This window comes from Bacillus sp. RAR_M1_44 (assembly GCF_020165935.1).
GTDB lineage: Bacteria > Bacillota > Bacilli > Bacillales > Bacillaceae > Bacillus > Bacillus altitudinis.
In genome coordinates this window covers 1-56780 of the sequence record NZ_JAIUKX010000005.1, presented here as the reverse complement: position 1 = coordinate 56780, position 56780 = coordinate 1, and the positions used below count along the sequence as shown (strand labels likewise).

The following is a 56780-nucleotide window of genomic DNA, read 5'->3' as shown; positions in this document are numbered from 1 at the left end:
TCTTGCACCGACTTCCATGATTTTAGATGCAGGTTAGCAGCGTGTATTGGGATGAATTTAGATAATATGCAAGGATTTGGCGGAGACATACCATTTGAAGATTATTCAGATGACATCATCCCGTTGTTAGATAAACCATATTTTGACAGTTACTTAATGCCAGAGGTTTGTCAGACCGTTGCAGTAAGATTGCGTCAACTGATCCGCAATTGGCCAGATGATGATATGGATAAATGAACGCTCTCCATCTAGCAGACTAGCAAAGGGAATGGAACTAGCACATCAACAAAATGAGCCTTTGGGATTTATATAAAGTAAAGAGAATCTTTACGGATCAATTGATTCTTTCCCTCAATAAAATAGAGGTCAAGGATAAAGTTTTTCATTTGTGTTCATGACGTAAAGCCATGTCTTAAGTGACATGGCTTTTTGCTTGCAATAAAGTACGAAAGCGATATTAGAACATATTCAAACAGCTCGACATTACACAATAACCAAAGCATAAGCAGAAAATTGGTTTGTAAAAAAAATGTTGGTACTGGTACTTACCCCCCTAATGACTCATGATAGCATCATAAATCTAACAGCATGCTGGCACAAAAATGATAGCTATTATGATCCAAAAATAGAATTTCCTTAAGGTGAAATGAAAGGTGAGCATAACTAAGAATAAATTTTTGTTTGAATTCATATAATCAATTGATTATATAAGTTTTCAGTTATATACTATTGAAGGAGTTGAAAAGAGGGGGAATCATTGTGACTACAGATGTTTCAATTGGTGTGACATATATGTCGAATTGTTTAAAAACACTCAGTGATCAAACAAGACTGATCATGATGAAATTGTTTTTGGAGAAAGAATATTGTGTTTGTGAACTGGTAGATATGTTCGAAATGAGTCAACCAGCGATTAGTCAGCATCTACGAAAATTAAAAAAAGCTGGATTTGTTCATGAGAACAGAAAAGGGCAGTGGCGTTATTATTCAATCAATACACTGTCTCCAGAATTTGAGACGATTCGGATCATCTTAAATCAAATTGATAAAGAAGATGACCTTTTAAAAAGTATACAACATAAAGCAACAAACATTTCTTGTTCGTAAGGAGGGATGGGTTTGAGTTTTGCCGTTTTATCATTAATCATATTTTTGTTCACTTTGGTACTGGTTATTTGGCAGCCAAAAAATTTATCCATAGGGTGGTCCGCTTGTGGAGGAGCTATTTTAGCATTAATCGTAGGTGTTGTGAATGTAGACGATGTGATCACCGTGACAGGCATTGTTTGGAATGCGACTTTAGCTTTTGTCGCCATTATCGTCATTTCACTCATCCTTGATCGAATCGGCTTTTTTGAATGGGCAGCATTGCATATGGCAAAGGCTGCAAAAGGCAGTGGGCTACGTATGTTTGTGTATGTGACCATCCTTGGTGCAATCGTCGCTGCTCTATTTGCAAACGATGGTGCAGCACTTATTTTGACACCCATTGTTTTAGCCATGGTCAGAGCATTACACTTCAATGAAAAAATAGTATTCCCTTTTATTATCGCGAGTGGGTTTATTGCAGATACAACGTCGCTTCCACTTGTCGTAAGTAATTTGGTGAATATTGTAACAGCCGACTATTTCAACATTACATTTATTGAATATGCATCCAGAATGGTTGTTCCAAACCTTTTTTCATTGCTAGCGAGTATCACTGTGCTGTACCTTTTCTTTAGAAAGAGTATACCAAAACGCTATGATATGACTGAGTTAAAGCAACCTAGGGAAGCAATAAAAGATCCAAAGATGTTTAGATTATCTTGGTATATATTAGCTTTTTTGTTGATTGGTTATTTTGCAAGCGAATTTTTATCTATACCTGTATCGGTCATAGCTGGAGTGATTGCCATTTTATTCTTGGTCATTGCACAAAAAAGCCCTGCTGTTCAAACAAAAAGCGTTCTAAAAGAAGCTCCCTGGGCGATCGTTTTCTTTTCCATAGGTATGTACGTTGTTGTCTATGGCATGCGAAATGCAGGGCTTACTGATGCTCTTTCAAGCGTGATTCAAGCTGTAGCAGATCAAGGTTTATTAGCAGGGACTCTTGGTATGGGATTTATAGCAGCGATTCTTTCATCTGTCATGAATAATATGCCAACGGTCATGATCGATGCATTGGCCATATCCGGCACCGATACACAAGGAATGATGAGAGAAGCGTTAATATACGCAAATGTCATTGGTTCTGATTTAGGACCAAAAATTACGCCCATTGGCTCCTTAGCAACACTACTATGGCTCCACGTCCTTTCTCAAAAAGGTGTGAAGATTTCCTGGGGGACATATTTCAAAATAGGGGTCATTTTAACTGTACCAACACTATTCATCACACTTTTAGCGTTGTATTTCTGGCTAATGATTATACATTAAAGGAGACGATCAACATGTCAAAGAAAACAATATACTTTTTATGTACCGGTAATTCTTGCCGCAGTCAAATGGCTGAAGGTTGGGCTAAAAAATATCTTGGAGATGAGTGGAAGATCTATAGTGCTGGTATCGAAGCTCATGGATTAAATCCGAATGCTGTAAAAGCAATGAAAGAAATAGGGATTGATATTTCTCATCAAACGTCTGACCTGATTGATCAGAAAATATTGCATCACGCTGACTTAGTCGTAACACTATGCGGTGACGCAGCTGATAAATGCCCGATGACTCCTCCTCATGTCGAACGTGTCCATTGGGGCTTTGATGATCCAGCAAAAGCAGAAGGAACAGAAGAAGAGAAGTGGTCATTTTTCCAAAGGGTAAGAGATGAAATTGGAGATCGATTGAAACAGTTTGCTGAGACTGGAAAATAGTGCTGCGTTTGAGTCAATTGAATATAAAATCTAATAATAAAGAGGATCAAGTCAAAGGTTCTCTTTTTGCATTAATTAATATCTAGTTTACATAATATATATTCTAGGAAGTTAAAGAACAATTAAAATTTTCTCGTCTCATTATTAAGTATACTTATCTTATTGAGATAAAACGAAAAATGAAAATCCAACGGTTGATTTGTTAGATTTTCATTCCTCTAAATGTTTTAAGATTTTTGCAGGATTCCCGCCAACAATCACATTTGCCGGAACATCTTTTGTCACAACGGATCCTGATGCAATGACAGCATGATCTCCGATTGTCACACCTGGATTAATAATGGCACCGCCGCCAATCCATACATGATGTCCAATTGTGACTGGTTTGCCGAATTCAATACCTGTTTGACGTTCTTCTGGATTTAACGGATGTCCAGCTGTATATATATGTACATTCGGACCTAACAAACAATGATCTCCAATTGTAATCTTGCAAACATCTAATAACACAGCATCAAAATTTGCAAAAAAATGCTCGCCAACCTCGATATTGTATCCATAATCACATTGTATTCTGCCTTCAAATACCACATCATCTCCGCAAGCGCCTAAAAGCTCCTTTAAAATGGCCATTCTCTGTGATGGCTCATTTGTTTGCTGATAGGCAAATGTCAATTGTCGCGCTTTTGCTCGATCTTTCATCAATGTGTGGTCATTTGGGTGATAGTATTCTCCTTTGATCATCTTTTCTTTTTCGGTTTTCATGTTCATCTCCCTTTTATTGAAACTTCATTCATCGTTTGAATGAATGCCTCGGTGAATTGTGTTGTCGTCTCATTTCCTCCTAAATCCTTCGTTTTCAAGTTCTTTTTTAAGGCCTCACCAAGAGTATGTTCGATCAGACTCGCTGTCTGTTTTAATCTTTCATCTTGATATTTCACATGTAGCCAGTTACAAAGCATCACTGTAGAAAGAATCATGCCCATTGGATTGGCGATATTTTGACCAGCTATATCAGGTGCTGAACCATGTGCCGCCTGTGCCATCGCTTGATTTTCGTTGCAATTTAATGAAGGTGCCATTCCTAAACTGCCGACTAGTTCTCCTGCAAGATCAGATAAAATGTCGCCAAACATATTTTCTGTCACAATCACATCAAAATCACCTGCACGTCTCACTAAATGAGCAGCCATCGCATCAATATGAATATCCTCAACCTCCACTTGTGGATATGCTTTGGCTACCTCTTGACATGTTCGTAAAAACAAGCCAGATCCTAATTTGATCACGTTCGCTTTATGAACAATGGTGACTTTCCCCCTCCTCTCCACTGCACGTTGAAAGGCTGCGTGGGCAATACGGGTAATTGCTTTTTTTGTAAACACACCTGTAGATATGGCGACATCTGGTGTAATCATCCACTCTCCTGTCCCCTGATACATATTCCGGTCTGGATAAAAGCCTTCTGTATTTTCTCGAAAAATGACAAGGTCGACACCACTGGCAACGCTTTTCACACCTGGAAGCGATTGCGATGGACGAATATTTGCAAATAAATCAAATGTATGACGCAGTTCTCCACTTGGATTTCTTCTTTCTTTCAATTGATCAGGATATGAAGCTGAATCATGAGGTCCTAATATCCAGCCATGGCATTTTTTCAAGGCGGCTATAGTAGAAGCTGGCACTGGATCTTGATGAGAATGAATGGCTTCAGCACCGATAGGACACTCTACAAATTCCACAAATGGTTCTTTGAACTGTGACAGCGCTGTCTTTAAAATACGCATACTAGAATTAACAATTTCCGGTCCAATCCCGTCTCCCTTTAAAACACCTATTCGATATGACATATGTATCGCCCCTTTTGTCTTTATTCTATCAAAGAATGATGAAGTTGGAATATTTTCTTCATGATGATCCTCCCTCATGTTATTTACGAATCAAGAAGTCTCCTTTATAATCGAGTAGATTTGTTCTGTATGACTACATAGATATGAGGGATTAGATGAAATTAAAGTGGTATAAAGCGATTATTGTTATTTTTACGATGTCTGGAATTTCCATCTCCACTTGGTTTTCAAGAACACCAGAAGTGAGAGATTTATTGCAAGCAGATACAGGCACAATGGGACTCATTTTACTCGGCCTATCTGTAGGTTCCATCGTCGGGCTGATTCTGTCCAATGTATTCGTTCGCAAAAAAGGCGGCCGAGTGGCGATTGTGGTCAGCGCTTTTTTGATGTTTATTGGATTCTCAACCCTTGCAATCGGCGCCGCCCTCTCTTCTACGCTAATTGTCACTGCTGGCCTTTTTCTTTTTGGTTCAGGCTCAGGCATGTGCAATGTAGCCATGAACTTAGAAGGAACGGAGATTGAGTATCAGATCAAGAGAACGATCCTGCCGATTTTGCATGCTTCTTTCAGTATTGGAACGTTAATTGGTGCAGGTGCCGGAATTCTCTTTATTTATTTAGGTGTGTCTGTCCTCATTCACCTTCACACCATTGCACTCCTTTTCTTTCTCAGTATCCTGATTTGTACACGGTTTATTCCGCACGGGACAGGAAAAGATCAGGATGAGACGCAGACAGAATCAGTTGAGGCTTCTCAAACATCATGGCTGAACAAACGAACGATCTCATTAGCGATGATTGCCTTATGTCTCGCATTTGTAGAAGGTTCTGCAAATGATTGGATTCCACTAGCAATGGTTGATGGCTATCAGGTTTCTCATTCAATGAGTACGGTCATCTATGCATTATTTTTGTGCGGGATGATTAGTGGCAGACTACTGAGCGGACGTTTCATTGATCGCTTTGGCAGGGTGCTATTGCTAAGAATCGCGATTTTATCTGCTGCCGCCGGACTATTCTTGGTGATTTTAAAGATTTCACTCGTCGTGTGTATGATATCTATCTTTTTATGGGGACTTGGCGCGTCCTTAGGCTTCCCGCTGACCATTTCAGCAGCTGGTGATGATAGCCGCTATGCTGTCAAGCGTGTCAGTATCGTCACTTTATCTGGGTATACAGCCTCTCTATCAGGGCCCCCTGTTTTAGGACTGCTCGCCAATCAAGTCGGACTGCTTCATGCGTTTATTTTTGTTCTGTTTGCCACTTGTATTGCGGGAATCTTCACAAAAGCTGTTGCAAAACCGACATCAATACATTCTTTTTGACAAGTGCCAGATCTTTGATCTCGGTACTTTTTTTAAATTTAAAAAATAAAATTGAAACCTTTCATGAAGTGAAACAGTCCTATAGATGTCTTGATGTTTAGCGCTTTTTTAAAGAGGGAAAGTAAAAAAATAAGACTTTTCAAATAACTGAAAACGTGGTAAGATCATGAAAATAAACAGGAAGGGGTGAGAAAAATGAAAAAAAATATGCTGTTAAAATTAGCAGTCTTATTCATAGCACTTGCAAGTTTTCATTTGTTCTCAATGCCTCATTCCGTTCAGGTATACCATCATGCAAAGGTGGTTGCTGATCAAGAATCACATGAAATGAAAATCGTTCAGACAGCAGGCGATGAAAAGAAACAAAAACATGTGAACGCAGTATTTGCGGCATTTACAGCACTGCTAGTCATTGGCAGTATGGCAGCTGGATTTGCACGCATCACTTATACTGATCGATTTGACCGGAAAAAGAAGCATTTACTTGCAGTGTTCTACCAGTCTTCGAATTTCCGAGTAGCTCGTGTTAACCCAACCATTTAAATCAAACAAAAATTGGGAGGTTTTACACGATGTTATTTTTCTTAAGAGTATTCATTCTAGGTCTGTTCTCTGTCACTTCACTTTCTCTTTTCGTTTACCAAGGAATTGAAGTAGTGCATGCCATCACAAGCATGTTTGGCAATCACGAGAGTTAAATTGACCTCATCATAAAAAACCCCCTGCCTTACGCAGGGGGTTTTCATTTTGCTTATTTATTGTCATCTTGGTCAGATGCAGCAGGTGATAAAAGAACTTGAGTTACTTCTCCCTGCTCTTCCTCATCTAAAATAAACGATCCATTGCTATAACGATCATTTGCCCTTAGTGTGGAAATATCGAGCGGGATCGTGGCACCCTTTTCCGTATCAATCTCAAGTGTATCGTGTAGTGAAGCAGCAATCACAGCAACAATTCTGTGAGGGTTTTTCTTTAATTCTCTTAGCATGATCACTCCACGTTTTGCCCTTGATGTCTTATCAAATTCAGAGAGGTTCATCCGCTTCACAGCACCTCTTTGTGTCGTGAGAACAAGCACATTGTTCTTCGGATCAATCATTTGTCCAGAGACCACCTCGTCTCCGTCCTTCAAATTGATGCCTTTCACACCAGCCGCTCTCGGACCGACCACACTCACTTCTTCTTCATCAAACCATAATCCATAGCCATTTTTCGTTGCAATAAACAATTCTTGCTGACCTGTTGTGACATGAACATCTACAAGTTCATCATCACCTTTTAAATTCAAGGCGACAAGCGGTTTTGAATAACGCTGCGCTTTATATTGGAGAAGCTCTGTTTTCTTCACCATACCGCCTTTTGTGAAGAACAGGAGATACGATGATTCATCGAATTCTTTAATTGGGATCGCTTTTTGAATGGATTCATCGCGATCAATCGAAATAATATTCGTAATATGCTGCCCCATGTCTTTCCAGCGTATATCTGGCAGCTGATGAACTGGACAGTAAATATAGCTCCCTTTATTCGTAAAGAGCAGAAGAACATCTGTTGTATTCATTTCAAACTGGTGAATCAGTCGGTCTGTATCCTTCATACCGAAGTCCTTACCGTTTGATGCAGCATAGGAACGCTGGCTTGTCCGTTTGATGTATCCATCCTTTGTGACTGTGACGTACACGTCCTCTGATGCGATCATCACTTCAAGGTTAATCTTAATTTCTTCAATTTTTTCCTCTATGACAGATCGTCTTTCATCAGAATACGTCTTTTTCAACTTCTTCAAGTTGTTCGTAATGACTTTAAACAGCTTCTTCTCATTCGCTAAAATGTCTTCCAGCTCTGCAATTCGCACGTCAAGCTCTCTTGCTTCGTCTCTTAGTTGAGTGATATCTGTATTTGTTAAACGATATAACTGGAGAGAAACAATCGCTTCTGATTGAGCTTCTGTAAAATCATATTTCTCCATCAAATTGTTTTTCGCATCACGCTTATCATTAGACGAACGAATCGTCGCAATGACTTCATCTAAAATGGAAAGAGCTTTAATTAATCCATCTACAATATGATGACGTTCTTTTGCTTTTCGAAGCTCGTATGCTGAGCGGTTCGTCACCACTTCTTTTTGATGAGCAATGTAAGCGTCTAGTACAGTTGTAAGCGTCATTAAAGTCGGTCTTCTGTTATGTATCGCGACCATATTAAAGTTATATGGGATTTGCAGATCAGAATTTTTATATAAGAAATTCAAGACACCATTCGCATCCGCTTCTTTTTTCAGCTCTACAACAATCCGAAGGCCGGTACGATCCGTCTCATCCCGAACCTCAGAAATTCCTTCTACTTTTCTTTCAATGCGGAACTCGTCCATCTTTTTGACAAGATTGGCTTTATTCACTTCATAAGGAATTTCTGTGATCACGATTTGCTGGCGTCCACCGCGGATGGTTTCAATCTCCGCTTTTCCGCGAATCATAATCTTTCCTTTTCCTGTTTCATATGCCTTCTTAATACCATCCACACCTTGAATGATCCCGCCTGTTGGGAAATCAGGCCCTTTGATGACTGTCATTAAATCCTCAACCGTACAATGCGGCTGTTCGATTCGCTTAATCACGCCATCAATCACTTCTCCTAGATGGTGCGGCGGAATATCAGTCGCATAACCGGCTGAAATCCCTGTTGACCCGTTCACAAGAAGGTTGGGAAACATCGCTGGCAAGACAACAGGCTCTTTGCTTGTATCATCAAAGTTCGCGACAAATTCGACTGTCTCCTTGTCGAGGTCCTTTAAAAGCTCTGATGCAATGGCAGAAAGCCTTGCTTCCGTATAACGCATTGCAGCAGGAGGATCTCCGTCGATACTCCCGTTATTTCCATGCATCTCAATCAGCACGTTTCGCACTTTCCAATCCTGGCTCATTCTCACCATTGCTTCATAAACAGATGAATCACCATGCGGATGATAGTTACCAATGACGTTACCGACTGTTTTGGCAGCTTTACGGAAGTTTTTATCTTGTGTATTTCCTTCTGCATACATTGCATATAAAATTCTTCGTTGTACAGGCTTTAATCCATCACGTGCATCTGGAAGTGCACGATCTTGGATAATATATTTACTATAGCGACCAAAACGGTCCCCAATCACTTCTTCTAACGGTAAATCATGAAATCGTTCTTGTTGTGCCATGTTTAAACCTCCTCAGCTAGCGACAAGTTTTCATTTTCAAGAATGTTGCTTTCCTCATCAAGTCCAAAGGCGACATTCTTTTCAATCCATTTACGGCGTGGTTCTACTTTGTCACCCATCAGTGTCGTGACGCGGCGTTCCACCCGTGCAGCATCATCGATCTTCACCCTGACAAGCGTTCTCGACTCTGGATTCATTGTCGTTTCCCATAGCTGGTCGGCATTCATTTCACCTAAACCTTTATAGCGCTGAATCGTATATCCTTTTCCAACTTTCTTTAGTACGTCATCCATTTCTTCATCAGACCAAGCATATTCAATGACTTCTTTCTTCCCTGAGCCTTTGCTAACTTTATATAAAGGCGGAAGGGCAATGAATACTTTGCCATGCTCAATCAGCGGCTTCATATAGCGGTAGAAGAATGTAAGCAATAGAACCTGAATATGCGCGCCATCTGTATCAGCATCTGTCATGATGACAATTTTGTCATAATTGATGTCTTCTACATTAAAATCGACACCAACCCCGCCGCCAATAGCATGGATAATGGTGTTGATTTCTTCGTTTTTGAAAATGTCCGCAAGCTTTGCTTTCTCTGTATTAATGACCTTCCCTCGAAGCGGCAGCACCGCTTGGAATTTCCGATCACGTCCTTGCTTAGCTGATCCACCTGCTGAGTCACCCTCTACTAGATACAGTTCGTTTCTTGCCGGGTTTCTAGATTGAGCAGGTGTTAATTTTCCGCTGAGTGTTGCTTCAGATTTTTTCCGTTTCTTGCCGCTCCTTGCTTCTTCTCTTGCTTTTCTAGCCGCTTCTCTTGCCTGCTGCGCTTTAATCGCTTTTTTCACAAGCAGTGTCGCCGTTTCGCGATTTTCTTCAAGGAAATAAGCCAATTTTTCAGAAATCACGGCATCAACAGCTGACCTTGCCTCACTCGTTCCAAGCTTTCCTTTTGTTTGTCCTTCAAATTGAAGAAGTTCTTCAGGAATTCTCACAGAAATAACAGCTGACAGGCCTTCACGAATATCCGTACCTTCTAAATTTTTATCTTTTTCTTTTAAAAGGGTCACTTTGCGTGCATATTCATTAAAGGCTCTCGTCATGGCCGTTTTTGCACCAGACTCATGCGTACCGCCATCTTTGGTTCTTACGTTATTGACGAACGACAAAATATTTTCTGAATAGCCGTCGTTAAATTGAAAGGCAAAATCGACTTCAATGGACTGATGTTCGCCTTCAAACGAAACGACTTCACTAAGTACATCCTTTTCCTCGTTTAAATAAGCAACGAACGCTTCAATACCTGTCTCATAATAAAAGGTCTCCTGCACATCATGGCGCTCATCAATCAGCTCTATTTTTAGCCCTTTTAATAAAAAGGCTGATTCTCTTAACCGCTCTGATAATGTATCAAAATTATAGGTGGTGACACTGAACATCGTTGGATCTGGCTTAAAATGAATCAGTGTACCGGTCTTTTTCGTTTTCCCGATTTTTTCAAGTGATGTGACTGGTTTTCCGCCATGTTCAAAGCGCTGGTGATAAATAAATCCATCGCGTTCTATCGTCACGGTGAGCCACTCTGAAAGTGCGTTCACAACGGACGCCCCAACCCCGTGAAGTCCACCACTTGTTTTATAACCGCCTTGACCAAATTTTCCGCCTGCGTGCAGGACCGTTAAAATGATCTCTGGTGTCGGTTTTCCAAGCTTATGCATACCAGTAGGCATTCCGCGCCCTTTATCTTGGACGGAAATGCTATTATCTTTATGTATTTTGACAATGATATGATCTCCATGGCCAGCGAGCACTTCATCGACAGAGTTGTCTACAATCTCATAGACAAGGTGATGAAGACCGCGTGAATCCGTCGATCCAATATACATCCCTGGACGTTTACGGACCGCTTCAAGCCCCTCTAGCACCTGAATAGAATCATCGTTATAATCTACTTGCTGCTTTTTAACCAAATGCTTAATCCCCTTTCACTAACAAACATAACCGGCTAATCATCAATGATCTCTCTAGATTTTAATGATGATCATGCTGCTCATTACTGTCCACTTTAATAAGCTGCATCATCACCATGCATGTGTGATTCAGCGATACATGCTCTTTTGCACGGTTATGAATCATGTTCTACATTCTGCAATCAGAACTAGAAGTCCATTATAAACAAGACTGTTTCATAAGCCAAATGCAATCATATGATGGTTTTAGCAAAACAGAACAAATGTTCTATATTTATCTTATCGCTCTTTTTCTCGATATGCAAGGTCACCGATATGCCCCTGTCGCCTTATTTTATCGCTTTCTTCTAGAATCGCAAATATATTTCTGCAACAAAAAAGCAAAAATCCTTGAAAAACCAAGGATTTTTGACGATTTAATGAGTTTTTGTCATCGCATGAGCCACTTTGATACATAAATCCATGATAGCGACCTTGCCATTTTCCTCAATCAGCCTTTTCGCCTCTTCATGATATACACCTTGCTGCGCCCAAAAAACAGGTGCGTCTATTTCAAGAAATTCTTTCGCCACCTCAGGCAAAAACTCAGAACGTCTAAAGACATTGACGATATCAACAGGCCCTTCTATGTCTTTTAAAGAGGCGACCGCTTTTACCCCAAGTGCTTCATCAATCGTTGGATTGACAGGAATGATGTCATAACCGGCATCCTGCATGGCTTTTGAAACCATATAGGACGTTCGGTGCGGCTGATCTGACAAACCTACAACTGCAATTCGCTTACTGCTTTTTAATATACGCCCAATTTCTTGTTTTGAAGGATGATTCATCCAGACACTCCTTTTCTTCTATTTTAGCGAATTTCTTGTTAAAAACAAAGCTGAATTCATCGGCCATCGTTTTTTTCAAAAAAAGATCGCCATGTTTTTCATAAGATCATGTTAAAATGTAAGACAAGAGGGAGAATATAAAGGAGTTATGCAGATGTTAATTGCTTTGATGTTTATTTTGGCTTATCTTCTCGGCAGTATTCCATCAGGTCTCATTGTCGGGAAAGCTGCAAAGGGAATCGATATCCGTGAACATGGCAGCGGGAACCTAGGTGCGACGAATGCATTCCGTACGCTAGGTGTGAAAGCAGGGTCCATCGTTATCACTGCTGATATTTTAAAAGGGACTCTTGCTTCGGCTTTACCGTTTTTCATGCAACTGGACATTCATCCCTTATTAGCAGGAGTTGCTGCTGTTATCGGTCACAGCTTTCCTGTCTTTGCAAAATTTAAAGGGGGAAAAGCGGTCGCTACATCAGGCGGCGTGCTGTTATTTTATGCCCCGTTCTTATTTATCACGATGATCGCTGCTTTTTTCTTATTTTTATACATTAGTAAATATGTTTCATTATCATCTATGCTGACTGGGATCTACACATTCATTTACAGCATATTCACCCAAGACGTATTTTTAATTATTGTTGTTGCTGTTCTTGCTGGCTTTGTGATCTTCAGACACATCGCCAACCTCAAACGAATTCTCAACAAAACTGAACCGAAAATCAAATGGCTTTAGCCGTTTCATCAATTTAAATATGTGGTAAAAGTAAAGAAAAGCTGTTTTTGCATCCTGCATTTAAAAACAGCATGACTTCAAAAAGGGGCGATCACATTGAAATTAACGATAAAAGATGATGCACTCAATTGGTACAAGAATGAACTGGATTTAGAAAAAGGTGATCATGTTCGCTTTTTTGTCAGATATGGCGGGTGCAGTAATGTACAAAAAGGCTTTTCTCTCGGCGTCGCAAAAGATGAACCTCAAAATGCCGGCGCAACCGCTGAAGTAGAAGGCATTACTTTCTTCGTGGAAGAAAGTGATATTTGGTATTTTGACAACCATGATCTGCATATTGATTATAACGAGTCCGTGAAAGAACCAGAATTTCATTATGAATAAACAAAAAAGATACCTCATCCCTCGGGTATCTTTTTTGTTTATCACTCAATATAAAGTCCATACTCCTGAATGTTTCCTAACGACCGCTCTTTTTGTAAAATCCGTTTTTGCGAATCACCGATGAGATCAAAATGAGGAAAACCTTCGCGAACATGGATCCATTCTTTCTTTAATCCATGCTTTTGTCCCCAAGCGATTAATTGCTCCATATCCTGACAGGCTGCCTTTGTGACTGTATTCGCATGCGGAAAACGGTCATCAAGCCAATAGTGTGTCAAAAAAGCCACATTCCCTTGCCGAACAGCTGATTTCCAAGCATGTAGATCCTTTCTTTTAATTCCAAATGCCATGGATCAAACCTGCTTCTTGGACTGTTCGTAAACGCTGTGCCATGCAGGGAAAGCTTTTCTAAATTGAATCGGTCTAAAGGTTTCTTTGTCCACACAAATATGTGAGGTGGTCCCTGTAATAGCCGTTTGTCCATCAGGTTTTTGTATTTCATAGCCATACACTGTTTTCACGCCGTTATATTCTTCTATCCATGTGTGAACTGTAGCCGTTTCACCGTACAGTAGTGGTTTCTTATATTGAACCTGAAGATCGACAACAGGTGCAAGGACACCGTCTGCCTCTAACTGGGCATAGGAAAAGCCTAATTCTTTAATTAACGCTGTTCTGCCGACTTCCATCCAAATTAAATAGTTGGCATGATACACAATGCCCATTTGATCTGTTTCTGCATAACGGACTTCTATTTCTTTTTTAGATACATACACGTTTTCATCGCTCTCCTATCAAAACCTAACGTCTCTGACATTTTACCACATTCCAATTGGTTCTTCTAAAAAGAGGCAATAAAATAAACCAGGAATCCCTGGTTTATTCAGTGTAACCGCTCTTTCTTGCTGCTTCCTCGTCCTTTATTTCAGAACGCATTGCGTCAATACTTGTTCTACGGTTTTCATTTTTTTGCTTGATCATCTGCTTTTCTTCCTCTGTTGAAAGACCCATTGCTGCTTCAGATTCATCAATATTTTCAAGTGTGTTTTCGATCATATCCTGCAGCTTCTCAACATTATCAGAACGATCATCTGGATTGGATTGATATGACTTGTCATTCATCATGCTTCCCTCCTATTATTCGCCCTTCGTCTGTATCACATCAGGCTGTTCATTCGATTTATTATGCATCTTTTTGCCTTTATTTCGTTTGTATGCTACAGGTTTTGTCCCTAAATGGTCTGGTGTAAACTGCGCTTGTTTATCATGCTCTCTACCCATCATTCATCCCTCCCTCTTCTTTAGGATGAACGAAAAAGGTCAAATCATAACTTATTTCTGTCTAAATCGCTCTTCCAACTTTTCTTCAAGCTGGTTTAAAAATTCCTCATTGCTTAATAATTCTTTTTTATTTTCAAGCACAAGTTCTTCAAAAGTACGGCGCTTTCTTCTTCTCATGTCTATCACCACCTCCACTCTGTTCATACCATTTTCGCCAAAACATTTAGAAAATAAGCAAAAAAGAGCTGAATCATTATAGATCCAGCTCTTTTTCAATTTCTTTTTTTGTGAGCATTTGATGCTTTACAGACAGGATACGCCCTTTTTCATCTAGTATGTATGTCGTCGGATATGAAAGTACCTGATATCTCGCTTGAATACCTTTTTGATCTAATAAAACAGGAAAACTGACCTTAAGTTCATCAATAAAAGATGCGACGTGATCCACACTCTTTTCAGTGTTCGTCAAATTCACCGCTAGTACCTCAACTTGGTCATTTTCACTTCTAATTGCATCTAGATCTGGCATTTCTGTTCGGCAAGGCTTACACCATGTCGCCCAAAAATTGAGAAGTACTTTTTTCCCTCGATAATCAGATAAAGATGCCGTTTTGCCATCAAGGGTTTTGAGCTCAAAATCAGGGGCTTTGTCCCCTGTTTCAAGACCGATGGCGGGTTCTTTTGGTCCGAATACATTCCATGCAAGTAAACCAATCAACACAAGTAAAACAGCGCTTGCCATTCCTTTTTTCCACATGATTGATCCTCCACTATGTTAAAAAAGAAGAGAAAGCTGTCTAATCGCCTTCTCTTCTTTGCTTTATTAGTTGCTTGCCAATTTCTCACGCAGTACCATTTGAAGGATACCACCATGACGGTAGTAGTCAATTTCGACTTCACTGTCAAAGCGAACAATTACTTCAAATGTTTTCTCGTTGCCATCTGTATCAATTGCTTTTACAGTGACAAGATCACGCGGACGAACTGTTTCATCAACATCTACTTCGAATGTTTCTGTTCCTGTTAGTCCATAAGTTTCTGCACTTTCACCGTCTTTAAACTGTAAAGGAAGTACGCCCATGAAGACAAGGTTACTTCTGTGGATACGCTCAAAGCTTTCCGCAAGAACGAATTTAATTCCAAGAAGATTTGTTCCTTTTGCAGCCCAGTCACGTGAAGAACCCATTCCGTAGTCTTTGCCTGCTAAGATCGCAAGACCAGTTCCATCTTCTTTATAACGCATGCATGCATCATAAATCGATGTCACTTCACCAGTTGGCCAGTACGTTGTATACCCGCCTTCTGTTCCTGGTGCGATTTGGTTCTTAATGCGGATGTTTGCAAAAGTACCTCTCATCATTACATGGTGGTTACCACGACGTGATCCATATGAGTTAAAGTCTCTTGGCGAAACGCCTCTTTCTTGCAAGTATTTACCTGCAGGCGTGTCTTTACCAATTGCTCCAGCAGGAGAAATATGGTCTGTTGTGACAGAGTCACCGAACTTCGCCACTACGCGCAATCCTTTAAGTGGTTCAACTTTACCAGGTTCAACTGATAAGTTTTCAAAAAATGGCGGGTTATCAATGTATGTGGAATTTTCATCCCATTTATACAATGCATCATCCGTTGTTTTAATTTCATTCCAGCGGTCATTGTTGTCAAAAACAGTTTCATACTCTGAACGGAATAGCTCAGGTGTGACAGTGCTTTTCACGACGCTGTTGATTTCATCCATTGATGGCCAAATGTCATTGAAATAAACGTTCTCTCCATTTTTATCGACACCGATCGGATCTTTTGTTAAATCAATATTCACCGTACCAGCAAGTGCATAAGCCACAACTAATGGTGGAGATGCAAGGTAGTTTCCTTTTACAAGCGGGTGGATACGACCTTCGAAGTTACGGTTACCTGATAAAACAGAAGTGATCAGCAGATCATTTTCAGAGACAGCATCTTCAATTTCTTTTTCCAGCGGTCCTGAGTTTCCGATACATGTTGTACAGCCATACCCAACGATGTTAAATCCGAGGTCTCTTAAATATGGAAGAAGTCCCGAATTCACGAGGTACCCTGTTACAACTTTAGAACCCGGTGCTAGTGACGTTTTCACGTAATTTGGCACCTTCATACCGAGCTCACTGGCTTTTTTCGCAACAAGACCTGCTCCGATTAAGACGTATGGGTTCGATGTATTCGTACAGCTCGTAATCGCTGCAATCGCAATCGCACCTGTCTTCATCACAGCCTTTTCACCATTTGCTAGATCAAATTCGATTTGTTTATCTAGCTCTGATTTTTCTAAGCCAAAACCTTGGTTACCAGCTGGGCTTTCGATGTGTTTATGGAACGTCTCTTTCATTTGAGAAAGTGGAATCAAATCTTGTGGACGTTTCGGACCAGATAAGTTTGACTCAATTTGAGAAAGATCAATTTCCACAACATCAGTAAAAATTGGCTCTTCTGCATCTGGCGTATAGAATAAGCCATTTGCGCGAGAATATTCTTCAACGATATTAATTTGCTCTTCATCACGTCCAGTAAGGCGAAGGTAAGCTAGCGCTTCTTCATCTACTGGGAAGAAGCCGCAAGTTGCACCGTATTCTGGCGCCATGTTCGCAATTGTTGCACGATCAGCTAACGGCAATTGTGCAACACCAGGTCCGAAGAACTCGACGAACTTGTTCACTACGCCTTTTTCACGAAGAACTTGTGTCACTTTTAATGCAAGGTCAGTTGCAGTTGTTCCGTTTGGAAGCTCTCCAACTAATTTAGCCCCAATGACTTCTGGCACTGGGAAGTAAGAAGGCTGACCAAGCATACCAGCTTCTGCTTCGATACCGCCAACGCCCCATCCAAGTACACCGATACCGTTAATCATTGTTGTATGTGAGTCAGTACCAACTAATGTATCTGGATATGTGATGATCTCGCCATCTTCTTCGATTGCATGAACAACACTTGCAAGATACTCTAAGTTCACTTGGTGAACGATCCCTGTTGCAGGCGGAACAGCTTGATAATTGTTAAACGCTTTCTTTGCCCAGCTAAGGAAGTTATAACGCTCTGCGTTACGTTCGAATTCTAAATCCATGTTAATGTTTAATGCATCTTCAGTTCCAGCTTTATCGACTTGTACAGAGTGGTCAATGACCAGGTCAACTGGAATTTCAGGGTTGATTTTATCTGGGTCTCCGCCCACATCTGCCATTGCTTTTCTTAAAGAAGCAAGGTCAACGACAGCTGGCACACCCGTGAAGTCTTGTAAAATAACACGAGAAGGTTTAAATGGAACATCAATTTCTTTTACCTCGGCAGTTCCCCATTTTGCCAAGTTTTCAACGTGTTCCTTTTTGATCACTCTACCGTCTACTTGGCGAAGCACTGATTCTAACAGTACCTTAATGGAATAAGGCAGCTTAGAAACATTTCCGATTCCTTGTTTCTCGAGTGCTTCTAACGAATAATAGTGATACGTTTTCCCATTTGTCGAAAACGTTTTTCTAGATTGAAAAGCGTCTTGTTTAGCGACTTGCTGCTGTTTCGACATGTCCAAAATCCCCCTTTTGATGATCAAGATCAATTTCAATTCTCAGAAAAATCGTCGTATTTCACCACAATTTTCTCACAATTTCATCTTAAAACAAATTCATACATAAGTAAATAACAATGCTTTTATTAAATTCAATAAGTTTAGCTTATCACAAGGAAATGATTACTCTTCATAAACTGAGCAGCACGGGTTCATACTAATGCTGAGGTGATAGAACATGACAAAAAGAAAAGCAAATCATGTCATTGACGGCATGAACGCAGCCAAAAGCCAAGGAAATGGTGCAGGTTATATAGAAAATGATCAGCTCGTTTTAACAGAAGAACAAAAGCAAAACAATAAAAAGCGTAAAAAAAACCAATAAGAAAGGAGTGAGAAATGATGACGAACAAAAACACAGGGAAAGACATACGTCAAAACTCTCCTAAAGAGCATCAAGGCGGGCAACCTGAGCCACTATCAGGCAGTAAAAAAGTGAAAAACCGCAACCATACAAGACAAAAGCACAATTCACATCATGATATGTAAACATTTTCTCTAAAGCCCGTGACCAAACGGGATGTTTTAGGTCTTTCACACATTTCAGCTTTTATCATATGATTTATTATGAGATGTGATGGAGGAGTGTTTATGGAGAATGAAAAGCAAGTGAATTCCTCTGATTTTCTTGAAATAGATGATTGGCTGAATGTATTAATGGACGATCCTTTTGCATGGTATGACGAACAGCTCCCAATAGATCTTTATGAAACGAGCCGTGATTATATTATTGAGATCGACCTCTCCACCCTATCGATCACTGATTTAAAACTGACCTTTTCCGGATGTGAGCTCATCCTCGCTTATTTGATTGATGAAAGAGAACAGCCGATTGAAAAAAGTGTCATACTGCCTTTTTATTTGAATGACAAAGACATTGATACAGATTACGAAAACAGAATCATATCAATCAAAATCAAAAAGGATGCCCATCGTCAAGACGGAGCATTTTCCTTTCAAATGCCGCACTTCAAACATTAAGAGCCCGCCTGTATACAGGCGGGCTCTCTTCCGTTCGTTTCAAGTCAATACCTTGTGCGAACCACCATGGCCAAATAGTAGAGTCGCTATACCATAATGTATTCCATTTCTACTAAATGGTTTGGGTCATTCTAGTAAATGGGCGTCTCTTGATCAAAAAAGGCGTTTATAGAGAAAAAACACATACATTTTTGTTATTTTCTTCTACCTTCTCTTCATGTAAAATAGAATAGAGAGAAGGGATATAGGGAGTGAGAACATGTTAAGCGGCTGGTTTTTGTGGTTCATTTTATTTTGGGGTACAGTGATGATTGGATTACTAGCGATCGGTGGCTTTTTTATGTTTCGCAAGTTTTTAAAACGATTGCCGAAAGAAGACGGGAAATCAGAGCTTGATTGGCAGGATGAATATATTCAAAAGAGCCTGCACCTATGGCGTGATGAAGACAAACAGCTATTAAATGAGCTAGTTTTACCGGTTCCAGAACTGTTTAGAGATGTCGCCAAAGAAAAAATCGCCGGTAAAATTGGCGAGCTGGCACTTAAAGAACAAGCGGCCAGCATTAATTTAGACTTAATCATTCGTGGCTATATTATCGCTACACCGAAGCGGGATCATAAATTTCTACTAAAGCGCCTTCAAGAAAAAAAGATCGACCATTCCCCATATGAATCTTTATTAAAATAACCTCCTTTTAAAAAGGAGGTTTAATTCATTTGGACCTGCTGCGGATCTAATTGTTTAGACAGCTTTCTAAACGACAAATACATCGCAACCCGCCAAGGGACAATCATGCCAAAGGCTAGAATCCAAAACATCCCGCTGAGCGCACCATAATCAATGGAAGAGCTTAAAATCGTCTTCATTCCGATACGAAGGACAAGAAGCCCAATGAGAATAAACACAAATGCTTTTGAACGCTTCAAATAGATTTCATTGCCTCTAATTTCAAATTTCGATGTTTTAATTAAAAAGATAGAGAAAAACATCCCTACAGTAATCGCCTCTAAAAATTCAGCTCCAGTTACTCGAAACATTGGCACAAAAAACATCAGTGCTCCAGTGCTCATAAAGATAGGAGGTAATATAATTTTTTTCGCGGTTGCAGGTTTTGCAGATGATTTAATGCGAATAAACATGACGGCTACCGCCATACATACCGCCACTATAGAAGAAATTATGATCATCATATCAAATCATTCCTTTATTCTTTAAGGTCAGCCTATGTATAATATACTCCAATTGACGAAAAAAAACCATTCGCCGCGACTGTAGAAAACGATTTCAAAAACCCGTAAATCCTCCAAATAATGATGAGAACATAATAATGATCCATGTCAGAAGATCAAAGAACAGCAAGATCCCTACTACGATCATAATAATCCCGCCAGTTTTCATGATGAGCTGCTGACGCTTTCTGATCCAAGCCATTTTTGTGATGAAAAAGGAAAGAACAAAAAATGGGATAGCAAAACCTAATACATACGCAATCATGTAGGTCACAGCGGACTCTGGCTTGTTGCTGGCAAGTGTGATGACAGCTGATAAAATCGGGCCGGTACATGGTGTCCAACCAGCAGCAAAACCCATTCCGATGAGAATCGATCCAAAAAAACCGGCTGGACGATTTTTAAACTGCAACCTCTTTTCTCCCATTAAAAAAGAAGGCTGAAATACACCAAGAATCATAAAGCCAAAGAAAATAATGAGAATGGCACCAATTTGACGAATCGCATCTTGATATTCAATGAAAAACTTCCCAACAAACGATGTCCCAAATCCAATGGCAATAAAAATGAGAGAGAACCCAATTAAAAAGAATAATGTATGAAGCAGACTTCTTCTTCTCAGCATCACCTTCTCAGATTTCACTTCATCTATACTAACGCCCGTAATATAGGATAAAAAGGCTGGATAAAGTGGCAGACAGCACGGTGAGATAAAAGATAGAAACCCTGCTCCAAACGCTAAAAAGTAATTCAAATCTGACAAAAGAACACCCCCTTCTTACAATATACAATAAGAGATGACAAATTCATTTCATTTTTTTTACATCATCTCAATAAAGATGGTCTAATCTCTTAAAACCTTATATAATTTAATTTGACATCAAGATACCAAACCCTTTAAATTTGAAAATAAACCTTAAAATGGATATAATAGAATCGATTCTTTTTATCAAGATTTGCATGAAAGGAACATGACTTTGGTAAAAACATCATTATTAACTCAAATTGAAGAAAAAAGAGAAGAGCTGATGAAAGTTGTCTTGCATAATGGGATGACATCAACAGTGACCATCGAACATAGCCAGCAGCTAGATCATCTCCTCTTACAATATCAACGACACTTACACTCAAACTCAGCCAACTAATGATATCTCAAGATAGAAACAAATGCCGCACGATTTTAGAAAAGTTGATATGTGTGACAATAAAAGAAACGAAAACCTCTGCTCACAGGGGTTTTTTGTTTTGTCTTTAACGGACGGTTCACGGCAAAATAAAAACCACTTTCCCTGCTTTATTCATGCAAGTACAGTGGTTTTATGCGTCTGATGAAGGTGACTTCAATAAAGAAAGGGCATCGCTTGTCCAATCTTTAGGGACCATGTTCCATCTATGATCATAATAACGTACGTATTATTTCGCTTGGTTGTTCATGGCTTTCATCATTTGATTGATTTTCTTTTGGGACGGTTTCATGCCCATTTGCATCATCATCATTCGAAGCATTTGTTCATTAATTGGTGGATTCTTTTTCAAGTAGCTCATCATATACTTACGAGCAATAAAGAATCCGAGTGCAACTCCTGCAAGCAGTGCAACAACGCCTACAAGGATGACAACCCATAAATCCATAATTCTTCCTCCTTCATGTTGTCTCGTATAAAGTGTACTAAACAAAAGGCTATTATACAACATTTCACGTTCAATTTTATTTTTTTAAACAAAATTCCTCACTTTTACCGGATTGAGCCACCCGTGCTTCTTTGATCCAAAGTCCATAGCCAGGAAACAAGGACTAATTTTTCTGAGTACTTCAAAAAACACCGCTTCTGCCTCATAACTGCCTGTGGCAGACATTTGAATGTAACGGTCTTTTATAATGAATGCGGCTGTGCCTTTTCCATCTGGTAGCGATGCACTGTATATTGAGCCTATTTGTGTATAGTGAATATTGGTTAAATTGTTCATTAAACGCTGGTGCATATGAAAAGCAGGGATTCGTTTCGTTACATAATCCACTTGCTTAACAAGCATGACTAATTCGTCATCACTGCGGTTCGTCCAGTGTAACGATTCAAACAAATGAAACAAGATAGATTCTCTACCAAAATAATGATGAGCAAACTCATCCTCAATCCAATAAATATAATAATGGCGTTCCATGTCTATCCCTTCCTTTCACATTTCGTCAATCTCGCTTATTGCTTGTATTATACAAAAATGTGAAAGAAAGAATTGTCTATATATGAAGCAAGAAGAAACTAGTTTTGTCAAAAAAACAAGAAAAAAGAAAAAAGTTTGCAGAGCATAGTGAAAAGCTCTGCAAACCGACTGCAAAAAAGCATGATGCTTGGAGACTGATTATTTATTCAGCTTTGCTTTTACGCGGCTCACCACGTTGCTGACAGTGAAACCGTATTTTTCAATAATGGTTTCGCCTGGTGCAGAAGCGCCAAATTTATCAATCGCAATCACATCGCCATCAAGGCCAGTGTAACGTTCCCAGCCAAGTGAAGCACCCATTTCGATTGCAACACGTGCTCTCACTGCTTTAGGAAGAACGGACTCTTTGTATTCGTCTGACTGCTCATCAAAGCGATCCCATGCAGGTAAGCTCACGACAGAAACGCGAATGCCTTCTTTTTCAAGTGCTTTTTGCGCTTCAATGGCTAAACCTACTTCAGATCCTGAAGCAAGTAGAAGAGCTTCTGGCTGTGCATCAGCTGCTTCAACGACGACATATCCACCTTTTTCTACGCCTTCATACGCCTTCTCTGGTGATTGATCAATCGTTGGAAGGTTTTGACGAGTAAGAACAAGCGCTGTCGGTTTATTCGTTGAAGATACAGCAATTTTCCATGCTGCAGCTGTTTCGTTTCCATCAGCTGGACGAATAACAGAAAGATTAGGCATCGAACGTAATGAAGCGAGCTGTTCAACTGGCTCATGCGTTGGTCCATCTTCTCCAACCGCAATGCTGTCATGCGTAAATACATAAGTGACAGGAAGTCCCATCAATGCAGCAAGACGAATGGCAGGTCTTAAGTAGTCAGAGAAAACAAAGAATGTTCCGCCGAATACACGAAGTCCGCCGTGAAGTGCCATACCGTTTAATGCTGCACCCATTGCGAATTCTCTCACACCAAACCAAATGTTTCTGCCAGCATAATTCTCTCTGCCAAAGTCATTTGTATCTTTGATTGTTGTTTTATTTGATCCAGCAAGGTCAGCAGACCCGCCAATAAAGAATGGTACTTGTTTTGCAATGCCATTTAATACTTCTCCAGAAGAAGCACGAGAGGCAAGGCTTGAACCTGCTTCATAAACAGGAACCTCTTGATCCCAATTCTCAGGAAGTTTCCCTTCAATCGCAAGCTTCAGCTGAGCTGCTAGTTCTGGATATTCTTTTTCATATTGCTCAAACAGTTCATTCCACGCTGCTTCTTTTTTCTGTCCAGCGTCTTTAACAGCTGTTTTGAAATGATCGTACACTTCAGAAGGTACATGGAAATCTTCTTCAAACGTCCAAGAATAAGCTTCCTTCGTTAGCTTCGCTTCCTCACTGCCAAGCGGTGCACCGTGCACCCCAGACGTTCCCGCACGGTTTGGAGATCCGAAACCGATTGTCGTTTTCACTTCAATAAGTGTAGGTTTGTCTGTACTTTGTTTGGCTTTTTCAATGGCAGCCGTCACTTCGTCAATGTTATTGCCGTCTTTTACATAAAGAACTTCCCAATTCATCGCTTCAAAACGATTCTTCACATTTTCAGAGAAAGAACGATCGAGGTCGCCATCTAAAGAAATGTCGTTTGAATCATAAAGAACAATTAAACGGCCTAAGCCTAAATGACCAGCAAGTGAAGCAGCTTCAGAGGAAATGCCCTCCATTAAGTCTCCATCTCCGCAAATGCTGTATGTATAGTGATCCACAACATTAAAGTTATCTTTGTTATACGTTTCTGCAAGATGTCTTTCTGCAAGTGCCATTCCTACAGCCATCGCAATCCCTTGTCCTAAAGGACCTGTTGTCGCATCTACGCCCTCAGTATGTCCAAACTCAGGATGTCCAGGTGTTTTGCTTCCCCATTGGCGGAATTGTTTTAAATCTTCGATGCTCAGATTGTATCCGCTTAAATGAAGCATGCTATATAAAAGCATAGAGCCATGTCCCGCAGATAACACAAAACGGTCTCTGTTAAACCAATTTGGATTTTGCGGACTTACGTTTAAGTGATTCGTCCATAAAGCGTACGCCATTGGTGCAGCGCCCATCGGCATTCCAGGGTGACCGGAATTCGCTTTTTCAATTGCGTCTATGGAGAGAGTACGTATTGTTGCAATAGATTTCAATTCAATCGTTTCCATATAAATCCCCTTCCGTATCTTGTGTACACCATTATCATAAATCTACTGTCCTTTTTTCACAACTATTTCACGCCGAAAAAGAAGGATTTTGTCACATTTAGTTTATCGATCACCTAAAAACTTATACAAATATGAAAAAAAGATGAGAATATTCCTCCCATCTTTTCAAAAATCAAGAAATGATGACCTTTAATGAAGATTCTGGTCTCTTTCTCTTTTTAATTTTTCTGGTGTGACATCGTTTCCTTCTGGATCGACGATTTTCACGGTTTTGAGTGTATTTTTCATAGAAGAACGAAAAGCCTTTAAATATTCCTCTCTTAATTGCTTTTGTTCTGTTTTCTCAGCGTCCGACAAACCGGCCTCTTTCGACTTTTTTGAAAGCTCATTGATTCTTGCAAGCTGTTCTTTAGAAATCATGACAAACTCCTTTAAAACATTTTCTCTACATACTACTAAATATCAGTCATTTTTACAACAAATCACGCTTTAAGTCGCAAGCCCTTTTTCATATTCTTGGTACCTTCTATGGACGGTTGCTTTTGAAATGTCAAAACCAAGTGCCTGCAATGTCACTGCAATTTCAGCGAATGTCATGTTGTTTTTTCTTAATCGAACAATTTCAGAAATCGGTACTTCAATACGTTCGCGGCCAGGCGCCTGTTCTTGGTGTTTTAAATTCAGTTCGGGTTGATACCCTCGCTCAACAGCTTTTTTCATCCCGCGCTTAATTTTTAAATTATGAATTTTCCGCTGATACTCTTCTACAACGCCTACAATTTCAATGACCATTTCGTCTGCTTCTGAAAGCTCAAGCTCTCCTCTATGAAATACGCTGTACACCTTGACTTTCTCTTTAAACAGACAATGAAGAAGAGCGATTTTCGCCTGCCCTCTTCCAAGGCGTGTCTCATCTTGAATGAGAACAGCATCGATTTCTTCCTCTTTCAGCGTAGCCAGCATGTCAAAAACACCGTCACGATCAAGATCGTATCCACTCGCTTTTTCTTTAATCACTTTGACTACATTCATCTTGTGCGCTGCAGCTAAAGCAAGCAGTTCTTCTTCTTGTCTTTTAAGCGAGGTTTCTTGCTCTTCTTTGGCAGTACTTACTCTCGCATAAATGATTGCATTCATGTCTTCAATCGACCTTTCTACTGTACTGTTGCAAGTTGATATACGACTGGATGCTCTTTTTTAACTGGAATGACAAGGATGTCTCCAGGCTGGATGTCAGTTGAAGCGAGATCATTGTGTTCAGTTACCCAGTCAATAAAAGCATTTTTATCGATTGATTTACTGTCGTTTACTTGATCAGCTAATCCCCAAAGAGTATCACCTGATTGAACCTCTATTTTAACATATTGATTTGGATCATTATGGCTAGTGACTGCAATAAGTGAGAGAAATATGCCTACGATGAATGAGAATAGCCCAATAAAAATAATAGATTCCTTTAACCTCATAATGTCATCTCTCCTAATAGAATGTGTGTTCGTTCTTTCTGACACTCATTATAAATACGAACAAACGTTTCTGTCAAACGTTTTTTTCGAACCTATGTTTGTACTGTTAGGAAAAACATGCTATAATTTCTTTAAAATTGACGTTTTGAGGTGCAAAAGATGACGAAGCTATCAAAAAGACAACTCGATATCCTGAAATTCATAAAAGAAGAAGTAAAAAGCAAGGGTTATCCCCCATCCGTTCGTGAAATTGGCGAAGCTGTCGGTCTAGCATCAAGTTCAACTGTCCATGGACATTTAGCTAGACTAGAAACGAAAGGTTTAATTAGAAGAGACCCAACGAAACCTAGAGCGATCGAAGTACTAGATGAAGAGGAAATGAATATTCCAAAGAGCGCTGTAATGAATGTTCCAGTCATCGGAAAAGTCACAGCAGGCTTGCCTATCACGGCTGTTGAGAATGTAGAAGAATATTTCCCACTTCCAGAAACTTTTGCAGCGCCAGATGAACAAGTATTTATGCTTGAAATTATGGGAGAAAGTATGATCGATGCAGGTATTTTGGACAAAGACTACGTCATTGTGCGTCAGCAAAGCACTGCCAACAATGGAGATATTGTGGTGGCTATGACAGAAGAAGATGAAGCAACAGTGAAACGTTTTTATAAGGAAGATACACACTTTAGATTACAGCCCGAGAATCCATCAATGGAACCGATTATTTTACAGAATGTGAGTATACTAGGTAAAGTGATTGGCGTATTTAGAAATATTCATTAAAAAAAGCCGGTATTTCATCAACTGCTGATGAGAGCCGGCTTTTTCTTTTATGAACAAGAATATGCAAGAATACTAGAGCTTGGGAACGAGCCAAATGTAAAGTTCGGCCATATGAAACCCGTTGTACGGCCAAAAGGCTGCGAGGAAAGAACATACATGAGAAATACTTGACCGTTTCTAAGGAACACAATGGTCCACCTTCTATTACATCCAGCTGCAAATTGAACCGTTTGCTGGCTTCCGCCTACACTCTGCCCTGCAATGAGCGGCTGCATACTTTGAGGCTGAGAGACTGCTTGTTGATATTGCGAGATGATATGCTGCGGCGGGGCTGGCGGGACCGATTGTCCTCCTGCACCTTGCCCTTGCCCAGTCCCTCCGAATGGCAAGCCGGGAAATCCTCCAACTTGAGAAATAGGAAACGCCGGCATGCTTTGGACCTGCCGATCGTACAAGTACCCATTCCACGTACCTTCATATGGATTATACATACTAAACACCACTTTCTTAGACATTCATCACGACAGTATATGTCATACATAAAAAAAGAGTGTTGAGGAGACAAATAGAAATCTTTCCAAAAGACGTTTTATTCTTCTTTAGAACGGTTAAATACTAATGAGGAAGAAAAAAATAAAAAAATGAAAACTTTTTGTCTCCCTCAAACGTTATATAGATAGAAAGAAAAGAAATAAAAAACATTTAGATTTAATACTTGTAATATCTCTGTAACTATTGTAACATTTGTAACATAAGAAGTTTTCATTGAGAAAAGGAGGCAATCGCCTTGAAAAAATTATTTGTTTTATTAACCGCTATTATGCTTATGATCTCATTACAAACAACAACACTGGCCGCTTCCAAAAAATCAGCCGCTTTGACAAATAAAGAAGCGTTACATATTGCCCTTGATGCAAGAGAACACTTTTGGAGTGCGATGTCAGGCTACAACATTAAAGAGCATTCAGATTACAAATTAAAATCATTTACTTATAAAGATATGACTTACAACTACCTGTCTAAAACATTTGATACAAAGAAAAAACTAAACAGCTATCTATCTCAAGTGTTCACAAAAGATGCCATTACTCACGGTTTAAAAGACTATCAGTTCATCGTTCATAAAGGAAAAATGGCTGTGCCAGTTGGTGACGGAGATAATATGCTAAATTGGGATAAGGCAACACCTAAACTCGTCTCTAAGAAAAGTACAATCCGCACATACGAATTCTCAGTCCCAACACTTGATGGACGCAAAGTAAAACGTACTGTCACTTTCGAGAAAGTACAAAACGATTGGAAAGTAACAAAAATTGACGCTGTGATCTAAATAAAAAACCAGGCCTACTAAACGGCCTGGTTTTTTATATTGGTGAAAATTCAGTCATACGATCTAAAGCGTGAGCAAGTGATGAAGCCGTTTGAAATTCATTAAAAGGCAGTCCAAGCTGTACAGCCGTTTGAGCAATTTCTGGTCTAATGCCTGAAATGGTCGTATCAACCCCAATTAACCGAAGTGACGTGACAAGATCAAAGATTTGATGTGCTACCATCGTATCAATAATGACGACACCTGATAAATCAATACATAAATGTTGAACACCTTTTTGCGAACACTGTTTTAATGTATTTTCTAAGATAATCTTTGCTCGCGCAGTGTCAATATCTCCAACTAAAGGCAATAAGGCAACATGACTTTTTAACACAATGACTGGGGAACTCAGCTCATAAATCATGTCTCTTTGTGCAACGAGTTTTTTGGTGGTATTTTTCACATATTGCTGAATAAAGACATGAATTGAAATGTTAAATGCCTCAGATATCAAATCATACCAATAAAATATTCGGTCAATGTCAATATCACCTTGATGCTTTTTTATAAACTCTTTTAAGTAATGAAGAACCACTCTTTGATTGGACATATACTCTCTCACGACGTAATCTAATGGCGTGTTCAAGTGCTTCGGATCACTTGCTAAGTCTTCAGACCATTTTTTAAATTTCGTATGTAAATACGTCTTGTCTTCAATAAGTGCGCGTATAAAATGCTGATAATAATCTTGATTTTGCCGTTTTAGCTCTGCTATGATGCTGGAATCTGTTGAACGATAAATGGATTCTGGATCATCATCCTCAATTGATTCATACCATGTTTCAGTCAGTTTCTCTGCATGTTGCATGAAAAAATCGTATAATGCACGGTTCTTTTCCATAAGCATATGTCCCTTCACATTTTCTACTTGTCAGTCTTTGTACCTGATGGATTAATTGTACCACTGAATCTTTTGTACCTGCTAGCTCGAATACGCTCCTGTTGAACAAAAAGAGCCCCTCTCAAGGAGCCTCTTGTCTATGTTTATTTGACAATAAATAAAATTCGTTTCCCGTCAGGATACCCGCTGATTTGATGCCCGACCCATGAACCAGCGCCTCTATTATCTGATGGACTGACATATTGAACGCTCGCCCCCTTTCCTCCTTCAAGACACACTGCCATCGGCCATTCATCCCGGTCAAAACCAGGTTTTGTGGGAATTCCTTTTAATGATTCTTGCCTGCGGGCATCTGCCCCATTTCGGTCAATGGTACACACATCTGAGTGCCCTTTTCGAATAGCTTCTTGAATATGACTGCCTGTTTCAGGATACCGTTCCTTAGGAAATTGAATCACATGATCATAACGATCTGCCCCTTTTGCGGAACGATCCTCTCCAAAACCACCTAATAACGCACCCATCCAAATGACAAAACAAAGAACGACAGCAGCGATCCAGCCTTTTCTCATCTTCAAAAGCTCGTGACCTCCTCATACTTTTGATGAAATGATGTTGACTTGAAGGAAATGAGTCATTTTTAATGTATGAGTGGCTGCGTGATGACATGTGAAAAACATGAGCTGAATCTGCCTAGCAAAAGATTCATAAGAAAAAGCGAATGATTTCTTCATCATTCGCCTTGTTCTACTTAAGATATTTCATCTACTCTATATAATATTTCATTTTGTGAAGACATCTCGGACGGCATCCCTTCTTCAGCTGATGAGGATTGTTTATATTCTTCTGATGAGATGACTGTACCATGTGATTTAATCCAGCTCACCAATTTGCTGTTAGCTGATGACTGATTGTCTGGTAATAAAAAGTATTTCACCTTTCCTTGTTGAATAAGTGCTTTTAATTTATTGACAGTCAAAATAGGATCTGTCCCATTAAAACCGCCTAAGGCCATGACATTCTCATCTTCATCAATAATATATGGCGCTGCGGTAACAGTCGTAAGCGTTGCAAATAAATACGTTTCTCCTGTTTGATGCGCCTTTAAATAAGTGAGTAAGCCTTGATCGACACTAGATGTAAACATGTTCCCTCCTCGTGAACTAGCCAGCTGAACACCTGCCTCTGGAAGAACAGCATTTCCACCATAGATGATTGGGGTGGCGGACCAAAAACCTGGAATCAGTAACAGCGTTGTCAAAGCGGTGATGAGCAGTCGTTTCATGATCAATTGTTTTTCTCTGTATATCAGCAATAGGATAGCGATAATCATCCCTGCAATCGCAATGGCATACATCCAAATACTACTGATTTGAGTCGTATAGTTACTCAAAATATACCCTTGGAAGATGGCTGTAACAGCGATTGCTGCTGGAAGCAAATACGCAGATACTCCTTTGTTGGCCTTAAATAACTCTCCCATCTTCTTAGCTCCTATGCCGCATAGTGCTGCAATAGGCGGGGCAAGCATAATGAGATAGTAATGGTGAAAGAAACCCGCAATACTAAAGAATCCGGCAGCAGGAATCAGCCATGCTGTCCAAAACATCGTTTGTTTCCATTCATTTAATTGAGCTTTTCTCTCCTTCCACCAGCTGATGATCATCCCTAAAAGCCCAAACAAAGCAAACGGCAGCATCCAGCTGATTTGACCTGACAATGCAGATTGAAATAAACGAAATATACCGGGATTCCCAGTGCCATACATATTCATACTTTGTTGACCTACAGCACTTCCAGGCGGAGAACCACCACCTGGACCATGTTGAAGTGGCATCATTTGATTTTGGGATGGCGGCGGCTGATTTCTGTTTGACTGATCCTCTGACGAATCGCCTAATCCAGAATTGTCTGGCATCACCATACCTGCTTGCTGGTTCATGTCACCAAAGGATTTCCCTGTCGTCTGACCAAGCAGCCGTTCCGTGCCGTTATACCCAAAGGCAAGTTCTAACACTGAATTTGTTTGGCTGCTTCCCACATAAGGGCGCTCACTTTCAGCTGTCATATCTACAGCAACTGCCCACGATAGAGATAAGCAGGCTAATACAACGATCGAGCATAAGAGAGAGAAAATTTTCTTTTTTAACGGTACGTGAGCAGCAATAAAATAGTAGAAAATAAATGCTGGAACGACCATAAACGCTTGCAGCATCTTCATATTAAATCCTACCGCTATCAAAGCAAAGGCAATAAGAAGCCAGCGCATCTTTCCGCTTTTTACAGCACGCATCAAGAAATACGTACCCGCAAGTAATGTGAAGACGAGCATACTGTCTATATTGTTTGTTCTGCTCACAGCTGCGGCAATTGGCGTGAGAGCCATAACGGCCGCTGACACCCTTGCAGCACCTTGACCGAAAGCCGGTTTTATCATGAGATAAAGAAGAAGAACAGACCCCACTCCAGCAAGTGCCTGCGGCAATATCACACTCCATGTATGAAAGCCAAAAATAAGTGCACTGATGGTTTGAATCCATAAAACGACGGGTGGTTTATCAATTGATACGAATCCAGCTGCATCAAATGAGGCATAAAAAAAGTGATGGAAGCTTTTGGACATACTTTTGACTGCAGCTAAATAATATTGATTGGCACTGTCATTCTGCCAAATTTGATAAGTGTAGAGAAAAGCTGCAATCAATAAAATCAACAACAATATCATATCTATTTTTTTATTTTTCACTCATATCTCTTCTTTCTTTTTCATTTATTTCATTCAGCATAGCTTGTAAATATGAAATAGTGATGAACAAAAAAAGAAACTTTTCTGCATTTGACGATAAAAAAAGCCTGCCCCTGTAAAGGAAACAAGCTGATTGTTCTATTTTTATTGCACCTTCGCATAGTTGATAAATTCAACAAAGGCAGCAGTCGCTTTTGGTCCGCCGTTGATCGTTCCGTTTGAATAACCCGCATTATGGACCCCGACGATTTGTTGGTTCTGATCTAGCATCGCAGAGCCAGAGTTTCCGCTAAATGTATCGATCGTATAGTATGCGAGATTCGTATCTTCTCTCGTGACTGGACCTGACATTTCCCATTGTGACACTTTGCCAGTCGATCTCATTTTATCACCTGGATATCCAGAAATTTTAATCGTTGTACCTGTTAGATTTGTCACTTGACGAATAGAGCGGTAGCCGACCGTATTTCCAATGTTCGTATCTGTTTTAATGACGGCAAAATCATATTGACTCGCCCCCGTGTTGATATATCCGCTTGGTACATAGAATTCGGTCATGTTTGCTGAGCCGTTCACAGCCGTGCTGTCATTCATGCCTGGGTAGACAGACCCTTTTGCACTATAGCTTCTTGTGACTGTATTGTAGACGCAGTGTCCGTTTGTTAATATTTTGTTTGGAGCAATGAGTGTTCCAGTGCAGCTAGAACCGCCAAATGTAATATAAGCAATAGAATTATAGGGTGCTACTCTTGTATTCGTCACTTTTGTTCTACCATCGTCTCCAATGACTACTTTTGTTTGAAAGTCTTTTAAATATTTTGTGAGTGGTTTTACTTTTTCGCCAATAGTAGAAGAGAGATCATCCACTTTGTCAAAGGATGAGGGGGTTTTCGTATCGTTGTGGAAGTCAGCTGAAGAAATCACCTTTCCGTCAGAAGTCACCATGTCATAATCAGACGTAAGTACTGAATCAGATGCTGCATGGGCAAAACTAGGCACACTTAAAGCACCAAAAACGAGTAGAGAAGGGATTAATTTTTTCACCTTTTTCATCATATTCCTCCTTTATGTCCTATATCAAAAATGATACGATTGTTTCATATTGGAGTAAATGAGAGAATATTCTTATTTTTTACAAAATATTTCATTTGTAAATTAGGTGTTTCGTATCTTCCAAATATTTATTCTAGCGATCTCTCTATGAAAAAAGAAAAAACCGCCATTTTGGCGGTTTCAGATTGTTGACAAAGGGCTAAAATGTGATTTATTTTAGCCCTTTGTCTTCTTTTCAACATGATCAGCTCCATACATCTTTTACATATCTGTTGTCATTGGCTAGAGATGTCAGCCATTGTTCAGCTGTTTCTTTCGCACACTGTTTCTCAGTCTGATACAGTTCAATAAGTGTTGCCTCGACACCTGGTGCCATGACCTTTCCATCCCCGCAAATATACAGGTAGGCGCCTTTGTCGAGCAATTCAATGAGCTTGGCTCCATCATTTTTAATGAAGTGCTGGACATACACTTTTTGCTCCTCGTAGCGAGAGTAAGCACGGTGGATGGTGACGACTCCTTTTTCTTCTGCAAGCTGCATTTCGTCATAATACAGATCATCTTCATGCGGGTGGCGGCAGCCAAAATAAAGATGGGCTTCACCTAAAGACTTCCCTTCATTTTGCCATGCTTCCCTTGCCTGAATGAACCCTCTAAACGGGGCGATACCTGTTCCTGGTCCAATCATGATCATTGGTATTTCAGGAGAAGGCGGCAATTCGAATCCTGCTTGAGCTTCATGAAGGAAGCAGGCCACTTCATCTCCTTCTTGCAGTCCGCATAAATAGTTTGATGCGACGCCTGCGTATTCACCGCGTCCACTCCATGATTTTCCTTTCACAACAGCTACTGTGATACTAAGCCTCTTTTCATCCACCTTTGGCGAACTGGAGATCGAGTAATAACGAGGCTTCAATCCTGGTAAAAGGGCTAAGAAATGATCAAATGGCAGTTCACATGCTTCGTATTGTTCTAGTAAATCCAGCATGGTCACACGCTTCTTTAATACAGCTTCTTGATAAATTTCTCCCGCCATTTGTTCAAGTTCAATACGATGAGGTGGGCATACCGTATATTTTGCAAGTTCTCTTAGCTGAGTACGTGTCACAGGCTCCTGCAGCTCTACATGTGACGCCAGCAATTCTCCGACTTGAATTGGCTGATTTAAAGGTAAATGACTTGCTTCTTTTTCCGAAGAGAGTATCATGTGCTGCTGTGGATCCAGCTTGAAACGATCGGTCACTCGCTGAACGAGTGTTGCACTATTTTTTGGCACGATTCCGATATGATCTCCTTCTTTATAGTGCTTGCCTTCAGGTAATTGAAGTTCGATATGCCTTGTTTGGCGGGTACTTTTTTCAGATTGTAATTCTTGATTTTTCAATACAACAGCTGAAAAGGCACCGTATGTTTTAGCTACAGGACGTTCCACTAGCTCATTCGTATATGCAATGGATAGGTTTGGCTTTTCTTGGCGTTTCTCCTGCAAGGTTAAATTGAATTCTTTTGCAAGCTCATCGAAGACTGTCTTCTGGAATGTTTCTTTATCTTCATCCATATCACCGCCCGCATCGCCTTCACCAATATCCGTTACACGCTTCGCCCCTTTTCTTTCAAGTGCTTCATCAATCAGACGAGGAATACGCTGATACGTGCTCGCCCAATTTCGATCCCCGCACCCAAAGACTGCAAATGTCACGTTTGATAGATCTTGCTCCTCATCCTGCGTCACCCAATCCACAAACTGTTTCGCATGGTCAGGCGGATGACCGTTGTATGAAGCCGTTACAATTAAAACTACGCCTGACTCTGGTAACTTTCGAGTATAATCATCAAGCGGTGCCGTTGTCACGTCAAACCCTTTTGCTTTCCCGTCTTCAGCAAATTCGTTTGCCATCTGCTTTGCTGTGCCAAGATTTGATCCGTACAAGACCAATAGCGGTGTTCCATGACTCGCTATTTTTGCTTCAGCAGATGCCGTGCTTTTTGTTGGTTCTTCTTTCGGAGGCGCCATAAAGAATTGCTGCTTTCTTGGCCGTACTTTGATTTTAAAATCATTCGGCTTAATCGTCAGGGATTCTTTTAAATCCAGTTCATACGACGTATGGTCAATCAGTTCAAGGTTGTGCAGAACCATTCCCAGAACCATCGTGGCTTCATGAAGGGCAAATTGCATCCCAATACATGCACGCTGGCCATTTCCAAAAGGCTTGTAGGCATGTTGCGGGATTTTTTCAGGGTGCAGAAACCGCTCTGGTTTAAATTCTTCCGCATCCTCTCCCCAAACCGCTTGATCACGGTGTAATTTAGGAAGCAGCACAGTCACACTTTGGTTTTTCTCAATCGGAAATTCCCCTCCGATTACTGTGTCCTCTTTAGCGTAAACTGAGAAAGAAGGCGCAGTCGGCCAAAGTCGAAGTGCCTCATGTAACACCATACGGGTGTAGCTTAGCTGTTGCACCTGCTTAAATGTCGGCAGACCGTCCTGTAGCACCTCATCTGCTTCATGGACGGCTTTCTTTAGTTTCTCTGGATTCTTTAATAAGAAATAAATCGCAAATGATAGCAGACCACTTGTCGTTTCATGCCCCGCAATTAAGAAGGTAATGATCTGATAACGGATATTTTCATCGGACAGACGCTCACCTGTTTCAGGGTCCGTCGCATGCAGCATAAGGGACAGCAAATCATCGCCCATTTTATCTTGTTTTTTCCGTTCCTGAATAATATCATCTACTAATCGCTTCATAAAATCGACATTTTGCTCAAATTCTTTTCTTCTTTTGATCATGAGTTTATCTGCAATCGGCCATCTTTTCGATTGGTCCATCGCTTCATTTAAGCCTTTCAGCATGCTTTCGATAAATGGATGCTGATTCTCTTTATAAAAGCTGTTAAACCGAAAATCAAAACCGCAAAGACCAATTGTATCTAAAGTGAGTTTTGTCATGTCCTCTGCTACTTCAATTTCTTCATCGCGGCCTGTTCTTTGCCATTTTTGCACAAGCTGCGTTGCAATATCGAGCATCATCTCGTGATAGCCCTTCATCGCCTGCTGACTAAACGCCGGCATCAAGATTTGATGAGCTTTTCTCCAGTTTGGTTCTTCTGTCCAGCTTGTAAATAGGCCATCTCCTGCAAATGCTCTTGCTTTATCAAGACTAATCCCGATGAATTTATCGAATCGGCTCTCATCACATACTTCTTGGACAAGCTCATGACTGGAAACAAAAACACCGGTTATATCTGAAAATTCAAATTGATAAATCCCTCCCAATTCATCTGCCAGCCGCCAAAAGCTTTGAGAAAGCTCTCCTTTTTTGATATGAGGAATATTTTTTAAAGGTCCGTATGTTTTTGGTTTTGGAATGATTGATGTTTGTTGCATGTGCCCACTCCCTTTATTTCTTTATGATGCAACGCTAATGGCACGCCATAAGCATTGCTCAATATCTTCTAAAAATTCAATCGTTGGTTCAATTTCCTCTGCTAGAATCTGTTTATGAAGCTGAACGAACGCTCCAAATACAATGGATAAAATCGTTCTCCCTGAAAGATTTGGATGAATTCCATCCTTTTTGCCTTCTTCAAAAATATGAAATAGCTCATTTAATAGCTGCTGCATCTTCTCTTTACTTGTCTCATCTAAATAGTGTGAGCGTTTGTCAATTTCTAAGAAGTACAGACCACTTGGGTTCTCTTTTGTAAAGAGCACTAAGCAGTAAAAGACATGTTTGAAATAAGCCCTGATACTTGCTTTAGGGTCTGGACTGTTTGTATTCACCTTGTCGATAAATGCAGTCAGGCTTCGCTGGTATAAAATGTTCACAAGAGCCTCTTTACTATCAAAATAACGATAAATGGTTCCTGCTCCAACATTGGCTCTTTTCGAAATCATCGGCATCGTTGTACCGTCAAAACCCCGTTCAATAAATAAGTCCAGAGAAGCCTTCATAATCTGCTCCTGTTTATCAGTAGTTGCTGCGGGCATTTCATCCTCTCCTTTCGTTTTATCAGGAATGAATGTTCATTCCGCTTGATGTATATTATATTAATATTTTAAATTCTTCTATTTATACTTAAACATACTTATTTTTCTCCGTCACTACATTTTCAGAAAATAATAATAATTGAGAAATGATACCTAGATAGATGACATCCAAACGACTTATAAATATTGGCAGTTCTGTGACGCGCGGGTGTCGTCTGAACTATATGTTCATTCTTGGTCAATTGGAGAATGGATGTGATCGTCATATGTATCAATGTATAAACTGCCATTACTTGAACGAACCGCATAAACAATGTCTTTTAAAGACAGCTGCCTTTTTTGAAGTTCTTCATAGATCCACTGCTCCGTTAATTGGTTTTCATGAAGGTTTTTCAAAATGAGCTTTCCGTCCATAATAACTTCAATGGGCATGTAACGCTCTGCCTGCATCCACAGGTTAAGATCTTTTCGCGTGACATAATCAAATGAAGGGTATTTTTTCACTGACATATGCCCATCTGTTTCAATCATTGCAAATTCAACTTCACTAATGTCAAACACATTCTTTTCTCTGAGCTGTTGATTTAAATAATCAAGTGTATACCTCATTCCTTTCATATTCTCTTCAAGGATTTTGCCATTTTGAATCACAAGCGTTGGTTTACCGGCCATAAAACCTCTCATCTTCCGGCTTCTTAAAGCAAGTAAAGAAATCACATAAATAATGATCACAAGTGTAATAAAAGAAATGGTTGTGTGATGAAGCGGAAGCGTAGTATTAAACGCCAAGTTCGCCGCAATTGAACCTAGACTGATCGCCGCAATGAAATCAAAAATATTCATTTGTGCAATGGTTTGCTTTCCAAGAAGACGGGCACCGCCGAATAAAATAGCAAAAGCAAATATGGTTCGAAGAATGACTTCAATGTGATCTGGCATTTCAGCTTCCACCTTTCGATTTCATGAAAAAAAGCCTTTTCTTTAGAAAAGACTCTTTGTTAGACTATGCATTTATTCCGTCATTATTCAAATGGGCTGCTTCCGTTTGCTCAAATTGTGAACGCAGCTCAATGATTGAGCTGTTTCTCACGTTTACTGGATCTTGCTCGAGTAGCCATGTATAAAATCTTGCTTGCTCTGCTGTTTGCAAAGCCTGCATATATTTTTGGGTGGAGCGCTTATCTGCAACACGCTGTTTAATGGATCGCATTTGCTTCCAAAATTGATAATAAGGAAGCTTTAACTTGGTCATAAAGCCGCTGTTATCCTCAATGACATAACCTTCTTCTTTGATTGTGTCATCATGTGATACAGATTGATACCATTTATAGAAAGAGGTCCAATCATGAAACACTGCCACTTGCTGTTTGCACCGCATGCCAAGCTGTTCACTGAGCCTTTTCACTTCAGCAAATGGTTCTTTTTCATAGCTCAGCTGACGCTTCACGATATCAAGTAAAATGAGTTGATCATGATCATATGTGATAATATGCGGGTCTTTCTCTGGCAAAATGACTTCAAATACAAGGGATACATGGTTGTCGCGTACGTATGATTTGATGTAATCGACCTGCACATCGTCAAAGGTCGCATAAAATAGCTCTTCGACCCAAGCAGCATGCTGATTTTGCTTCACATGTGACGTATACGATTTGGACGTAAACACCAGTTCATCTTTTATGTCGTTAAACCCAACCGTGCCTAAGTATCCATTTGCTTTATCATAGACCGTCACAGGAAATTGAAGATGATTCACTAAATGCTGCATTCTGGTTTCAGGACGTTCATCAATATTAAAGAACTTATTATAACTTCTAGACACAATCTGCTTTGAAGTCATATTGATAAACAACCCTCTTGCTTTGACATTTATTTCATCCCATTGTCTTTCACTAAATGCTTTTTTCGTGAAATTAAAAGATGAAATATCGTGTGGCAGCTTTAATTCTTGTACATATTCATGCTGATCTAAATGGGATAAAAAATCATCCAGCGTCACATTGGGCTGAACAAAGACCGGTTGCTTGTTTGCAGAAGCTCTGTAGACAGGATTGTCAATTTCATGTGTCTCAATCCCGCCTGCTGTAATTTTTAACACACGCAGCTGTCCTCCAAATTCAACCTGACCTTCGAGATTATAAGATCTTTCCGCCGCTTGGATAGGCAGTCTATATAAATTGCGATGACCGTGAATTTGAATGATATCTAATCCAGAAGTGTTTTGCACAAATAAGTGGTCAATGTCATCTGAATATTCACCTACTCCGTGAACAAGCTGCTGCGTTGAGACATGCAGAAGCTCTTCTGGCAAATGGGCAAGCCCACCATGGGTGACAAGAAATGTCTGACCATGATACGTAAAATAGGTGAGCTGATGAAATGTTCTGACAAACTTCCTTAATTCTTTTAGGTCAAAACCTGCTTCCGCAATTTCAGGCGCAGTATGACGGTTAAACATATTACTTCTCACTTTTTCTTCATGTGCATATTTGTAAAGATGCTGATCATGATTTCCTTCAATGACGATCACATTGCGGCATTCTCTATGTGCCAGCATCCATTCTAACACTTCCTTGTTTTCTATTCCTCTATCAAGCAAATCACCTGCAAAGATATAAAGCTCGTTTTCTTTCAAGTCTCCTTGCAAATAAGTATTTAGAGCTGTGTAACAGCCGTGAATATCACCGAAGACGTGAATGGCCTCATACTGATCAAAAGACCTGGGCTGATACGTCATAATGGCTGGATATTCCTCAGGCGTCAAAACGGTTACCCATGAAGGCACCTTCTCTGTCTTTAACCGTTCATTCATTTGATATAACACAGATTCCTTCACTACTTTGTGCGGCTCTCGACCGCGATTTTGCAGCAGGGATGTTTCAAGAGGCACTTGCGTAAAATCGACGACATACACTCTATAGCGGTATGAAGTAGCTAATGATTTATACTGCGAAATGGACTTACTTGTGACATGTGTTGCATCAATGACAGTAAAGTCTCCTCGTTCCATTCGGGCTGTGAGGAGTTCAAATAATAAAGACCAGACTTTATGATCATGTTTGCTTGAAATTTCTGGTTTCCCATTGACTGATAACTGCGGAGGCTGGGTTAACAGACGGATCTGATCCGCTGATAATGTATATGGTTCTAAGCCTTGTTCTTTGATCCAAGTTGATTTACCTGCACCTGGGAGACCTCGTAAAAGGACTAAAGTTCTCATAATGGTTCTCCTTTAATGAGTGATATTTTACCTATTATAGATAAATTATGGATAAATCTCAATCTTTTATTGTTTATGGTAATATATAGATATAAGGAGGGTTACACATGCCTAATGAAGCGAATACTGCATTCAACATTGGGGATATCGTATTTCAAGTATTTTCTCTTCTATTTATTGCATTGATCGTGACCATCGTGGTCATCGCGATTCGAATGATAAGAAGAAAACAAGTGGAATTGAAGAAAGTCGAGGCTAGATTAAACAAAGTAATTGAAAAAAATCATTTAAAAGAGTAAAAAAATCCGGGAGTTAGCCGGATTTTTGTGTTTTCATTACGATCCCTTGTCGCTGCTGCATCAAAAAGAAAAAGACACCTAAAAGGACAAGAAGACCACCGAACATTTGCAGCAGCGTGACTTTCTCTCCAAGCAGTAAAACAGCGAGTATCGTTGCCCCAACAGGTTCGCCTAGAATACTCATTGAAATAGTTGTCGCATTCACATAGGTTAACAGCCAGTTGTTAATGACATGGGACATGGTAGGGATAATGGCGAGCAGTAAGAAAATCCCCCATTCTTTACCCGAATAGCCTACAAAAGGCGTTTGCTGTATAAGGTTAAATAAAATTAAAAAAAGGCCGGCAAAACCAAATACACAAAAACTATAAATCCAATGAGATATCTTTCTCACAGCTTGTTGACCGATTAATAAATAACAAACAACAGCGATTACACTGAAAAAGGATAAAATGTCTCCTATAATGGCGTCTTGGCTATGTCCGATATCCCCCCATCCGATCATGAGCGCACCAACAATCGCCGCACACATTGTGAAAATGGCTGACTTCGTTGTTCGTTCACGAAAAATGAGAAATCCGCCTAATAATGACACCATCGGCTGAAGTGCAATGATGATTGTAGAGCTCGCCACTGTGGTGAGCTTCAATGAGCCGAACCACAAAACAAAATGGAGCCCTAAAAAGAAACCTGACATACATAAGAAAAACCAGTCTCTCCGCTTTAACGAGACAAACTCTTTTTGACGCGGCAGAATAAACGGAAGCATCAAAATCGCCGCAAATATCATTCGATACATACTTAAAATAGCAGCAGGCGCACTTGACCACTTCACAATAATGGCCGAAAACGAAATCGCAATGATGGAGATCACAAGCGGCACCGCAATCGACTTCTTTGGAGCATTTGTCTTCATTTCCATTAGCAGCTTCCTTTACATCAGCAGTAGATGAGCTTCTCATCTTGTATGACGTCATCTTACTATGACCATTCGCCTAGAGGCAAGATGAATTTTAAGAATGTTTACATAAAAAAAGCTTTCTTCACGAAAGCCCCAGATTGTTGACAAAGGGCTAAAATGAACTTGATTTTAGCCCTTTGTCTTCTTTTCAGCGTGATAGAAAACCTTTGCAGTCCTAGGAAGGATGAGCATCGGCGCGGAGCGAATTTAACATTCGTGAGCACCGAAGCGCAGGACTGACACCGAATGCGAGGGTTTGCCTACACGCTGAAGCTTTCTTCACGAAAGCCCTCATTCATCATCTATTAATACATACACAGCCCGCACCGGCCCATGAACACCAACGACTAAATTCATTTCAATATCGGCAGAATTACTTGGACCTGATATAAAATGAATGGCGCCTTTCGTCTGCTCTCCTTCTTCTACTAGGCGATGAAGAGCTGAAACAGCATGAATCATCCGCGGGACAATTGTGCTTTTTTCAATACATACGATATACATCATCGGTAAAAAATGAAGTGCTCTCCCTTGACCTTGATGGGAGGAAAGAACAACGGTTCCGGATTCTGCAAGTGTGTAATCGCTGAATACCACTGCATATTTCGCTTGTTCTGCCCGCCTTATATTTTCTTCTCTTGATGTATCTGCATTCCAGCTAGTGACTGAGATTCCTTCTTTCCGCAAGGCTTGAAACATAGGATGACATTCATATTGTGCAAAACGTCTATCGCTCGAAGTCATCACAGGACCTTCTCCATACTCTTTCATCAATAATCGTAACGTTGAGGGTGCTTCTTTTGGCGTTGTTTCTACCACTTTCGTATGAATTTGCTGACATTGCACCTTCAATTGCTCTACCAATTCTTCTTTCGACAGACCTTCATTTGTTTCCCAATTGACTCGATGCTTCCAAACCGGACGCCGAATAGATGCAGGCTTGGAGGAGCTTTTGCCTAATTGTTGCTGGATATGTGCTAAAAATGGATCCCGATGAGAAATGGTTCCTTTCATTGTCGCTCCTCCTTTTGTTTCTTTTTAAACCAATCCCGAAACCTTTCTTTGCTTGGCGCTGGGAGGTCACGAATTTCTGTCCAATTCTTTAAAGGACCCGCACCTTTTGAAATCTGTCCGTTTGAAGCCATACGTTTCAAGAGCACAGGGGCTGCTTTTGTTCCAAATCGATACATTCTAGGAGTGGATGCGCCCATTCCGAACATTTTCATTGCCATCATTTCCGCTTTAGGCGCTCTCCCCTCTTTTTCAACGATGACTTGTCGATGTTTGATTAATAATTCGTGAAGTGGAATTTTCACTGGACAAGCATCTGTACAGGCTGCGCACAAACTTGAGGCGAAAGGAAGCTCTTGGTAGTCGTCATATCCTCCAAGTAGCGGCGAAAGAACAGCACCAATCGGACCCGGGTAAATTGATCCGTACGAATGACCGCCAACATGCCGATAAACGGGGCACACATTGATACAGGCTGCACACCGAATACATTGCAAAACTGGCTGAAATTCTGTCCCTAATATGTTTGACCGTCCGTTATCCACAATGACCAAATGGAACTCTTCTGGCCCATCAACTTCTTCTTCTCCTTTTGGCCCCACGACAGAGATATAGCTTGTTAACTTTTGACCGACTGCGCTTCTGCACAATAGACCGACAAGGACATCGAGCTCCTCCATCGTTGGTACAAGCCGCTCCATCCCCATGACTGCGATATGTGTCTTTGGAATGGACGTGACAAGATCCGCATTCCCTTCATTCGTCACAAGACAAATCGATCCTGTGTCAGCCACAGCAAAGTTACAGCCCGTCACACCAATGTCTGCTTCAAGAAATTTTTCTCGTAACAAAGCTCTTACAAATTTGGTCATTTCTTCAGGAGTCTCTGACATATCATATCCAAGCTTTTCGTGAAAAACTTCCCGTATTTGTTCTTTCGTCATATGAAGGGCTGGTGCCACGATATGTGAAGGTGGTTCATGGTCATCAACTTGAAGAATATATTCTCCAAGATCGCTTTCAACTACCTCGCAGCCAATCTCTTCTAGCGCTTGATTCATTTCAATTTCTTCTGTGACCATTGATTTTGATTTCACGATCTTTTTTGCTGCTTTTTTTTGTGCGACATCTTGGATGTACGCCGATGCCTCTTCCTTTGTTTTTGCAAAAAACACATGACCTCCACGTCTACTCACGCTCTCACTTAATTGATATAAGTAGTCATCAAGGTGGGCAAGTGTATGCTGCCTGATGTCCTCTCCAAGTTCACGCCACTTTTCCCAGTTTCCAAGCACTTCACTTGCAGTCATCCGCCTTTTATACAGACGCTCCTGTGCCGAGGAAACAGCTCCTCTCATCACAGCGTCTTCTAATCCTTCGCCGATCCGCTCTTTAAAAGCCTTCTCTCCAATTTTCATACTCATGTGCCGTTCCCCCTCTTAGCTTCAGCGGCTATTCAACACTTCTGCGATATGCATCACTTTAACTGGCTTATGAAGACGATTCAGCCTTCCTCCGATATTCAGCAGACATCCACAGTCAGCACCGATGATATATTCAGCGCCTGCCTCCTCTATGCTTTGTACTTTTTCATCGACCATCTGCTCAGAAATGGGTGTCATTTTGATTGAAAAAGTTCCTCCAAATCCGCAGCAATTTTCAGCGCGAGGCAATGGTTCTATCACCAAATCTTTGACATTTGACAACAGTGTGAAAGGCGCTTCCTTAATTCTAAGCAGTCTCGTCATATGGCAGGAGGTATGATAGGTGGCTTTTCCTTTCAAACTCGCTCCTACATCTGTTACATGTAATATATCAACAATAAATTCCGTTAATTCATATGTTTTCGCAGCAAGTGCCTGAGCACGGGCGAACCACGCTCGGTCTTCTTTAAAAAGGTGCGGATATTCTAAAAACATGGCCTTACAAGAACCTGATGGTGTGACGACATATTCAGCTGATTCAAAGGCTTTCATCATATTTTTGGCCGCTTTGATTGTTTCTTTTGTATAGCCGCTGTTAAAGGCGGGCTGCCCGCAGCACACTTGTGCTTCAGGGAATTCCACTTCAACACCAAGCCGCTCTAATACCTCAACAGTCGCCTTTCCTACATGTGGCTGCATCGTGTCAATGATACAGGTGACAAATAAACTGACTCTCATCGGCGAACTTCCTTTCTTTTACTGCACCTTGATTTATATCTGGTCATCTGACGACTAAATAATGGACTTTCATTTCATTTTAATCCCAAATTTCTGAAATTTCAACGAACGGATTTGTCTAAAATTTGGACATCATGCTTGTGTGATACATGAAAAAACACCCTTTTTACAGGGCGTTTGAGAACATTCATGTTTTTATTTCTTCATACTACCGAAGGAAGTGTCGTCTTTCACACAAACCGCCTTCACTTCATGATTTTCTTTATGTGATGAATTCGTTTTTCAAAAGAAGGATGACTTTCACGCCATTCAGATTTTCTTCCGTCATCTCCATCTTCTTCAATCAAATGACTTAATTTTATCAAAGTATTGAGATATAGAGTTTGATTCTCAAGATGGTGAACAGCAAAGCGATCCGCCTGAATCTCAAATAAGCGACTCATTTTCTTTGGCAACCACTCCGTCATAAATATTATGATCAATACCCCTGCTGGGAACAACAGAATATATTGCCACCAACCATTGGCAAGCATCACCTGTCTGGCATAATACATACTGATTCCCATAAGTAAGGTGACAATCACAGTGAGGTAAATGGTGAAATGCGCATGTTTTAATTTTACATGTCCCATTTCATGGAATAAGATCGCACGAATTTCCTCTGTATCAAACTTATTTAATAACCCTTCCGTCACATATAGATTGACTTTTCTTCTAAACGGAAGTTGAAATGAATATATCCAGGCATTCACATCATGTTGTGAGTCTTTTTTTACCCATATATTTACCTTTTGGTTCGTTTGATGCTCAATATCTTTGCAAATATTTATGAATTCGTCCGTCCGTAAGACTTCATACTTATTTATCATTTTTTGAATGAATGAGTAACCCATAATAAATAAGATGACTAGGGCGAAATACCAAGCACAAAATAGAAAAAGGTGATCCATAACCTTCGCTTGAAACGCCAAAGGCATGACTAAATAAGAGCCGAAATATATCAAGGATAATGTGATAGCACCAAATAAAACGGCTTGCTCCCTAACGTTCAGGAAGAATGAATTTCCTAAAGTGTCTTCATTTTCTCCTAATACATCAGAAGAATCTTTTGTCACATACTCAAATGAATAAGCTGTCAATAAGACTGACAGGAAACTAGGCACAAGTATAGAGAGAATCATACTCAACACATAAGATCCTGTGACTGATAGCACGTATCCCATTAAAAAATAATAATTTAATCCCAAGGGAAGAAAAATGGCTAGAACAAAGGGAATGAATAATGTGAATAGGTTTTTCATCGATTCATGAAGGTTAAATAGGAAAAATAACAAAGCGGGCAAAAGAATTCCCATTAAAGTCATGAATGTAACAAATGCGATGCTATACTTAAAGTTTGTGTTGATCTTAGTTGTTTCTGTTAGATTCGTTAGATTGTATGTAGAAAAGAAGGGATTTTGCGTTACCTGTTCCATCATGATCGTATCATCATGGATAGGTACAAAGCCTTTTCTTAGAAAAACCAATGCCTTATCATTCATTATTTTGTCTGTTTCAATCTTACTGATTCCATTCGCAGATGGGATCTGTGTGAGATTTATGTACTTTCCACTTAATTGAAGGGATGCTTCTGATGGGCCATTGAAAGAACCGTCTTGATAGGTTAATAAAACGTCACCCTGATATAGCGAATGAGCGACGAATACTTTTGGATTGCTTTCTTTGTTCGAATCAAGTAAAACAAATGGTGAAACAACGGCTGAACGAAAACCGAGTTCAATCATAATGACGATGATTGTGATCATACTGGCAGTCAAATAAGAGAGGAAGGCTTTGCGTAACATGTCATCACATCCTGCTGTTTAATAGGATTAAAACAAAATGAATATCTTGAATAATGTATTTCATAATAAAGTAAGCGTCATTCATTTGCTGGAATCATCTCATAAAATTCTAACATCTACATACAAGAATATGTACGACAAAATGGACATTACACCTATATTTTCAAAATAACGGATCAACAAGGATAGAAAAAACGCCCTTTTTACAGGGCGTTGTTAATTGTTTAGTTTGACATCATTTCTCGTATTCTATCTTCAATAGGTGTTAAAGAACGGCCTAATAGTTTTTCGAAATCATGGCTTTCGACTGCTAATGCCCCATCGCGGATTCCGCTTTGCATCGCTTTGACAAATGGAACAGCTTCTTTCGGTACACCATTTGACGCTAAAAATTCTCCAAATGTATCTACATCCATGTGTTCTACTTTGATTTCTTTCCCGCTCACTTTGCTGACCATTTGTGCAAGTTCAGTGTGTGTGCGAAGCGGTCCTGACAATTCATAGATTTCCTGATCATTTGCCGGCATTGTTAACGCATTTGCTGCTGCTTCTGCATAGTCATTTCTTGTTGCCCAGCCGACTTTACCTTCACCAATTGGGCTGATAAACGGCGCTCCGTTCACTGATGCCAGAATCGTATCTTTTTCATTTTCCACATACCAATTGTTTCTTAGAAAAACATGAGGGATGCCAGAGGCCAAAATTGCTTCTTCTGTTTTTGCATGGTCATGTGCTAGGTTAAGCTGACTTTCTCTTGCATTGACAACACTTGTATAAGCAATAAATGACACATTCGCTGCTTTCGCTGCTTGGATGGCATTGATATGCTGCTTCACGCGATCTCCATCCCCAGACGAAATGATCAAAAGGCGATCAATCCCTTGAAACGCTGTTTGAAGTGTATCCGGCTGTGTGAAGTCTCCCTTGCGCACATCCACCCCAGCTTCCTTTAGATGGACTGCTTTTTGCGGATCTCGAACACTGACCGCCAATTGTTCAGCTGGTACTTTTGCGAGCAAATGTTTGACGACGAGCGATCCAAGTTGTCCTGTTGCACCTGTCACTAATAATGTCATTGATTTGACCTCCTCATTTTTCGTTCAACGGTGATGTTTCATGTATGAAGCAGCTAGTTTCTTACATCAGATCATTCGTTATAATCGAAATGGTTACAACGAAGGGGTAAAAAAGCTCTATGTATGAGCTTTTTCTACTCCGCCTCGATTAATAATTGCTTAATTGTCACTTGTTTAAGGTGATGCTCAAGCGCGGCCTGTGCTTCTTTAAGTTCTTGCCGCAGTCTCGTATCCATGGCTTGACCAATTGGACATGCAATGACTGGTTGATGAAAGCTAAATAACTCTTCATCTGCGCTTACATCCACAGCCCGGTACACATCTAGTAGAGTGATGTCCTCTGCCGGCCTTTTTAAGGAAGCACCGCCAACTCCTCGGCGAATCTCAATGAGATCCGCCTTTTTGAGCATAGCCATCATTTTTCTGATAATGACTGGATTTGAATTGACACTTTCTGCAATAAAATCCCCTGTGCACTCTTTTGAAACACCCGCAATAAATGACAAGATATGAACAGCAATGGTATACCTGCTGCTAATTTGTTTCACATTCCTTCACCACCGTTGTAATCAATATAGTTACAATAAGCGGTTTTGTCAATCAATAAACGGATGTTTCTTTCTTTCCCAATCTTCAAATGTCATCATCTCATGATGTTCTCCTGCATCGATTTCAAGCGGTGCAATGCATTCAAGCAAATTGCCATCTGGGTCAAGAAAGTAAATCGCGGCATGAAATTGTGGCGGATTATCAAGAACTAAAGGCTGTTGCTCTTCCGAAAAGCCAAACATCGGATGTATGCTGATCCCTTTTTCTATCAGCCATTCTTTGATCTGCTCAATGCTGGATGTTTCTATTTGGAAGGCGACATGTCGCGTCGCTGGATGATATGGAATAGTGGATATATCAACCTTCCAAAGGCCAAGCCAGCTCTTTCCTTTCTCAATCCATAAAAAGGCCACTCGTTCATTTTCATGAGCAAGTGTTAATTCCAATTTTTCATAAAAAGAAATGGATGCCTTCAAATCACTCACAGGTAAATGTGCTTCATACAAGCCTTTCATAATCATTTCAATCACTCCTTTACTATCTTCTATTGTGCAGGAATCGAAAACATTCTTCCTCAGCAAAACGATGTATTTCAACCAAGCCATTGGATTGAGATGGTTAAATGTTTGATCCATTGCATATGGGGGAAGGTGTTCAAATAAAAGAAAGGAGCGTTCAATATGCCTTGGACAATGGAAGATTATCCAGCTTCATTCCAATCACTAGACAAAGTCATTCGAAAAAAAGCACTTGAGATTTCCAACAAAATGGTGCAGGAAGGCTATGAAGAAGGTAGAGCGATTCCAATTGCGATCAATCAAGCGAAAGAGTGGAAAAAGAATGCGACGGAAAAAGAAATGGAGGACTTTCACTCTCATGGTTCTGTGACTCCTTCTAAGAAAAGCAGCTCTGCACGACCTGAGCTCATGGATCATGCGCAGCATGTCGTGAAACATGATGAAGGCTGGGCGGTTCAAACTGAAAAAGCGAAGCGTGCAAGTGAGGTAAAAGAAACGAAACAGGAAGCCATCGACCGCGCGAAAGAGATTTCATCTAAAAAAGGAACAGCAGTTGTCATCCACCGAACAGACGGGACGATTCAGGATGTGGTGAAGCCAAAATAAGACCGCCCTTTGGGGAGCGGTCTTTTCTTTATGCATTCTTTTCTTTTTTAGCGGGTGCTTTTCTTTTCTTAGGTGCTGCTTTTTTCGTTTTTTCTGGTTTTGATCGATCGATAGAAGCCTGCAAAGCGGCCATCAAATCAGTGACATTGGATGAAGCCTCTTTTTTACCTGTCGTTGCTGGTTGAACGGTATGTTCTCCAGAAATTTTGTCTCCAATGACATTCATCAGCTGCTCTCTGTATTCATCGCGATAAGCGGCTGGATCGAATGTGGTGGTCAGCTGCTCAATTAAAAGGAGTGCTGTATCTAACTCTTTCTTCACGATGTTTTCCTCTTGCGGGATATTCGGGACGTCTGATACTTGTCTAATTTCGTCAGGGAAATGAATGGTTTCCATTAGTAAAATATGTTCGTAGCACCTAACAATCGCTAATTGCTCCTTTGAGCGAATCATGATCTTGGCTACACCGATTTTCCCTGATTCTTGTAACGCTTTTCTTAATAATGAATAAGCCTTTGCTCCGCCGGTATCTGGAGATAGAAAATAACTTCTTTCATAATAGATGGGGTCGATTTCTTCTATCTTCACAAAATCAATAATTTCGACGGCTTTTTCTTCATTTTCTTTTCTCAGCCTTTCGAGTTCTTCCTCATCCAATTCAATGAATTTATTTTTGGCATACTCGTACGCTTTTACAATTTGCTCTGGCGCTACCTCCTCGCCGCAGTTAGCACAAACCTTTTTGTAGTTAATCGGCGTATGGCATTCCTTATGAAGCTGTCTTAATTTAATATCTTTGTTTTCTGTAGCGGTAAACAGCTTGACTGGAATATTCACCAGTCCAAAGCTAATGCCGCCCTTCCATACTGTATGCATCGTAACGCCTCCGTTCTTTTCTCCTTACTATGTAATGTTTTCATCAGAGTTATGTATGTTTATGAAAATTTCATCCCACCATAAGAACACATGATGTAAGGAAGTGAAAAACACAATGAAACCGATGCGTTTAACGTCTGCACATGGTATTCCTGTTGGAGCAGACTGGCTGTATGAATTAAAATATGACGGCTTCAGGGCCATTCTTATTTGGGAAAAAGACGCCATCCATTTAGAGAGCAGAGCGGGAAAACGATTAAACAAACAATTTCCTGAAGTCATTGAGCAGTGCCAGCAACTAACAAAGCAGCTTGCACCTTTTTTACCGCTGACCCTAGATGGAGAATTGGTCTTTTTACTGAGTGAACAAGAAAGCGACTTTACTAAAGTTCAGCAAAGAGGCCGCCTGAAAAACACAGAAACCATTCAACGCCAGGCTAAGCGGTTTCCATGTCATTTGATTGCATTTGATCTATTGAGATGCAAAGGGAAATCCCTCGTTGATTTACCGCTGATTGAAAGAAAAGCTGAGCTGCATGAGGTGTTCCAAGCTGCAAATCTTCCTCCCTCCGTTCAGCTGAATCACCCCTCTCTTCTTCAAATCATCCAAACCGATACCAGCCCTGATGACATGAAAAAAATCATGCTGACCTATTTAGCGGAAGGATTAGTTGCTAAAAAGAAGATGAGTAAATGGCAGGAACATACCCGCTCGAAAGAATGGCTCAAAATCAAAAATTGGCGGTATGTATCTGTCATCGTGACTCGTTTTGATAAAGACAATGGCTATTTTCAAGGATGTCTTTATCAAGAAACGAATCTCTTAGAGGTTGTCCAATTTAAGCATGGTTTTTCTAAAGAAGAAGAACAAACCCTGCGCACCTTATTTCTAACCAAAGGTCAAATGACTGGAGCATCACATTATGAAATCCCACCATCCATTGTCGCAAAGATCGCCTGTATTTCTTTTGATGGATCAGCCTTACGTGAGCCCCGGTTCTTTTCGTTTTTATTCGATGCAGATCCAGCAACGTGTACCTTTCAACACATGCTCAAACAGCTTTATCCGCTCCCAGCTATGATTGACGTCACCCACCCCGAGAAACCGGTTGTACCTGCCCTTCATATCACAAAGGCAGATTACTTACTTTATTTGAGGCAAGCCGCTCCCTATTTATTGCCCTTTTTACGTGAAAGACGTCTTACGTTAATACGCTTTCCTCATGGCACTGGTGGAGAATCTTTTTATCAAAAGGCAACGCCCGATTATGCGCCTGATTTTGTTGAGACAGATCAAGCGCACGATATTTCTTACACAATCTGTAATGATCCTAATACGTTGCTTTGGCTTGGTAACCAGCTGGCGATGGAATTTCATATTCCTTTTGAAACGAGAGATACAGATCGGCCTGTAGAAATTGTATTTGATTTAGATCCGCCTTCTGTTAAAGAGTTTCACCTAGCAATAGAAGCAGCCAAACGAATCAAGGCCATTTTAGATGGACTCTTTCTCACCGCATTTATTAAAACAAGTGGTGGGAAAGGGCTGCAAGTTTATATCCCATTGGAGAAAAATGCCTTCACATATGAACAAACTAGACAATTCACTGCGTTCATCTGCCAATTTTTATGCGAACAAGCACCCGAGCTGTTTACGCTAGAGCGTCTAAAGAAAAACCGCGGCAACCGTTTATATTTAGACTACCTTCAACATGATGCTGGAAAAACAATCATCGCCCCGTATTCCCCGAGAGGAAACGAGCTTGGACTTGTTGCAACACCGATTGAATGGGAAGAATTAAATAGCGAAGAATGTCACCCTTCTTTATTTACGATGCCGGCTGTTATGAAACGTCTAAAGGAAAAAGGCGATCCATTCCGTCAAATGAGGCACCATGTGAATGATGATTCTTTTCGACAAGTTTTATATCAGCTGCAGGACATATTACCAGCTCATAAAATGGACACACGCGGTCATTAAGCGTTACACTTATTCATTAGAGAGGAAGAAAGGGATGACTATTTTGACCGCACACTCAATACGAAACATTGCCCTGATGTTCTTATGTCTTACCGCAGGAATAGTGGATGTTATCGGCTATTTAAGCCTGGGGCATGTGTTTACAGCAAATATGACGGGAAATATTGTATTGCTTGGCATTGCAGCAGGCAGTTCATTGCAGTTAACCGCTCTTCATTCCATCACGGCACTTAGCGGATTTGTTCTAGGTGTTTTACTAGCTGTTGTCATAGGTGGAAAACAAGAAAAAACATTTTGGCCAAAAGCCGTTACACGCATCTTTATCATAGAAGTCATCATCTTGCTTCTATTTGCTCTTATGACCATTTTTCCTTATACGCAAGGTGCTTATTTTATGCTGATTATCCTTTTAAGTATGGCGATGGGCATGCAAACGGCGGCCGCACGCAAATTAAATGTCGCTGGCATTTCTACAACAGTTTTAACGAGTACACTTGCTAACTTATTTGAAGATTTGGCGCAGCGCTTATCAAATCGGGAAAAAAGAAAAGCCCCTATTCAACATTTGAGCTTGCTGCGAATCGGTTCTATTGTCTTTTACTGCCTAGGAGCTGCTTTAGCAGCATACACAGATGCGTACGATCCGTTTATCATCATTTGGCTGCCTATTTGCATCCTAGGGGTTATCGTGATCACAGCTACATTTAAGCACTTTCACCAATTGAAATAGCCAATCTTAGATGGCTATTTCAACCACTGTGATAAAACATTAATAACTTCTTACATAAAAACCAGGAGGACGCCCCATAATGAATGTGGAGCCATATGGAGAATATCCAGAAAACGTCCCGAACCCTCCATATCCAGGGTAACCTCCTAAGCCCGAGAACACGCCAGGGCTCACATAATACCCGCCAAAGCCAATATGAGGGCCCACTGCACCTCCGCTAAAACCGCCGCCATGAAAGCCTCCATATACCCGAGGATCCATACAATCACCTGCCTTCAACTTACACTTCATCTCATCATATGCGTGACAAATGGAGCGGTGTTCCCTCTTTTGTAACAATTTCTATGTACTATAGACCAATTTGATGAAATTTGAATGAAAAGTCCTGCAAAAAATTAAATTAAGCAAAGAAAGGTGACCTTTTTAACTTGTTGCTCTGCCCTATATTTATTTAGAATAATGGAGCAGGTAACAAATTTGCACACCCCCTTTGTTGCGAATTCTTCTTATTAAACGTTCTTGCAGCGTTTAATAAGAAGAGCCTATTTTCACACATATAAAAAACCCTTGCTGATCATCATCAACAAGGGCGAGAAATGATTGGGTGATTAACCACCAATGATTTTTTCTGCTACTTCGAAAGAACCCGCTACATTTTCAGTTAAAACAGCCGCAGCGACCGCTAAACCCACAACGAATAATACTTTTAATCCTGTTTTCATCTTATATCAACCCCATTCTTTTCATATGTAAATCCGCTTCTAAACTTTTATTCAAGTAAAAAACAGACTGCTCATAAAGTGCTTGCTTTTCACAATACTTTGCAGCAAAGTGAGAGAGCTCTTTCACTTCATGATATTCATTCTTTTCTTCTAACTTTCTTAATTTCTCATTAATTTGCTGAAATCTTTGTGGCACATTGGTTAAGTAAAGATCATGTACGATGCCTATTTTGAGCTGAAACACTTCATGAGAAGCTTCTTTCATTCGGGCATATGCAGCCTCTATATACTGGCTTGCACGCTGCTTTTCACCAATCACACAGAGTTCCCGGCTGATCAGATACGTAGAATGGAAAAAGAAATCTGAATCATAATACTCTTGATGAGACAATGCTTTTTCAAGATGGCTGATGGATTCTTTCGGTTTATTCCAAAATGAATATAAAATGGCCACATTATGATGGTGCTGAGCCAGCATAAAATCATCCTGTTCGCTCGTCAACACCTCTTCCGCCAAACGATAATTCTCAAGCGCTTCTTCGTACCTGCCAATCTCTGTAAGGTTGGCTGCAATAAGAGAATATGAAAGTGCAGTTCTTCTTTCATAGTGCTTGTGACGTTTATAGACGTTTAGAGCCCTGCGAATATAACTTAATGAAAGCATGATATGACTCAGGCGATAGTAAAGCCACGCGACCTTAAAATCGAAATCAGCGCGTTCGATTTCACTTGGAATTTTATCTAAGAGCTTTTCCGCACTTTGATACATCTGTAATGCAACCTCATAATTCCCCTGATGCTGTTCATACACACCCTCATAAAAATCAAAATAGTAAGCAAGGCGATTAGACAAATCATCATCTTTTTTCCCATACTGGCCTTCTTTACTTTTCGTTGAAACATTGCCTTTTTGTCCTCTTAAATTGTACATCAGAATATGATGCCTTTTCTCTAAAAGAGAATAATACATGAGGATGTCAGCATCATCAATTTCCTCTACTGCCTGTTTCGCTTTAGCAAATAGCCGTTCTGCCTCATCTGCATGATCTTTTTTGATTTCCATGTTCCAGTCATTTAATAATGATGCCAATTCCGCCACAGGAACTTTGCTCATTCTACACCCCCAATCACCTTCAGCTACACCACATGATTTCACTAAATATGGAACTTCTATTAGCAATTGCTAATTCGTCCATTTGACATCATTTTAATATGAATCACTTGAATCTTCAATAACCGATTCCTTTGTTATTGCGTTTCTTTCTCCTAGTCAATGATGTTTACACTAAAAATTCCGTCTTTTTTCTGTCAAAAGATACGGTTGAATTGAAAAAAGCCCTTATTGGGCTTTTTAGATTTATTCCATTGACTATTTTGAGTGATTGCCCTGAATCATGAGCACTGCTTTTCATTTTTCAAGTTTCTCTATATAATATGAACAAGAACTTCCGTGCCTCAGTAGCTCTAGAAGGGAAGAGCGCCGTAAAACAATTGTAGCTAGCGGGTCGCAAGGCAAGGGTTTCAGAAGCACCGAAAAGCAAATGAGCTGAGACAGGTGAAACTCCTGTCGGTGAAATTCCGTAGGGAAGCGTGTTGCCCCCTAGCCTATGCTTACGAAAGGAGTGCGGGTTCGAATCCCGTCTGAGGCTTGATGAATATGGAGGATGAAAACAATGCAGGTTTTTGAAGAATATGTAAGCAATATCGGTAATCCAGAGCTGAAACAGCGCACGCAAGACATCTTACAATGGATTTCAGACACATTCCCTCAATTAGAGCCAAGAATTGCTTGGAATCAGCCCATGTTCACAGATCATGGCACATTTATTATCGGATTTAGCGTCGCAAAACACCACATTTCTGTTGCGCCAGAAGGAAAAGGGATTGATCACTTTTCACCAGATATTGTACAAGCTGGTTATGACCATGGAAAAAAGATGTTTCGGATGAAGGAAAGCTTACCGATTGACTATCCTCTACTTAAAAAAATCATCGAATTTAACATTGAAGACAAAGCAGATTGTTCCACATTTTGGCGAAAATAATAAACACCCCGATCTGATTTCATAACAGATTGGGGTGTTTTTTCGTGAGACTTACATTTTATTTGGTTCTCTCTCCTGCCCATTTCTGCTCCACCCATTCATAGCCTGACAAAAGTACATTAACGCCCTTTTGGAATAGCGGCAAATAAACAACCGTTACCGCCGTTAAACAGGCGATCACAGCACCTGCCAACACATCAAATGGATAATGAACACCTACCCAAATCCTTGAAAATCCTACAGCGCAGGCAATGAAAAGCCAATAAATATGACGCTTGTGGAAAAGCCAAAAGACCATACAAATGGAAAAAATAAAAATGGTGTGATCACTCGGAAAAGAGTTGTTCACTTCCTTTTCGATTAAAAGATTAACATGATTCAATTCTGCAAAGGGCTGCTGATTGGAATAAAAGATCCCAGCGATTTTCCCTAGCATCTCTGCCAAAATAAAAGTCAACCCAGCAGATATCATCATGCATCTGTTTTTTCTGCTTCGGTTTTGAAACCACATGATCAAAAACATGATTGCAATGAACATCACTGAATATTCAGCCAATCCAATAACAACTGGATTTAAGACATCGTGATTCATACTAAGCTGATTAATCGACCGAAATACCCGTTCATTAAACTCCTGCATCTCATTTCATTCCTTTTGCTTCGTTTAGGAAAAGGATAAATGAAAAAAGAAGACCGTGACATCGATCGAGCGAACAAAATAAAGGGGTCATCTCACATTTTTGTCACTTCGTTGTCATTCGGATACCAAGAAACAAAGCACTATTTAGAATGATACTGCTCCCATTCTTTTTTCAGCAAAGCATATTGATAGGTGTTTTCATATTTAGGGGTCCCATCCTCATTTGTAGTAAATGAAACAAACTCAAGAAAGAAGCCTTCTTTCCTCATACCTAAACGTTCGCATAATGTTTGAGATCGATCATTGTCATCCTCTACATATGCATATAAACGCCTTGCCCCTTTATTGACAAATAGATATGACAAGAGCGCTTCAGCACTTTCACGGGCATATCCCTTTCCTTCATATGATGCATGAAAATTCCAGCCAATCGAATACGTGTCCGGTTCATCTTTTAAATGAAACAATTCACCGATAATCAACTGACTTTCTTTTAAACAAACCGCCATATAAGAGTGATCTACTTTTCTTTTTTGCACCTTAGCGACCGCTTCTTCTAATGTAGAGATTTGATCATCCAGAAAACAATTCACTCTTGGTTGAGACAAGTATGCAAGCATTCCGGGTGCATCTTCATCACGAAATGGTCTAAGAATTAAACGATTTGTTTCTATTTTATCCATAGACTCTCC

Annotated in this window: 63 protein-coding genes; 21 read left to right on the top strand and 42 right to left on the bottom strand. The window is 40.2% G+C overall.

What is annotated here, in order from left to right; all coding sequences use genetic code 11:
* Window positions 1–51 precede the first annotated feature (51 nt).
* From LCD34_RS19160 to arsC, 4 genes are all read left to right on the top strand, one after another.
* Window positions 52–237 carry a hypothetical protein gene (locus tag LCD34_RS19160; RefSeq protein ID WP_148780359.1) on the top strand — a complete coding sequence of 62 codons (186 nt, stop codon included), beginning with the start codon at window positions 52–54 and terminating at the stop codon, window positions 235–237.
* A gap of 522 nt (window positions 238–759) precedes the next feature.
* Entirely contained in the window at window positions 760–1107 is a 348-nt protein-coding gene (locus tag LCD34_RS19155) for a winged helix-turn-helix domain-containing protein (protein ID WP_017367335.1), read from the top strand.
* A 12-nt stretch (window positions 1108–1119) separates the two neighbouring features.
* Window positions 1120–2418: an arsenical efflux pump membrane protein ArsB gene (locus tag LCD34_RS19150; RefSeq protein ID WP_017367334.1), complete on the top strand. Its 1299-nt coding sequence runs from the start codon at window positions 1120–1122 to the stop codon at window positions 2416–2418.
* A gap of 14 nt (window positions 2419–2432) precedes the next feature.
* Window positions 2433–2852, top strand: coding sequence for an arsenate reductase (thioredoxin) (gene arsC / locus LCD34_RS19145; protein ID WP_017367333.1), 420 nt, complete (start codon window positions 2433–2435; stop codon window positions 2850–2852).
* A gap of 210 nt (window positions 2853–3062) precedes the next feature.
* Here the strand turns inward: arsC and LCD34_RS19140 are convergent, their stop codons facing one another.
* On the bottom strand, window positions 3063–3617 hold the full coding sequence (locus LCD34_RS19140; protein ID WP_224559868.1) for a sugar O-acetyltransferase: 555 nt from the start codon (window positions 3615–3617) through the stop codon (window positions 3063–3065).
* A gap of 2 nt (window positions 3618–3619) precedes the next feature.
* A complete protein-coding gene (locus tag LCD34_RS19135; protein ID WP_038475217.1) occupies window positions 3620–4783 on the bottom strand; it encodes an isocitrate/isopropylmalate dehydrogenase family protein in 1164 nt (387 codons plus the stop codon).
* A 77-nt stretch (window positions 4784–4860) separates the two neighbouring features.
* Between LCD34_RS19135 and LCD34_RS19130 the strand changes: the two genes are divergently transcribed.
* The 3 genes from LCD34_RS19130 (at window position 4861) to LCD34_RS19610 (ending at window position 6731) form a co-directional block, all read left to right on the top strand.
* The gene (locus LCD34_RS19130) at window positions 4861–6033 is read left to right on the top strand and encodes an MFS transporter (RefSeq protein ID WP_008343785.1); all 1173 of its coding nucleotides are present in this window, start codon (window positions 4861–4863) and stop codon (window positions 6031–6033) included.
* 195 nt (window positions 6034–6228) lie between these two features.
* Window positions 6229–6576 (top strand): hypothetical protein, encoded by a 348-nt coding sequence (locus LCD34_RS19125; protein ID WP_008343786.1) that lies wholly within the window; start codon window positions 6229–6231, stop codon window positions 6574–6576.
* A 29-nt stretch (window positions 6577–6605) separates the two neighbouring features.
* Window positions 6606–6731 carry a hypothetical protein gene (locus LCD34_RS19610; RefSeq protein WP_008343787.1) on the top strand — a complete coding sequence of 42 codons (126 nt, stop codon included), beginning with the start codon at window positions 6606–6608 and terminating at the stop codon, window positions 6729–6731.
* 53 nt (window positions 6732–6784) lie between these two features.
* Here LCD34_RS19610 and parC read toward each other — a convergent pair whose 3' ends face one another.
* The 3 genes from parC to LCD34_RS19110 form a co-directional block, all read right to left on the bottom strand.
* Window positions 6785–9226 carry a DNA topoisomerase IV subunit A gene (parC, locus tag LCD34_RS19120; RefSeq protein WP_224559867.1) on the bottom strand — a complete coding sequence of 814 codons (2442 nt, stop codon included), beginning with the start codon at window positions 9224–9226 and terminating at the stop codon, window positions 6785–6787.
* A gap of 2 nt (window positions 9227–9228) precedes the next feature.
* On the bottom strand, window positions 9229–11196 hold the full coding sequence (gene parE / locus LCD34_RS19115) for a DNA topoisomerase IV subunit B (protein ID WP_007499323.1): 1968 nt from the start codon (window positions 11194–11196) through the stop codon (window positions 9229–9231).
* 416 nt (window positions 11197–11612) lie between these two features.
* A complete protein-coding gene (locus LCD34_RS19110; RefSeq protein ID WP_017367328.1) occupies window positions 11613–12026 on the bottom strand; it encodes a CoA-binding protein in 414 nt (137 codons plus the stop codon).
* Window positions 12027–12180: 154 nt separating this feature from the next.
* Here LCD34_RS19110 and plsY point away from each other — a divergent pair, with 154 nt between their 5' ends.
* Together plsY and LCD34_RS19100 are read left to right on the top strand one after the other, a co-directional pair.
* On the top strand, window positions 12181–12762 hold the full coding sequence (gene plsY, locus LCD34_RS19105) for a glycerol-3-phosphate 1-O-acyltransferase PlsY (RefSeq protein WP_019744131.1): 582 nt from the start codon (window positions 12181–12183) through the stop codon (window positions 12760–12762).
* 96 nt (window positions 12763–12858) lie between these two features.
* On the top strand, window positions 12859–13146 hold the full coding sequence (locus tag LCD34_RS19100; RefSeq protein WP_008343795.1) for a HesB/YadR/YfhF family protein: 288 nt from the start codon (window positions 12859–12861) through the stop codon (window positions 13144–13146).
* 41 nt (window positions 13147–13187) lie between these two features.
* On the opposite strand, the gene LCD34_RS19095 is transcribed toward LCD34_RS19100, so the two are convergent.
* The 7 genes from LCD34_RS19095 to acnA form a co-directional block, all read right to left on the bottom strand.
* On the bottom strand, window positions 13188–13496 hold the full coding sequence (locus LCD34_RS19095) for a hypothetical protein (protein ID WP_008343798.1): 309 nt from the start codon (window positions 13494–13496) through the stop codon (window positions 13188–13190).
* A gap of 3 nt (window positions 13497–13499) precedes the next feature.
* A complete protein-coding gene (locus LCD34_RS19090; RefSeq protein WP_008343800.1) occupies window positions 13500–13922 on the bottom strand; it encodes an acyl-CoA thioesterase in 423 nt (140 codons plus the stop codon).
* 103 nt (window positions 13923–14025) lie between these two features.
* Complete coding sequence (gene tlp / locus LCD34_RS19085) at window positions 14026–14268, bottom strand: small acid-soluble spore protein Tlp (protein WP_017359579.1); 243 nt, start codon at window positions 14266–14268, stop codon at window positions 14026–14028.
* Between the two features lie 15 nt (window positions 14269–14283).
* Entirely contained in the window at window positions 14284–14427 is a 144-nt protein-coding gene (locus tag LCD34_RS19080) for an acid-soluble spore protein N (RefSeq protein WP_008357830.1), read from the bottom strand.
* A 51-nt stretch (window positions 14428–14478) separates the two neighbouring features.
* Entirely contained in the window at window positions 14479–14604 is a 126-nt protein-coding gene (locus LCD34_RS19075; protein WP_003211002.1) for an FbpB family small basic protein, read from the bottom strand.
* 76 nt (window positions 14605–14680) lie between these two features.
* A complete protein-coding gene (locus LCD34_RS19070) occupies window positions 14681–15184 on the bottom strand; it encodes a TlpA family protein disulfide reductase (RefSeq protein WP_008343807.1) in 504 nt (167 codons plus the stop codon).
* A gap of 66 nt (window positions 15185–15250) precedes the next feature.
* Window positions 15251–17980 carry an aconitate hydratase AcnA gene (acnA, locus tag LCD34_RS19065; protein ID WP_008343808.1) on the bottom strand — a complete coding sequence of 910 codons (2730 nt, stop codon included), beginning with the start codon at window positions 17978–17980 and terminating at the stop codon, window positions 15251–15253.
* 220 nt (window positions 17981–18200) lie between these two features.
* Between acnA and sspO the strand changes: the two genes are divergently transcribed.
* The 4 genes from sspO (at window position 18201) to LCD34_RS19045 (ending at window position 19691) form a co-directional block, all read left to right on the top strand.
* Window positions 18201–18347, top strand: a complete 147-nt coding sequence (gene sspO, locus LCD34_RS19060) for a small acid-soluble spore protein O (protein WP_017359581.1) — start codon at window positions 18201–18203, stop codon at window positions 18345–18347.
* Between the two features lie 17 nt (window positions 18348–18364).
* Complete coding sequence (locus LCD34_RS19055; protein ID WP_003211331.1) at window positions 18365–18511, top strand: small acid-soluble spore protein P; 147 nt, start codon at window positions 18365–18367, stop codon at window positions 18509–18511.
* A 102-nt stretch (window positions 18512–18613) separates the two neighbouring features.
* On the top strand, window positions 18614–19003 hold the full coding sequence (locus LCD34_RS19050) for an Hsp20/alpha crystallin family protein (protein WP_035391929.1): 390 nt from the start codon (window positions 18614–18616) through the stop codon (window positions 19001–19003).
* Between the two features lie 259 nt (window positions 19004–19262).
* Complete coding sequence (locus LCD34_RS19045) at window positions 19263–19691, top strand: DUF2621 domain-containing protein (protein WP_007499335.1); 429 nt, start codon at window positions 19263–19265, stop codon at window positions 19689–19691.
* Window positions 19692–19711: 20 nt separating this feature from the next.
* On the opposite strand, the gene LCD34_RS19040 is transcribed toward LCD34_RS19045, so the two are convergent.
* The gene (locus tag LCD34_RS19040; RefSeq protein ID WP_008357842.1) at window positions 19712–20194 is read right to left on the bottom strand and encodes a CcdC family protein; all 483 of its coding nucleotides are present in this window, start codon (window positions 20192–20194) and stop codon (window positions 19712–19714) included.
* A gap of 94 nt (window positions 20195–20288) precedes the next feature.
* Window positions 20289–20996, bottom strand: a complete 708-nt coding sequence (locus LCD34_RS19035) for a cytochrome c biogenesis CcdA family protein (protein ID WP_008343813.1) — start codon at window positions 20994–20996, stop codon at window positions 20289–20291.
* A gap of 208 nt (window positions 20997–21204) precedes the next feature.
* On the opposite strand from LCD34_RS19035, the gene LCD34_RS19030 reads away from it, so the two are divergent.
* Window positions 21205–21378: an aspartyl-phosphate phosphatase Spo0E family protein gene (locus tag LCD34_RS19030; protein ID WP_369810454.1), complete on the top strand. Its 174-nt coding sequence runs from the start codon at window positions 21205–21207 to the stop codon at window positions 21376–21378.
* A 268-nt stretch (window positions 21379–21646) separates the two neighbouring features.
* On the opposite strand, the gene LCD34_RS19025 is transcribed toward LCD34_RS19030, so the two are convergent.
* The 6 genes from LCD34_RS19025 to yneA form a co-directional block, all read right to left on the bottom strand.
* The gene (locus LCD34_RS19025; protein WP_003212379.1) at window positions 21647–21865 is read right to left on the bottom strand and encodes a YneF family protein; all 219 of its coding nucleotides are present in this window, start codon (window positions 21863–21865) and stop codon (window positions 21647–21649) included.
* An 84-nt stretch (window positions 21866–21949) separates the two neighbouring features.
* A complete protein-coding gene (gene sirA, locus LCD34_RS19020) occupies window positions 21950–22396 on the bottom strand; it encodes a sporulation inhibitor of replication protein SirA (protein ID WP_007499339.1) in 447 nt (148 codons plus the stop codon).
* A 198-nt stretch (window positions 22397–22594) separates the two neighbouring features.
* Window positions 22595–24598, bottom strand: a complete 2004-nt coding sequence (gene tkt / locus LCD34_RS19015) for a transketolase (protein WP_224559866.1) — start codon at window positions 24596–24598, stop codon at window positions 22595–22597.
* A 189-nt stretch (window positions 24599–24787) separates the two neighbouring features.
* Window positions 24788–25018, bottom strand: coding sequence for a DUF896 domain-containing protein (locus LCD34_RS19010; protein ID WP_008343816.1), 231 nt, complete (start codon window positions 25016–25018; stop codon window positions 24788–24790).
* A 69-nt stretch (window positions 25019–25087) separates the two neighbouring features.
* The gene (locus LCD34_RS19005; protein WP_025207396.1) at window positions 25088–25735 is read right to left on the bottom strand and encodes a recombinase family protein; all 648 of its coding nucleotides are present in this window, start codon (window positions 25733–25735) and stop codon (window positions 25088–25090) included.
* Between the two features lie 17 nt (window positions 25736–25752).
* Window positions 25753–26064 carry a cell division suppressor protein YneA gene (gene yneA / locus LCD34_RS19000; protein WP_007499348.1) on the bottom strand — a complete coding sequence of 104 codons (312 nt, stop codon included), beginning with the start codon at window positions 26062–26064 and terminating at the stop codon, window positions 25753–25755.
* 159 nt (window positions 26065–26223) lie between these two features.
* Here yneA and lexA point away from each other — a divergent pair, with 159 nt between their 5' ends.
* Window positions 26224–26844, top strand: a complete 621-nt coding sequence (gene lexA / locus LCD34_RS18995; protein WP_007499350.1) for a transcriptional repressor LexA — start codon at window positions 26224–26226, stop codon at window positions 26842–26844.
* A 47-nt stretch (window positions 26845–26891) separates the two neighbouring features.
* Here lexA and LCD34_RS18990 read toward each other — a convergent pair whose 3' ends face one another.
* Window positions 26892–27335, bottom strand: coding sequence for a hypothetical protein (locus LCD34_RS18990; protein WP_008343821.1), 444 nt, complete (start codon window positions 27333–27335; stop codon window positions 26892–26894).
* Between the two features lie 296 nt (window positions 27336–27631).
* Here LCD34_RS18990 and LCD34_RS18985 point away from each other — a divergent pair, with 296 nt between their 5' ends.
* Window positions 27632–28174: an IseA DL-endopeptidase inhibitor family protein gene (locus LCD34_RS18985; RefSeq protein WP_076821645.1), complete on the top strand. Its 543-nt coding sequence runs from the start codon at window positions 27632–27634 to the stop codon at window positions 28172–28174.
* Between the two features lie 34 nt (window positions 28175–28208).
* On the opposite strand, the gene LCD34_RS18980 is transcribed toward LCD34_RS18985, so the two are convergent.
* From LCD34_RS18980 to LCD34_RS18945, 8 genes are all read right to left on the bottom strand, one after another.
* Complete coding sequence (locus tag LCD34_RS18980) at window positions 28209–29057, bottom strand: STAS domain-containing protein (protein ID WP_046343620.1); 849 nt, start codon at window positions 29055–29057, stop codon at window positions 28209–28211.
* A 143-nt stretch (window positions 29058–29200) separates the two neighbouring features.
* Window positions 29201–29581, bottom strand: coding sequence for a NucA/NucB deoxyribonuclease domain-containing protein (locus LCD34_RS18975; RefSeq protein ID WP_224559893.1), 381 nt, complete (start codon window positions 29579–29581; stop codon window positions 29201–29203).
* A gap of 227 nt (window positions 29582–29808) precedes the next feature.
* Complete coding sequence (locus LCD34_RS18970; RefSeq protein WP_224559865.1) at window positions 29809–31803, bottom strand: glycosyltransferase family 39 protein; 1995 nt, start codon at window positions 31801–31803, stop codon at window positions 29809–29811.
* A 144-nt stretch (window positions 31804–31947) separates the two neighbouring features.
* Window positions 31948–32856 (bottom strand): trypsin-like serine peptidase, encoded by a 909-nt coding sequence (locus LCD34_RS18965; RefSeq protein WP_217815802.1) that lies wholly within the window; start codon window positions 32854–32856, stop codon window positions 31948–31950.
* A 244-nt stretch (window positions 32857–33100) separates the two neighbouring features.
* On the bottom strand, window positions 33101–36244 hold the full coding sequence (locus LCD34_RS18960; RefSeq protein ID WP_224559864.1) for a bifunctional cytochrome P450/NADPH--P450 reductase: 3144 nt from the start codon (window positions 36242–36244) through the stop codon (window positions 33101–33103).
* 21 nt (window positions 36245–36265) lie between these two features.
* A complete protein-coding gene (locus LCD34_RS18955; protein ID WP_007499369.1) occupies window positions 36266–36847 on the bottom strand; it encodes a TetR/AcrR family transcriptional regulator in 582 nt (193 codons plus the stop codon).
* 228 nt (window positions 36848–37075) lie between these two features.
* Window positions 37076–37786, bottom strand: a complete 711-nt coding sequence (locus tag LCD34_RS18950) for a DUF421 domain-containing protein (protein WP_224559863.1) — start codon at window positions 37784–37786, stop codon at window positions 37076–37078.
* Window positions 37787–37850: 64 nt separating this feature from the next.
* Entirely contained in the window at window positions 37851–40067 is a 2217-nt protein-coding gene (locus LCD34_RS18945) for an RNA ligase (protein WP_224559862.1), read from the bottom strand.
* A gap of 107 nt (window positions 40068–40174) precedes the next feature.
* On the opposite strand from LCD34_RS18945, the gene LCD34_RS18940 reads away from it, so the two are divergent.
* The gene (locus LCD34_RS18940) at window positions 40175–40366 is read left to right on the top strand and encodes a hypothetical protein (RefSeq protein WP_035391946.1); all 192 of its coding nucleotides are present in this window, start codon (window positions 40175–40177) and stop codon (window positions 40364–40366) included.
* 13 nt (window positions 40367–40379) lie between these two features.
* On the opposite strand, the gene LCD34_RS18935 is transcribed toward LCD34_RS18940, so the two are convergent.
* The 8 genes from LCD34_RS18935 to LCD34_RS18900 all read right to left on the bottom strand — a co-directional run bounded on the left by LCD34_RS18935 (window position 40380) and on the right by LCD34_RS18900 (window position 48490).
* On the bottom strand, window positions 40380–41288 hold the full coding sequence (locus tag LCD34_RS18935; RefSeq protein ID WP_224559861.1) for a DMT family transporter: 909 nt from the start codon (window positions 41286–41288) through the stop codon (window positions 40380–40382).
* A gap of 330 nt (window positions 41289–41618) precedes the next feature.
* Entirely contained in the window at window positions 41619–42341 is a 723-nt protein-coding gene (locus LCD34_RS18930; RefSeq protein WP_008343937.1) for a lactate utilization protein C, read from the bottom strand.
* Window positions 42338–43762 carry a LutB/LldF family L-lactate oxidation iron-sulfur protein gene (locus tag LCD34_RS18925; RefSeq protein WP_046526646.1) on the bottom strand — a complete coding sequence of 475 codons (1425 nt, stop codon included), beginning with the start codon at window positions 43760–43762 and terminating at the stop codon, window positions 42338–42340. Before LCD34_RS18925 ends, LCD34_RS18930 begins: the two co-directional genes overlap by 4 nt.
* A 21-nt stretch (window positions 43763–43783) precedes the next feature.
* On the bottom strand, window positions 43784–44500 hold the full coding sequence (locus tag LCD34_RS18920; protein WP_224559860.1) for a (Fe-S)-binding protein: 717 nt from the start codon (window positions 44498–44500) through the stop codon (window positions 43784–43786).
* Window positions 44501–44745: 245 nt separating this feature from the next.
* Window positions 44746–46284: a M48 family metallopeptidase gene (locus LCD34_RS18915; RefSeq protein WP_224559859.1), complete on the bottom strand. Its 1539-nt coding sequence runs from the start codon at window positions 46282–46284 to the stop codon at window positions 44746–44748.
* Window positions 46285–46568: 284 nt separating this feature from the next.
* A complete protein-coding gene (locus LCD34_RS18910) occupies window positions 46569–47420 on the bottom strand; it encodes an SDR family oxidoreductase (RefSeq protein ID WP_048002253.1) in 852 nt (283 codons plus the stop codon).
* Window positions 47421–47554: 134 nt separating this feature from the next.
* Window positions 47555–47968, bottom strand: a complete 414-nt coding sequence (locus tag LCD34_RS18905) for an Rrf2 family transcriptional regulator (protein ID WP_048002252.1) — start codon at window positions 47966–47968, stop codon at window positions 47555–47557.
* Between the two features lie 48 nt (window positions 47969–48016).
* On the bottom strand, window positions 48017–48490 hold the full coding sequence (locus tag LCD34_RS18900; RefSeq protein ID WP_224559858.1) for a VOC family protein: 474 nt from the start codon (window positions 48488–48490) through the stop codon (window positions 48017–48019).
* 159 nt (window positions 48491–48649) lie between these two features.
* Here LCD34_RS18900 and LCD34_RS18895 point away from each other — a divergent pair, with 159 nt between their 5' ends.
* Window positions 48650–49093 (top strand): DUF2188 domain-containing protein, encoded by a 444-nt coding sequence (locus tag LCD34_RS18895; protein WP_060832353.1) that lies wholly within the window; start codon window positions 48650–48652, stop codon window positions 49091–49093.
* Window positions 49094–49121: 28 nt separating this feature from the next.
* On the opposite strand, the gene LCD34_RS18890 is transcribed toward LCD34_RS18895, so the two are convergent.
* Complete coding sequence (locus LCD34_RS18890) at window positions 49122–49970, bottom strand: Ku protein (protein WP_007499384.1); 849 nt, start codon at window positions 49968–49970, stop codon at window positions 49122–49124.
* Window positions 49971–50085: 115 nt separating this feature from the next.
* On the opposite strand from LCD34_RS18890, the gene LCD34_RS18885 reads away from it, so the two are divergent.
* Window positions 50086–51951, top strand: a complete 1866-nt coding sequence (locus LCD34_RS18885; protein ID WP_224559857.1) for a DNA ligase D — start codon at window positions 50086–50088, stop codon at window positions 51949–51951.
* Between the two features lie 34 nt (window positions 51952–51985).
* Window positions 51986–52681, top strand: a complete 696-nt coding sequence (locus LCD34_RS18880; RefSeq protein ID WP_224559856.1) for a YoaK family protein — start codon at window positions 51986–51988, stop codon at window positions 52679–52681.
* A gap of 39 nt (window positions 52682–52720) precedes the next feature.
* Here the strand turns inward: LCD34_RS18880 and LCD34_RS18875 are convergent, their stop codons facing one another.
* Together LCD34_RS18875 and LCD34_RS18870 are read right to left on the bottom strand one after the other, a co-directional pair.
* Window positions 52721–52942 carry a hypothetical protein gene (locus LCD34_RS18875; RefSeq protein ID WP_008343948.1) on the bottom strand — a complete coding sequence of 74 codons (222 nt, stop codon included), beginning with the start codon at window positions 52940–52942 and terminating at the stop codon, window positions 52721–52723.
* A gap of 462 nt (window positions 52943–53404) precedes the next feature.
* Entirely contained in the window at window positions 53405–54517 is a 1113-nt protein-coding gene (locus LCD34_RS18870) for a tetratricopeptide repeat protein (protein WP_224559855.1), read from the bottom strand.
* 559 nt (window positions 54518–55076) lie between these two features.
* Here LCD34_RS18870 and LCD34_RS18865 point away from each other — a divergent pair.
* Complete coding sequence (locus LCD34_RS18865; protein WP_057079498.1) at window positions 55077–55448, top strand: iron chaperone; 372 nt, start codon at window positions 55077–55079, stop codon at window positions 55446–55448.
* 58 nt (window positions 55449–55506) lie between these two features.
* Here the strand turns inward: LCD34_RS18865 and LCD34_RS18860 are convergent, their stop codons facing one another.
* Complete coding sequence (locus tag LCD34_RS18860) at window positions 55507–56088, bottom strand: undecaprenyl-diphosphatase (protein WP_148780371.1); 582 nt, start codon at window positions 56086–56088, stop codon at window positions 55507–55509.
* A gap of 140 nt (window positions 56089–56228) precedes the next feature.
* Window positions 56229–56771 carry a GNAT family N-acetyltransferase gene (locus LCD34_RS18855; protein ID WP_224559892.1) on the bottom strand — a complete coding sequence of 181 codons (543 nt, stop codon included), beginning with the start codon at window positions 56769–56771 and terminating at the stop codon, window positions 56229–56231.
* Between the last annotated feature and the right edge of the window lie 9 nt (window positions 56772–56780).

Excerpts from the sequence above, each read along its gene's own strand:
- LCD34_RS18990 (WP_008343821.1), bottom strand. The coding sequence starts at position 27,335 with ATGTATAATCCATATGAAGGTACGTGGAATGGGTACTTGTACGATCGG.
- LCD34_RS18890 (WP_007499384.1), bottom strand. The coding sequence starts at position 49,970 with ATGCATACAGTATGGAAGGGCGGCATTAGCTTTGGACTGGTGAATATT.
- LCD34_RS19160 (WP_148780359.1), top strand. The coding sequence starts at position 52 with ATGAATTTAGATAATATGCAAGGATTTGGCGGAGACATACCATTTGAA.
- LCD34_RS18895 (WP_060832353.1), top strand. The coding sequence starts at position 48,650 with ATGCCTTGGACAATGGAAGATTATCCAGCTTCATTCCAATCACTAGAC.
- plsY (WP_019744131.1), top strand. The coding sequence starts at position 12,181 with ATGTTAATTGCTTTGATGTTTATTTTGGCTTATCTTCTCGGCAGTATT.
- LCD34_RS18860 (WP_148780371.1), bottom strand. The coding sequence starts at position 56,088 with ATGCAGGAGTTTAATGAACGGGTATTTCGGTCGATTAATCAGCTTAGT.
- LCD34_RS19135 (WP_038475217.1), bottom strand. The coding sequence starts at position 4,783 with ATGAGGGAGGATCATCATGAAGAAAATATTCCAACTTCATCATTCTTT.
- tkt (WP_224559866.1), bottom strand. The coding sequence starts at position 24,598 with ATGGAAACGATTGAATTGAAATCTATTGCAACAATACGTACTCTCTCC.
- LCD34_RS19080 (WP_008357830.1), bottom strand. The coding sequence starts at position 14,427 with ATGGGTAGAGAGCATGATAAACAAGCGCAGTTTACACCAGACCATTTA.
- LCD34_RS18915 (WP_224559859.1), bottom strand. The coding sequence starts at position 46,284 with ATGATTGAACTCGGTTTTCGTTCAGCCGTTGTTTCACCATTTGTTTTA.
- tlp (WP_017359579.1), bottom strand. The coding sequence starts at position 14,268 with ATGAATGACAAGTCATATCAATCCAATCCAGATGATCGTTCTGATAAT.
- LCD34_RS18880 (WP_224559856.1), top strand. The coding sequence starts at position 51,986 with ATGACTATTTTGACCGCACACTCAATACGAAACATTGCCCTGATGTTC.
- LCD34_RS19075 (WP_003211002.1), bottom strand. The coding sequence starts at position 14,604 with ATGAGAAGAAGAAAGCGCCGTACTTTTGAAGAACTTGTGCTTGAAAAT.
- LCD34_RS18935 (WP_224559861.1), bottom strand. The coding sequence starts at position 41,288 with ATGGAAATGAAGACAAATGCTCCAAAGAAGTCGATTGCGGTGCCGCTT.
- arsC (WP_017367333.1), top strand. The coding sequence starts at position 2,433 with ATGTCAAAGAAAACAATATACTTTTTATGTACCGGTAATTCTTGCCGC.
- LCD34_RS18955 (WP_007499369.1), bottom strand. The coding sequence starts at position 36,847 with ATGCCCGCAGCAACTACTGATAAACAGGAGCAGATTATGAAGGCTTCT.
- lexA (WP_007499350.1), top strand. The coding sequence starts at position 26,224 with ATGACGAAGCTATCAAAAAGACAACTCGATATCCTGAAATTCATAAAA.
- LCD34_RS18855 (WP_224559892.1), bottom strand. The coding sequence starts at position 56,771 with ATGGATAAAATAGAAACAAATCGTTTAATTCTTAGACCATTTCGTGAT.
- LCD34_RS18945 (WP_224559862.1), bottom strand. The coding sequence starts at position 40,067 with ATGAGAACTTTAGTCCTTTTACGAGGTCTCCCAGGTGCAGGTAAATCA.
- LCD34_RS18940 (WP_035391946.1), top strand. The coding sequence starts at position 40,175 with ATGCCTAATGAAGCGAATACTGCATTCAACATTGGGGATATCGTATTT.
- LCD34_RS19070 (WP_008343807.1), bottom strand. The coding sequence starts at position 15,184 with ATGTGGAAAAAAGGAATGGCAAGCGCTGTTTTACTTGTGTTGATTGGT.
- LCD34_RS19125 (WP_008343786.1), top strand. The coding sequence starts at position 6,229 with ATGAAAAAAAATATGCTGTTAAAATTAGCAGTCTTATTCATAGCACTT.
- LCD34_RS19030 (WP_369810454.1), top strand. The coding sequence starts at position 21,205 with ATGACTTTGGTAAAAACATCATTATTAACTCAAATTGAAGAAAAAAGA.
- LCD34_RS18950 (WP_224559863.1), bottom strand. The coding sequence starts at position 37,786 with ATGCCAGATCACATTGAAGTCATTCTTCGAACCATATTTGCTTTTGCT.
- LCD34_RS19025 (WP_003212379.1), bottom strand. The coding sequence starts at position 21,865 with ATGGATTTATGGGTTGTCATCCTTGTAGGCGTTGTTGCACTGCTTGCA.
- acnA (WP_008343808.1), bottom strand. The coding sequence starts at position 17,980 with ATGTCGAAACAGCAGCAAGTCGCTAAACAAGACGCTTTTCAATCTAGA.
- LCD34_RS19110 (WP_017367328.1), bottom strand. The coding sequence starts at position 12,026 with ATGAATCATCCTTCAAAACAAGAAATTGGGCGTATATTAAAAAGCAGT.
- LCD34_RS18930 (WP_008343937.1), bottom strand. The coding sequence starts at position 42,341 with ATGAAAGGAACCATTTCTCATCGGGATCCATTTTTAGCACATATCCAG.
- LCD34_RS18875 (WP_008343948.1), bottom strand. The coding sequence starts at position 52,942 with ATGGATCCTCGGGTATATGGAGGCTTTCATGGCGGCGGTTTTAGCGGA.
- sirA (WP_007499339.1), bottom strand. The coding sequence starts at position 22,396 with ATGGAACGCCATTATTATATTTATTGGATTGAGGATGAGTTTGCTCAT.
- sspO (WP_017359581.1), top strand. The coding sequence starts at position 18,201 with ATGACAAAAAGAAAAGCAAATCATGTCATTGACGGCATGAACGCAGCC.
- LCD34_RS18925 (WP_046526646.1), bottom strand. The coding sequence starts at position 43,762 with ATGAGTATGAAAATTGGAGAGAAGGCTTTTAAAGAGCGGATCGGCGAA.
- LCD34_RS19010 (WP_008343816.1), bottom strand. The coding sequence starts at position 25,018 with ATGATTTCTAAAGAACAGCTTGCAAGAATCAATGAGCTTTCAAAAAAG.
- LCD34_RS19055 (WP_003211331.1), top strand. The coding sequence starts at position 18,365 with ATGACGAACAAAAACACAGGGAAAGACATACGTCAAAACTCTCCTAAA.
- LCD34_RS18885 (WP_224559857.1), top strand. The coding sequence starts at position 50,086 with ATGAAACCGATGCGTTTAACGTCTGCACATGGTATTCCTGTTGGAGCA.
- LCD34_RS19130 (WP_008343785.1), top strand. The coding sequence starts at position 4,861 with ATGAAATTAAAGTGGTATAAAGCGATTATTGTTATTTTTACGATGTCT.
- LCD34_RS19140 (WP_224559868.1), bottom strand. The coding sequence starts at position 3,617 with ATGAAAACCGAAAAAGAAAAGATGATCAAAGGAGAATACTATCACCCA.
- LCD34_RS18910 (WP_048002253.1), bottom strand. The coding sequence starts at position 47,420 with ATGACATTATTAGTGACAGGTGCAACAGGACAACTTGGATCGCTCGTC.
- LCD34_RS18900 (WP_224559858.1), bottom strand. The coding sequence starts at position 48,490 with ATGATTATGAAAGGCTTGTATGAAGCACATTTACCTGTGAGTGATTTG.
- LCD34_RS18960 (WP_224559864.1), bottom strand. The coding sequence starts at position 36,244 with ATGCAACAAACATCAATCATTCCAAAACCAAAAACATACGGACCTTTA.
- LCD34_RS18920 (WP_224559860.1), bottom strand. The coding sequence starts at position 44,500 with ATGAGAGTCAGTTTATTTGTCACCTGTATCATTGACACGATGCAGCCA.
- LCD34_RS18870 (WP_224559855.1), bottom strand. The coding sequence starts at position 54,517 with ATGAGCAAAGTTCCTGTGGCGGAATTGGCATCATTATTAAATGACTGG.
- LCD34_RS19095 (WP_008343798.1), bottom strand. The coding sequence starts at position 13,496 with ATGGCATTTGGAATTAAAAGAAAGGATCTACATGCTTGGAAATCAGCT.
- LCD34_RS18980 (WP_046343620.1), bottom strand. The coding sequence starts at position 29,057 with ATGGAAAAGAACCGTGCATTATACGATTTTTTCATGCAACATGCAGAG.
- parC (WP_224559867.1), bottom strand. The coding sequence starts at position 9,226 with ATGGCACAACAAGAACGATTTCATGATTTACCGTTAGAAGAAGTGATT.
- yneA (WP_007499348.1), bottom strand. The coding sequence starts at position 26,064 with ATGAGGTTAAAGGAATCTATTATTTTTATTGGGCTATTCTCATTCATC.
- LCD34_RS19040 (WP_008357842.1), bottom strand. The coding sequence starts at position 20,194 with ATGATGATCATAATTTCTTCTATAGTGGCGGTATGTATGGCGGTAGCC.
- LCD34_RS18975 (WP_224559893.1), bottom strand. The coding sequence starts at position 29,581 with ATGGGTGCGTTATTAGGTGGTTTTGGAGAGGATCGTTCCGCAAAAGGG.
- LCD34_RS18965 (WP_217815802.1), bottom strand. The coding sequence starts at position 32,856 with ATGAAAAAGGTGAAAAAATTAATCCCTTCTCTACTCGTTTTTGGTGCT.
- LCD34_RS19045 (WP_007499335.1), top strand. The coding sequence starts at position 19,263 with ATGTTAAGCGGCTGGTTTTTGTGGTTCATTTTATTTTGGGGTACAGTG.
- LCD34_RS19050 (WP_035391929.1), top strand. The coding sequence starts at position 18,614 with ATGGAGAATGAAAAGCAAGTGAATTCCTCTGATTTTCTTGAAATAGAT.
- LCD34_RS19610 (WP_008343787.1), top strand. The coding sequence starts at position 6,606 with ATGTTATTTTTCTTAAGAGTATTCATTCTAGGTCTGTTCTCTGTCACT.
- LCD34_RS19005 (WP_025207396.1), bottom strand. The coding sequence starts at position 25,735 with ATGAATGCAATCATTTATGCGAGAGTAAGTACTGCCAAAGAAGAGCAA.
- LCD34_RS18865 (WP_057079498.1), top strand. The coding sequence starts at position 55,077 with ATGCAGGTTTTTGAAGAATATGTAAGCAATATCGGTAATCCAGAGCTG.